We start from the raw sequence: 56716 nt of genomic DNA, 5'->3' as shown, positions 1-56716 counted from the left end.
CGATCTACGCCGGCATCGATGTCGGCCGCACCAAGTTCATTGTCTTCTGCATCTCGGGGATGGCCGCCGGTCTGTGCGGCTATCTCTGGATCTCACGCTATGTCATCGCCTCGGTCGAGGTCGCCAATGGCTACGAGCTCAACATCATCGCCGCCTGCGTCATCGGCGGCATCTCGATCGCCGGCGGCATCGGCTCGGTCGGCGGCGCAGTGCTTGGTGCGCTGTTCCTCGGCATCATCTCCAACGCGCTGCCGGTCATCAACATCTCGCCGTTCTGGCAGATGGCGATTTCGGGCAGCGCCATCATCCTGGCCGTGGTGCTCAACGCGCGCGGCGAACGCCGGCAAGGCCGCATTATTCTCAAGAAGGCGGAAGCGGCATGACCGACACCCCAGCCCCGCGCCACATTCCCGACCGGCTCGACACGCCGCTCAACTCGGCGATCTTCTCGTGGGAGGCGCTGCTGGTCGCGGTGGCGGTCGCCATCTTTGCCGTCAACAGCTTCAGCTCCCCCTATTTCCTCGACGCGTGGTCGCTGTCGGACCTGACCTTCAACTTCACCGAGAAGGCGCTGATCGCGCTCGCCATGGCGCTGCTGATCATTTCCGGAGAGATCGACCTGTCGGTCGCCGCCATCATTGCGCTGGCCTCGACGATGATGGGCATGGCGGTGCAGGCCGGCGCCGGCACGCCGGTGCTGGTGGCGATCGGCATCCTGGTCGGGCTCGGCTGCGGCGCGTTCAACGGGCTGCTCGTCACCAGGCTCGGCCTGCCGTCGATCGTCGTCACCATCGGCACGATGAGCCTGTTTCGCGGCATCGCCTTTATCGTCCTCGGCGACCAGGCCTACAAAGGCTATCCCTCCAGCTTCGCCTTCTTCGGCCAGGGCTATGTCTGGTGGGTGGTGTCGTTCGAGCTGACGCTGTTCCTCGTCGCGGCGGTCATCTACTGGTTCCTTCTGCACCGGACCAGCTTCGGCCGCCGCGTCTTCGCCATCGGCAACAACCCGGTCGCGGCACAGTTTTCCGGCGTGCGTGTCGGCCGCATCAAGTTCATCCTGTTCTGCCTGACCGGGCTGATGGCGGGCATCGCCTCGGTGCTGATCACCTCGCGGCTCGGCTCGACCCGGCCATCGATCGCGCAAGGCTATGAATTGGAAGTCATCACCATGGTGGTGCTGGGTGGCGTCAGCATCCTGGGCGGCGCCGGCAGCATTTTGGGCGTGGTGCTCGCCGCCTTCATCATGGGGCTGGTGACTTTCGGCCTGGGGCTGCTCAATGTGCCCGGCATCGTCATGTCGATCTTCATCGGCCTGCTGCTGATCATCGTCATCGCGCTGCCCATCGTCTGGCGGCGGGTGCGGCGGGAGCGTTTTACCTGATGGCAGAGAAATACGCGTTCAAGATGAAGCTCAATCCCGGCATGAAGGCCGAATACAAAAGGCGTCATGACGACATCTGGCCGTCGCTGGTCGCACTGCTGAAACAGGCCGGCGTTTCCGACTATTCGATCCATCTCGACGATGAGACCAACACCTTGTTCGGCGTGCTGTGGCGGGGCGACGGCCACGGCATGGACGACCTGCCGAAGCACAAGGTGATGCAGCGCTGGTGGGCTGAAATGGCCAACATCATGGAGACCAGGCCTGATAACGAGCCGGTGGCGGTGCCGCTGGAAACAATGTTCCATATGGAATGACCCGCCACGTCGCCGTCATCGATATCGGCAAGACCAACGCCAAGGTGGCGCTGGTCGATCTCGCCGATCTGCGCGAAGTTGCGCTGCGCCGCATGGCGAACGCGCCTGTCCTTGACGGTCCCTACCCGCACCACGATGTTGAGCTTCTGTGGTCGTTCATCCTCGACAGCCTCGCCGAGATCAATCGCGAACAGCGCATCGACGCGATATCGATCACCACCCATGGCGCGACGGGCGCGCTGGTGGACACTGCCGGCGAGTTGGCGCTGCCGGTGCTCGACTATGAATTTGCCGGGCCCGACACCCTTGCCGAGGACTATGACACGAACCGTCCGGCCTTCGCCGAGACGGGCACGCCGCGCCTGCCGGTCGGCCTCAATCTCGGCGCGCAGCTGTTCTGGCAGCAGAAGCGCTTCCCGGCGGAGTTCGCCAAGGCCGCCGCGATACTGATGTACCCGCAATACTGGGCCTTGCGCCTGACCGGCGTCGCCGCCAACGAAGTGACTTCGCTTGGCTGCCACACCGATCTGTGGAACCCGTGGAAGGCCGATTTTTCGTCGCTGGTCGACAAGATGCAATGGCGTCATCTGATAGCGCCGGTGCGGCCGGCGAAAGATCGCCTTGGCCCGATCCTGCCCGCGCTTGCGATACGGACCGGGCTTGATCCGCAAACGCCGGTGTTTTGCGGCTTGCACGATTCCAACGCCTCGCTGCTGCCGCATCTCCTGTCCGATACGCCGCCGTTCTCGGTCGTCTCGACCGGCACCTGGGTGGTGACGATGGCGGTTGGCGGCAACAAGATCGCGCTCGACCCGGCCCGCGACACGCTCGTCAACGTCAACGCGCTCGGTAATCCGGTGCCGTCGGCGCGTTTCATGGGCGGCCGTGAGTTTTCGCTGCTGACGGAAGGCCAATCGGATGACTGGACCGAAGCGGACATAGCCACAGTGCTCGCGCGGAAGACGTCCCTGCTGCCTTCGACCCAACAGGGTTCGGGGCCGTTCCCGCACCACAGAGCAGCATGGCTCGACGCCGACGGCATCAACGGCGGCCAGCGCTTTGCCGCCATCTCTTTCTACCTGGCGCTGATGACCGCGACCTGCCTCGACCTGATCGACGCCGGCGGCCCGATGACCGTCGAGGGGCCGTTCGCCCGCAACCGGCTTTTCACGCGCATGCTCGCTGCAGCCACCGCACGTGCCGTCATCGCGTCGGAGGCCGCAACCGGCACCAGCATCGGCGCCGCCCTGTTGGCGTCGGACCAAGGAACGGTACAAGGCGCCGGCGAAAGGTTCGAACCGCCGGTCGACCCGGCCTGGGCGGATTATGCACGTTCATGGCGCGCGGCGGTCGACGCACAGGGCTGATCACAAAATCCGCTTGCCAAACGCCGACATGACGAAATTGACCGTTTCCGCCGCCAATCGCGGTTCCAGACCTGATGTCAGGCCGGAAACGTCCATCGACAACAGCCCGCCGGACAGCGCGATCGCCTCCATCGCCTGATGCGTTTCGCGCACCGTGATGCCGCCGGAGCCCGCCGCCCAGCCGGCGAATTCGGTCACCTCAGGCGAATAGCTGACATGAAAGCCTTGCGTGCCGGAGGAGGCGATGCGGATCGCCTCGTGCATCACATCGCGCATGCCCATGGCGTCGATGTCGGTCATGGTGAAGGCGCAGACGCGCGAATCCTTCAGCACCCGGGCCTCGGCCGGATCGGCATGGCGCAAACCGACAATGACGACATTTTCCGGCGACAGTTGTGGCTGCAGCGCGCCGGGCTTGTGGTCGAGGCCGAGCGCCCGCGCCAGCACCGAACGTTCCGGCAGGTCGATGCCGTCTTCGTCCTCGGGCATCAGCGCGGCGATGGAATCGATCCAGATCAGGCCAAACGAGTGCGTCGCCCGCGCGGTCGCCGTCAGCGCCTTGTGGGCGATGCGCCGGTCGCTGCCGGCGGTGAGCCGGACCAGGCCGGACGGCGGCCGCTCGATATCGGCCAGTTCGACGACATCGAAATTCATCGCCTCCAGCCGGGCGCCGGTCGCCTCCCTGGCCAGGATGCCGGCCGCCGCCGGTTCGGCAGATATCGACACCATCTTGCGGCCGGAGAAATCCTCGACATCGTGCATTGGCGCCTTTTCGACATATTCCGAGGTCATCGCCAGCAGCATGGCGCCATAGCTCATGCGGAAGGCGACACGGTCGCCGACGGCGGGTGGCGGCTCGGCATCGGTCACGTCGAGAAGCAGATGGTCGCTGGAGGCGCCAAGCACCCGCACGCCCTTGGCAATCGGCGTCAAACCTTCGATCAAGACATCCTCGCGGCCGATATTGGCGATGGCGCGCAACCGGTCGCCATCGTCGGCAAACACCGGCTGGTTGCCGAAAGCGTCGTAGCCGGATTGGCCGATCGGCCGCGACGGCTTCAGCTTGACCTCGATGATGTCGCTGGTCAGCCGGCAGGCATCGGGTTCGAGTTCGGCCCATGGCGTGTCGCGAAAAGTCTCGACGCCACCCTGCAGGATCGCCTCGCCAACCCGCAGATTGTTGATGCCGGCGGGCAGCCTGCCTTCGAGCAGCAGCGTCAGCGACGAAGACGCGCCGCCAGAGATCCAGTCGAGCGTTGCGCCGGACAGGCGCTCGGTCTTGTAGGCGTGGGCGACGAGCTGCCCGAGATTTTCCTGCGTCGGCATGATGGCGCCGAAGCAGCCGAGATTGGTGCCGATGCCGGCGATGCGCACGCCGCTGAGCGCCAGTATCTGCTCGACCGTCGGGATGAGGTCGTTCGGCCAGATGCCTTCCCTGAGGTCGCCAAGATCGATCATCAGCATGATGTCGTGGACGCGGTCCATACGCTCGGCGATGCGCGATAGTTCGCGGATGGTGGCGAGTTCGGATTGCAGGCTGATGTCGACGGTGCGCACAACCTCCTCGATGCGTGCCATCGGCGGACTGCGCAGCAGCATGATCGGGGCGGTGATGCCGCTGTCGCGCAGCCGGCGGATGTTTTCGAAGCGCGATTCGGCGATGCCGGCTACGCCGCCGCGCAGCATGGCGCGCGCCACCTGCGGCATGCCGCAGGTGCCCTTGGTAACGCCGAATACCCTGATGCCGGACAGGGCGCAGCGGTCGACGATGGTGCGCGCATTGCGCTCAATGCGGCCAAGGTCGATGGCGACTTGCGGTCCCGACATTTTTCTACTCAGAATTTGTGCACGGTATTAGACGCATTTATCTTCCCGGTGCCGACACGACGATTAATTCTCCCTCAATTGACATAGACCAGCCCTTGCGGGTCGATCTCCGGCTTGCGGCCGGCGACCACATCGGCAAGGAATTTTCCCGAGCCGCAGGCCATGGTCCAGCCGACATGGCCGTGGCCGGTATCGAGATAGAGATTGCTGTAGCGCGCCCGGCCGATGACCGGGACCGAGTTCGGCATCATCGGCCGCAGACCGGCCCAGAGCTCGGCCTTGTTCTCGTCGAAGGCGCCCGGGAAAAGCTCCTTGCCGGTCCTGAACATGGCGGCGAAATCGCTCGGCTTGTGGCTGCGGTCGAAGCCGGTGAACTCGGCGGTCGAAGCAAGCCGCAGCCGGTTGCCGAGCCTGGAATAGCCGATAAGCTGATCCTCGTCGGCGCCGCCCATGGTCGGGCCCTTGCTCTCGTCCTCCAGCGGCACGGTCGCGGTATAGCCCTTGACCGGATAGACCGGCAGGTCGACGCCGTAGCGGCGGCCGAGCAGGCCACTCTCCGGCCCCATCGAGATGACCACGGCGTCGGCTGTTATCGGGCCGGCCGAGGTCATCACCGCGCGCACCCGATCGCCTTCGATGTCGAGGCCTTCGACCGTCGTGCCGTAGAGGAACTGGACGCCGAGTTTCTCGGCGGCATAGGCAGCGAGGTTTCGGGTGAATTGGCTGGAGTCGCCGGTCTGGTCGATCGGCGAATAGACGCCGCCGGCTATTCTGTCCCTGGCCCCGGCAAGGCCGGGCTCGATCTCGACCAGCCGGTCGCGGCCGACGATCTCGATCGGCAGACCGTGCTCGGCGAGATAGCGGTAATTGTCGGTGCCGGTATCAAAACTCTGCTGCGAGCGGAAGAAATAGAGAATGCCCTTCTTGCGCTCGTCATAGTGAATGCCGGTGTCGGCCGAGATGGCGTTGATGCAGTCGCGCGAATAAAGCGCCAGGCGCAGCTTGATGTCGGTGTTGGCGCGCAGTCGCGCATGCGTGCATTGGCGCAGGAAGCGCAGACTCCAGGCGAAGAAATAAGGATCGAAGCGCAGCCGCACCTTGATGCCGAGATCGTGGTTGTAGAGCGCGCGCAAAAACGTCCTCAGCGCAGCGGGCGAGGCCCAGGCGGTGGCGTCGCCGGGCGACACCAGGCCCGCATTCGATTGGCTGGTGCCTCGCGCCGCCATCGGATGGCGTTCGATCACGGTCACCTCGTGGCCGTCGCTCGCCAGATAGTAGGCCGCCGCCGTGCCGACGACGCCAGCGCCAAGGACCAATATCTTCATGCCGCCCCCAAAGGATCAGACGCGGCCGAAACGCCTCCACGTTTCAGCCGCGCAGCTCCTTCAATAGCGCTTCCACGCTCGATCTACGAGCCCACGGAGGAAAAACCGGGACTTCAGCTCCGCGCCGAATTCTTGCCGGTCAGGATACGCTCCCAAGCCAGCGCGTCGGCGACGATCCGGTCGAGGTCATCGCGTTGCGGGGTCCAACCGAGCTCGCGGCGCGCCAGCTCCGAATTGGCGACCACCGCCGCCGCGTCGCCCGCACGGCGCTCGCCGATCCGCACGTCGAAATCATGGCCAAAGACGCGGCGCACGCTGTCGATAACTTCGAGCACCGAATAGCCGTGGCTGTAGCCGCAATTGGCGACGAGGCTTGGTCCCCCGGCGCGCAGCCGTTCCAGCGCCAGCCGATGCGCCGCCGCCAGATCGCTGACATGGATGTAGTCGCGCATGCAAGTGCCGTCGGGCGTCGGATAGTCGGTGCCGAACACTTCCATGAAGGGCCGCTTGCCGAGCGCCGTCTCGCAGGCGACCTTGATCAGATGCGTGGCGCCCGGCGTCGACTGGCCGGTGCGGCCCCTCGGATCGGCGCCGGCGACGTTGAAGTAGCGCAACGCCGTATAGCGCAAGCCGTGGGCGATTGCGGCGTCGCGCAGCATCCATTCGCTCATCAGCTTGGACAGGCCATAGGGCGATTCCGGTGCAAGGCGCGCATCCTCGCGCACCGGCTCCAGCCCGGCGCCGCCATAGACGGCGGCGGTCGAGGAAAAGATGAAATTGGGCACGCCTTCGCGCACCGCGGTCTCGATCAGCGTGCGCGTCTTGCAGGTGTTGTTCTCGTAATAGCCGAGCGGGTCGGCGACCGATTCGGGAACCACGATGGAGCCGGCAAAATGGATGATCGCATCGACATGATTGTCGCGGATGACCCCGCCGACCAGCTCCTTGTCGGCGACATCGCCGACGACAAGCTTTGCCTCCGGCGCCACCGCCCATTCGAAGCCGGTCGAAAGCCGGTCGAGGACGACAACGCTCTCGGCCGCGTCCAGCAGTTCCCAGACCATATGGCTGCCGATATAGCCAGCGCCGCCTGTCACCAAAACCGTCATCCGTGTCCTCGCTGCTCAAGATTAATCGGAAGCTGTCTCCACACCCGCCTTACTGGAAAGCCTGCCACTGGGCCATTAGTCCATTTCCATCAGTGCCTGCGGTAACCAGTCTCATCGGCGCATGGCATCGTCCTGAAACAAAATTGATCCACATCAAGGGAATAGGCCATGATCCGTGGCCGTTAGGAACAGGCTTGGGGCGTGGCATTTTGACCAAAAAGGCCAAGTAGACGGCGAATAGGGCAATGATTATGATCCCACGCAAAAATTGGGAAGCCGAAATGAACTATCAGCGGTTCTTCGAAGACGCGATCGACCAGCTTCACGCCGAGCGTCGCTATCGCATCTTCGCCGACCTCGAGCGCATCGTGGGGAACTTCCCACGCGCCATCTGGCGCGCCAACGGCCGCGCCCAGGAAATCACCGTCTGGTGCTCCAACGACTATCTCGGCATGGGCCAGCATCCCGACGTCATCGCCGCGATGCAGAACGCCGCCGGCAAGATGGGATCCGGCGCCGGTGGCACCCGCAACATCTCCGGCACCAGCAATCCGCTGGTCGAGCTCGAACTGGAACTGGCCGACCTGCACGACAAGGAAGCCGCGCTCGTCTTTACCTCCGGCTTCGTCTCTAACGAAGCTTCGATCTCGACCATTGCGCGGCTGCTACCCAACTGCCTGATCGTCTCGGACGAGTTGAACCACGCCTCGATGATCGAGGGCGTGCGGCGTTCGGGCGCCGAGAAGAAGATCTTCCGCCACAACGACGTTGCGCATCTCGAAAGCCTGCTGCAGGCGGCGGGCCGCGAGCGCGCCAAGTTGATCGTCTTCGAGAGCGTCTATTCGATGGATGGCGATATCGCGCCGATCAAACAGATCGTCGAACTTGCCGAGCGCTACAACGCCATGACCTATATCGACGAGGTGCATGCCGTCGGCATGTACGGACCGCGCGGCGGCGGCATCACCGAGCGCGAAGGGCTGGCCGACCGTATCGACATCATCGAAGGCACGCTGGCCAAGGCGTTCGGCACGCTCGGCGGCTATATCACCGGCACAAGTGCGGTGATCGATGCCGTGCGCTCCTATGCGCCGGGCTTCATCTTCACCACGGCGCTGCCGCCGGCCATTGCCGCCGCGGCGACCACGTCGATCCGCCATCTCAAGCGCTCACAGGCCGAACGAGCCGCGCAGCAGCGCCAGGCGACGCGGACCAAGCAGGTCCTTACCGCCGCCGGCCTGCCGGTGATGGAGTCCGCTACCCACATCGTGCCGCTGCTCGTCGGCGATCCCGAGCTGTGCAAGATGGCCAGCGACCGCCTGCTCGGCGTCCACGGCATCTATATCCAGCCGATCAACTACCCGACCGTGCCGCGCGGCACCGAACGGCTGCGGATCACGCCGACGCCGTTCCATTCGGATCAACTGATCGCGGGACTGCAGGACGCTCTGGTCGAGACCTGGGATGCTTTGGGTATCTCTTACGGTTCTGCGGGCCGGCCGGCCGTGAGGGAAAGCGACCGCGTCATTCCGCTGCTGGTGCCGAAGTCCGGCGGGTGATCTTCAGCCGAGGGCATGATGGCGGTCTCCGCTCTCGGTGCCGCGTTGTTCTTCCACGCCGCGGCATTCGAAGGTCACGGTATGGTTCCTAGGGCCTACGCGACGTCGCTTCGCTTGCGCACACTCGGGCGGATCTGACTCTCACACACTCTTCATCCACTTCGCCAGCCGGTGTGCGGCTTCCTCGAGCTGGTCGAGGCGGCGGTGGAAGCATAGCCTGAGAAAGGCTTCGCCGCCGGGGCCGAAGGCGGTTCCGGGCGCCAGGCCGACATTGGCGCGGTCGACGATGTCGAAGGCGGCGGCGCGTGAATCGGTAACGCCGTCGACCGCGAAGAACAGATAGAACGCTCCCTGCGGCACGGTGAAGCGTGCCCTGCCGGTCGCAGCCAGGATGCCGCAGACCAGGTCACGCGCCGCCCTTGCCCGCTCCACCTGCTCGACGATGAAGGCATCGCCCTCATCGAGGGCGACGACCGCGCCGCGCTGCATGAACTGGGCAACGCCGGAGGTCGAATACTGGACCAGGTTCTCGAACACCTGCTGCAGCGAAGGATGGGTCTTGATCCAGCCGACCCGCCAGCCGGTCATCGCCCAGTTCTTGGAAAAACTGTTGACGAACAGGATGCGATCCTCGTCGGCCATGATATCGATAAAGGACGGCGCGCGACCATCGCCGTAGTGGAACAGCGAATAGATCTCGTCGGCGATGATCCACAGGCCCCTTCCACGGGCAAGATCGAGGATCGCCTGCAGCGTCTCCCTGTCGGCGGTCCAGCCGGTCGGGTTGGAGGGTGTGTTGACGAACAGCGCCTTTGTCCTTGGCGTGATCGCCGCCTCGATCTTGCCGACGTCGCAGGACCAGCCATTGCCGGACTGGTCGAGCGTGACAGCGACCGGAATAGCGCCCGCCACACCGGCGGCTGCGGCGAAATTCGGCCAGGCCGGCGACAGATAGACGAGTTCGTCCCCCTTCCCTGCGACGGCATCGATCGCCAGCTGGATGGCATGCATGCCCGAGCCGGTGACGATGAATTCTTCCTCGGCGAAGCGCTTGCCGAAATGCCTGACGTAATAGCGGGCGAGCGCCTGCCTCAGCTCGGGGATGCCTTTCTGCCAGGTATAGAAGGTCTCGCCGCCGGCTAGCGCCCGGGCAGCGGCATCGGTGATGAAGGCGGGCGTCGGCAGGTCGCCCTCGCCGGCCCAGAGCGGGATCATGCCATCGCGGTCGCGGCCGCGGTTCATGACGGCGACAATGCCGCTTTCCGGCGCGGCCCGGGCCTCGGCGCGCAAATTCTCGATCAGGGTCATGGATAGATCCGTTTTCGTCTTCTGGACTGCTAGCGCGTTTCGCGACAGGCGAAAACAGAAAACCCCGGCCGCAAACGGCCGGGGTTTTGGTCCAGGGAATCTGTCTTCGGGCTATTTCCTGGCGAGGAGATCGCGAATTTCAGTGAGCAGCGCAACATCGGCCGGCGGAGCGGCCGCAGGCGCAGCTGGCTTCTCACGCTCCAGACGCTTGCGCAGATTGTTCACGGCCTTGACCATCAGGAAGATGATCAAAGCGAGGATAATGAAATTCAGCGCGGCGGTGATGAAACTGCCATAGGCGAAGACTGCGCCCTGCTTCTTGGCATCCGCCAGTGACGTGGCGTTGACGGCTGAGGACAAGGGCAGGAAATAATTGTTGAAGTCGAGTCCGCCGAAAATCGCCCCGATTATCGGCATGATGATGTCATTGACTAGGGAATCGACGATCTTGCTGAAGGCAGCGCCGATAATGACGGCGACGGCCAGGTCCATGACGTTACCCCGGGAAATGAATTCCTGGAATTCTTTCAGCATTCGACCCTCCTTGTTCTGACGGGCCAGGCCGCCGCCCTCGCCCGATCGTTGGCTTCACTGGCACAATAGCAAAAGCCTGCAGTTGCAGCATGGACAAAAGACCGTTTCCGCCGGCCAAGATTCCGAAGCCGCAGCCATTTGCGCCGAAAGCCGCGATGGACTTGATCGCCAAGCTGTGATTGCGTCTCAGCAGGCCGGATGCAAAACCGGCAAGGGAGGATTGTCAGGCCGTGCAGGGCTGGTTCGTCGTCATCATTGCGATTGCCTATGTGACGTTGCTGTTCGCCATCGCCAGCCTCGGCGACCGGCGCTCAACGACATCCGGGTCTGACCGGGCCCGGCCCTTCATCTATGCGCTCAGCCTGGCGATCTACTGCACCTCCTGGACGTTCTTCGGTTCGGTCGGCCTTTCCTCCGAGCGCGGCCTTGAATTCCTCGGCATCTATATCGGCCCGGTGCTGGTGTTCGTGTTCGGCTTTCCGCTGCTTCGGCGCATCGTCAGGCTGGCCAAGACAGAGAAGATCACCTCGATCGCCGACTTCCTCGGCGCCCGCTACGGCAAGAGTTTCGCCGTAGCAGCGATTGCCACGCTGATCGCGACGGTCGGCGCGGTGCCTTACATGGCGCTGCAGTTAAAGGCGATTTCCGGCTCGGTCAGCCTGATGGTCGAGCATTATACCGGCTCGCCGCCTTCGTTCGATCCGTTCGTCAGCGACATCTCACTGGTCGTCGCCATGCTGCTCGCGCTGTTTGCGGTGCTGTTCGGCACGCGCCACGCCGACGCCACCGAGCACCAGGACGGGCTGGTGCTGGCCGTCGCGGTGGAAACGGTCGTCAAGCTCGCGGCCTTCCTGGCGATCGGCCTGATGGTGACGTTCCTGATCTTCGGCGGCCCGGGCGATATGGTCGACAAGCTCGCCGAGAATTCGCAAGTTCAGCAAGCGATGAGCTACAGCACCTCGCTCGCAACCTGGCTGGTGCTGACGTGTTTGAGCGGTTTCGCCATCATCATGCTGCCGCGCCAGTTCTATGTCACCATCGTCGAGAACCGCAGCGAGGCCGAACTGCGCACCGCGACATGGGTGTTTCCGCTCTATCTGGTGGCGATCAACCTTTTCGTGCTGCCGATCGCGCTCGCCGGCCTGGCGCTGGTCGGCACCAGGACCAGCAGCGACCTCTATGTCCTGTCGCTGCCGCTGCTCAGCGGTCACGATGTGTTGGCCATGGCCGCCTTCATCGGCGGCCTGTCAGCGGCCACCGCGATGGTGATCGTCGAAAGCGTCGCGCTGTCGATCATGATCTCCAACGATCTCGTCATTCCACTGTTCGTGCGTCGCCTGCTCAAGACCACGACATCGGAGAACGAGGACTGGTCAGCGCTCATCCTCAACGTGCGACGGGCGGCGATCTTCATCATGCTGTTCGTCGCCTTCCTCTACTATCGCGAGAGCACCAACAGCGCGCGGCTCTCCTCGATCGGCCTGATGTCGTTCGCCGCGATCGCGCAGTTCGCGCCGGCCTTGATCGGCGGGCTGATCTGGCGCGGCGCCAACGGTAGGGGGGCGGCGCTCGGCATGGTCGCCGGCATCGTCGTCTGGAGCTATACGCTGCTGCTTCCTTCGCTCGCCGCGTCCGATACCGGCATCGTCGTCCACGGCCTGTTCGGTTTCGAAGCGTTGCGGCCGCAAGCGCTGTTCGGCACCGTCGCCGAGCCGCTGAACCACGGTGTCCTGTGGAGCCTGTCGGTCAACACGCTGTTCTTCGTGCTAGGCTCGCTGTCGCGCGCGTCGGTGCCGCTGGAGCGCATCCAGGCGTCGATTTTCGTGCCGCGCGAGGCGAGCCCGATGCCGAGCCTGCGCCGCTTCCGCACCACCGTCACCGTCAACGACCTCAAGGACACCATCGCGCGCTATCTCGGCGTCGAACGCACTGAACGGTCGTTTCAGTCGTTCGAAAAGAGCAACGGCGCTTCGCTGCACGGCAACGAGCAGGCCAGCATGGACGTCATCCGTTTCTCCGAGCAGCTTCTGGCAAGTGCCGTCGGCTCCTCTTCGGCGCGGCTCATCCTGTCGCTGCTGCTGCGCCGCAATGATCGAGAGGCGAAGGACGCCTTTCGCCTGCTCGACGACGCCACCGAAGCGTTGCAGCACAACCGCGACCTGCTGCAGATCGCGCTCGACCAGATGGAACAGGGCATCACCGTCTTCGACAGGGATTTCCGGCTGATCTGCTGGAACCGCCAATATCGGGCGCTGTTCGACCTGCCCGACGAGATGGGCCAGGTCGGCGTCTCGCTCGACCGCATCCTGCGCCACCTTGCCGAGCGCGGCGACATTCCGGCCGACCAGCGGGTGACGATGCTCAACCGCCTCACCAGCTTCGTCAGCCCCTGGCAGATGGAGCTGAAGACCAGCGGCCGCATCCTGGAATTGCGCTCCAACCCGATGCCGGATGGCGGCATCGTTGCCACCTATGCCGACATTTCCGGGCGCGTTGATCAGGACCTGGCGCTGAAGCGCGCCAATGAAACGCTCGAACAGCGCGTCAAGAACCGCACCGTCGAACTGACCCGCGTCAACGAGGAGCTGGCACAGGCGCAGATGCTGGCGGAGGAGGCCAATCTCGGCAAGACCCGCTTCCTCGCTGCCGCCGGCCATGACATCCTGCAACCGCTGAACGCTGCTCGTCTCTATTGCTCGTCGCTGATCGAAAAGGCCGGCAAGGGACCTGCGGGCAAGGCCGCGATCAACATCGAATCCTCGCTGGAATCGGTCGAGACCATTCTCGGCGCAGTCCTCGACATTTCCCGTCTCGACGCCGGCGCGATGAAACCGGACGACACGGCCTTCAGCCTGGACGGACTGCTGCGCCAGATCGGCAACGACTTTCAGCCGCTTGCCGCCGAGAAGAAACTCAGCCTGACGATCATGCCATCGTCGCTCAGCGTGACGACTGACCGCAATCTGTTGCGCCGCCTGATCCAGAACCTCGTATCCAATGCCATCAAATACACCCGCCATGGCCGCATCCTGGTCGGCGTGCGGCGGCGCGGCGAACTGGCCGAGATACAGGTGATCGACACCGGCATCGGCATTGCCGCCGACAAGCTGAACACGGTCTTTCACGAATTCACCCGGCTCGATGAGGGCGCCCGCGAAGCCGAAGGCCTGGGGCTCGGCCTTTCGATCGTCGACCGCATCGCTCGCGTCTTGCGCCTCGAACTCCAGATATTTTCAAGCCCGAGCAAGGGCACACGCTTTTCCGTCGTCCTGCCGGTCGCGGCAGTGCAGGAGCCGCGGCGCGAGATCGAGGCCAAGGCGCCGGTCCGCACGGCTGCTTCGCTTGCCGGGCTCCGCGTGCTCTGCATCGACAACGACGCCCGCATCCTCGACGGCATGCGGCTGCTGCTCGAAGGCTGGGGCTGCAGCGTCGACACGTTTGCCGGCTCGAGGGATCTCGAGGGGTCCGGCATGCGTCGGCCCGACATCGTGCTTGCCGACTATCATCTCGACGGCGAGACCGGCCTTGACGCCATCGCCAAACTGCGCGCTATCCATGGCCATGACATGCCGGCGGTGCTGGTCACCGCCGACCGCTCGAGCGAGGTGCGCGCCAGCGCCGGCAGGCTCGACGTGCCGGTGATCAACAAGCCGCTCAAACCAGCGGTGCTGCGCTCGATGATGGCGAGGGTCAGGCCGCTGGCGTCGGCAGCCGAGTAAAGCCGGAGGGTCAGCCGGCCGCCGCCAGCGGGTCGCTGCCGATCTTGGACAGCAGGATCACCGCCTGGGTGCGGCTGTCGACGCCAAGCTTCTGCAGAATGGCCGAGACATGCGCCTTGATCGTCGCTTCGGAGACACCGAGCTCGTAGGCGATCTGCTTGTTGAGCAGACCTTCCGCCAGCATGCCGAGCACGCGCGTCTGCTGCGGCGTCAGCGTCTGCAGCCGCTTGATCAGATCGGATATCTCGGGATCGCGCTCGACGCCGAGATCGATGCCGGTGGGCGCAGCGATGTCGCCGGCAAGCACCGACTGCACAGCGCTGCGGATCTCCTCCATGCTGGCCGATTTGGAGATGAAACCCGAAGCGCCGAGGTCGAGCGCGCGCCGGATGGTCACCGGGTCGTCATGTGCCGACACCACCACCAGCGGCACCGTCGGATGGATGCCGCGCAGCGAGATCAGACCGGAAAGGCCGCTAGCGCCTGGCATCGACAGGTCGAGCAGCACCAGATCGACGTCCTCATTGGCCACGACCAGCGCCTTGGCGCTTTCGAAATCGCCGGCCTCGTGAATGCCGGCGACGTCGCCGATGCCGGCAAGCGCCTCTCTCAGCGCACCGCGAAAAAGCGGATGATCGTCAGCGATGACGAAAGTATAGCCTGACGGCACATGGCCCTCCCCGAATCCCATTGATGATTGTCTGCTTCTTGCGGGATCAGTCGAACGATTATGCGGCGATATCAGCCGTTTTCAAGCGGCAAGCCGGTGCGCCGGGCTTCCCCGGTGAACGGTGCTCAGGTTTTTTGCGAATTTGGCTTGAGGCCATCCTCGCCGCTGTCCTTTTCCATGTCCTTGACGATGCCCATGAAGCCGCGCAGGAAGCGCTCCATGTAGCTCATCGTCTTGTTGAAATCCTCCTCGCTGGGCAATGTCGACTCAAAGCGGGCGGCAAGCGAGTTCTCGAGCTTGACGACGCGCTGGTCGAGCGCCTTCACCGAACTTTGCAGCCGGTCGATCTCGTCCTGGAAGGCGGCGCGTTCATCGGCCGCCATCTTGCAGACGAGCTGGCCGGAACGCTCCTCGCAGATCGACATCGCACCGGTCTGCGTGTCCATGCGGACATAGCCGGTGGCCGACTTTTCCAACCGGTAGCGGTCGGCTTCCTCGGAAAAGGCTGATGCCGCGACGAGCGAGACGAGGGCTGCAGGGATCAAGACGTGCTGCGGACGCATATTGTTTGTCCTCCATAGGCCAGTAAGCGCAATCTTATCGCATGTTTGCGCCGGAAATGGGGAAGAACCCTGGCCCGCTCTTCCCCGTACGATTGGTTCGGACTATAGCGCAACCATGTCTCAGCTTATCTACAAGATAGTGCCTGAACCGCTGTGGCGCGAGGCCGAAAGAAATCGCCGCTTCACCGGCGCGCCGATCGATGTCGCCGACGGCTTCATTCATTTTTCCACCGCCGGCCAGGCCAAGGAAACCGCGGCAAAACACTTTGCCGGCCAGACCGGGCTGCTGCTGGTCGCCGTCGATGACGCCAGACTGGGTGATGCGCTGAAATACGAGGTCTCGCGCGGTGGTGCGCTGTTCCCGCATCTTTACGGCCCGCTCGACCTCAACGCCGTCGTCTGGGTGCAACCATTGCCGCTCGGCACCGATGGCCGGCACCAATTCCCGACGCTGGAGGCCGAATGAGCGTGCTCGACCGGCTCGGCCAGAGGTTCCTGTTCGCATTCGATCCGGAAGCCGCCCACGGCCTGTCGATCGCGGCGCTGAAATGCGGGCTGCCGATAGGCGGGAGACCCGTGCGCGACGACAGGCTGAAAGTCAGCGTCTGCGACATCGATTTCCCCAATCCGCTCGGCATGGCCGCCGGCTACGACAAGAACGCCGAGGTTCCCGATGCGCTGCTTGGCCTTGGCTTCGGCTTTGCCGAGGTCGGCACGATCACGCCGCTGCCGCAGGCCGGCAACCCGAAGCCGCGCATTTTCCGGCTGACATCCGACGAAGCGGTGATGAACCGGCTGGGCTTCAACAACGAGGGTCACGCGGCCGCCGAACAACGGCTTGCCGCCCGCAAGGGCCGCGCCGGGATCGTCGGCGTCAATGTCGGCGCCAACAAGGACAGCACCGACCGCGTCGGTGACTATGAACGCGGCGTTGCCAGGTTTGCGCCACACGCCAGCTATCTGACGGTCAACATCTCCTCGCCGAACACGCCGGGCCTGCGCAACATGCAGGCGCGTGAACAGCTTGGCGAGCTGCTGTCGCGCGTCATGGCCGCACGTGCGGCAGCGGCCGCGCAGCCGGCCATCTTTCTGAAGATCGCGCCGGACCTGGTCGAGGCCGAACTGGAGGATATCGCCGCCGAGGTCACCGAGAAAGCAATAGACGGCGTCATCGTCTCCAACACGACCATCGCGCGGCCGCGGCTGCGCAGCGCCGATCTTGCCGGCGAGACCGGCGGGCTTTCGGGAAAACCGCTATTCGAGCGCTCGACGATCGTGCTGGCAAAGATGCGCAAACTGCTTGGCCCGGACCCCGCCATCATCGGCGTCGGCGGCGTCGATTCCGCGGAGACGGCACTTGAAAAGATCCGCGCCGGCGCCGATCTCGTCCAACTCTACACCGGCATGATCTATGCCGGGCCGGCACTGCCGGGCCGCATTCTTGCCGGTATGGCCCGGTTCGCGGACATGCAAAGGCTCAAATCACTGCACGAGTTGCGCGATACCAGCCTCGATCAATGGGCATCCAAGCCGCTCTGACCCGAAGTCGCTCTAAAAAGCACCTGCCGCTCATGCCCCTGCAGATCGTTCATCATCCCGACTACGACGCCGGTTTTGCCGTCAATCATCGCTTCCCGATGAGCAAATACAAGCTGCTGATGGAAGCCTTGGGCGCTCGCGGACTGGCCGGCCACGCCGCGCTCAATGTGCCCGAGCCGGCCCCGGCATCATGGCTGAAGCTTGCCCATGCCGCCGGCTATGTCGACCAGGTGCTGGCCTGCGAAGTGCCAGAAAAAATCGAGCGCGAGATTGGCTTTCCGGTAGGCCCGCGCGTCTCGCTCAGGGCGCAGCTCGCAACGGGTGGCACCGTGCTGGCGGCGCGGCTGGCGTTGCTGAACGGCATCGCCTGCAATACCGCCGGCGGCAGCCATCATGCGCGGCGCGCGCAAGGCGCCGGCTTCTGCACCTTCAACGATGTTGCGGTGGCTTCACTGGTGCTGCTTGCCGAAGCCGTCGCCGGCAATATCCTGATCGTCGATCTCGACGTGCATCAGGGTGACGGCACGGCCGACATTTTGGGCGCTGAACGGCGGGTTTTCACCTTTTCCATGCATGGCGATCGTAACTATCCGACGCGCAAGATCGCTTCCGACCTCGATATCGCCCTGCCCGACGGCACCGGCGATGCGGCCTATCTCGAAACGTTGGGCGGCATGCTGCCGGAACTCACCGCCAGGGCGCGCTGGGACATCGTTTTCTACAATGCCGGGGTCGACGTCCATGCCGAGGACCGGCTCGGCAGGTTGTGGCTGTCGAACGAAGGGCTGCGTGCCCGCGACGACATGGTGATCCGTCATTTCCGCGCGCTCGGCATCCCGGTCTGCGGCGTTATCGGCGGCGGCTATTCGACTGACTTGGCGGCTCTGGCCGCGCGCCATGCCGTCCTGTTCGAAGTGGCCTCAGGCTTTGCCTGACGCACGCTGACCTTCGGTTCGGCGTCTGCTCTATTTCCGGTAGTTGGCGATCCTGAGCAGGATGAAGGCTGGAATGACGATCGCCGCGCCCAGCAGGATGTAGCCGAGGAAACGGTCAATAGCGCGGAAGCCGAGGTTCCAGAGATCGACGAAGACATTGCGGATGCCGTAGAGCACATCCATCGGCGACCAGCCGAAAGCGTTCATGACAAGGCCGACTAGGAACGACAGCACCAGCAGCTTCAGGAGCACCCGGAGCGGCGTGTCGCCGAGAAAGCGCGTCAGTGCGGACAAGGCGTGTCTCCAGATTCGGTTGCCCCGATTCGGGCACAGCTCCAAAAATAACGCACTTGGCCGCCCGGCATCAAGGCGATCGCTCAGTTGCTGCGGTCGGCGCTTTGCCGAATTGTGCTCTTGACACTTATGTTGCAGTGCAGCAAAATTGGGCGACAGAGGGTAACCAGTTGATATCGAACTGCCAGACTCATCGCCCGGTGATGGACGGACTGCGCTGCCTCACCGTGACTTGCGAACACAGGGCTTCTTGAATGAAGTACAGGCGCGATATCGATGGTCTTCGGGCCGTTGCGGTACTGCCGGTCGTACTCTTCCATTTCGGCATCTCGGCAATTCCAGGCGGCTTTACCGGCGTCGATATCTTCTTCGTCATATCTGGTTACCTGATCACCGGAAGCCTTCTGGACGACCTTGAACGCGGCCAGTTTTCGATCGTCAGCTTCTACTGGCGCCGCGCCCGGCGCATTCTGCCGGCGCTGATCTTTGTCACGCTTCTCACCTGTATTGCGGCCCTGTTCATTCTTCTGCCGTCGGATCTGCATGAATTCAGTCTCAGCGTCATAGCTGCTTCGACTTTCTGGTCGAACATCTATTTCTGGAAAACGTCAAATTACTTCTCGATCGATGCCGAGCTCCGACCGCTGTTGCACACGTGGTCGCTTTCGGTCGAGGAACAGTACTATATCTTTGCCCCGATCCTGATGTTCCTGATCTACCGCTTTTTTGCCAAACGCTGGCTGACGATACTCCTGCCGATCATCCTCGGCAGTTTCGTGCTGGCGGTCATGGCGACGTGGCTGGCGCCAAACGCGGGATTCTACCTGCTGCCGACACGGATCTGGGAGCTCATGCTGGGCGCCGTGCTCATGCTGAAACGCCCCCAGCCCCTGAGCAGCCGGTTTCTAATGGAACTGCTCGGGTTGGCCGGATTTGGCCTTCTCGCCATCGGGTTCTTTGCGATCTCGGAGAGCGATCCGTTCCCGGGCTACAACGCCTTGTATCCCTGCGTCGGAACGGTCCTGCTCATCTATGTTGGCCAAAACAGCCCCTCGACGATCGCCAGCCGCATACTAGAAGTCCGGCCGCTGGTCTGGATCGGCCTCATCTCCTATTCACTGTATCTTGTTCACTGGCCGATCAATGCGTTCGCGCACTATCTCTCACTAGAAGAATTCGACCCGTCGATGACCGTTGCGTTGACGGTAGCAAGCCTCGCGCTGGCTGCGTTTTCCTGGAAGTACGTCGAGCAGCCGTTTCGGCAGAAAAGGAGCTTCACCGCCCCGGCGCCCATCTTCGCCTTTTCAGCGGGCGCAATCGCTGTTCTTTGCCTTGGCGGGGCGGCCGGGGCGCTCGGCAACGGCTTTCCGCAACGCTTTCCAGACTATGTCCAACAGCGGATTCCTGTCGGGGACTGGGGCAATGGCACCTGTTTCAACGAGGGCTTCAGCCGGATCGAAAACTGGAATATCGAGGATTGCACCCGCACACGCGGCTTCCCTACAACTGTTTTGTTGTGGGGTGACTCGTTCGCCGCCCACTATGTTCCAGGCCTGGACGCCAACATAAATCAACTCCGGGCCAATATCGTGGAATACACCTACGCGGGCTGTCCCCCGATACTCTCCTACTTCTCCTATGGACGCCCGGATTGCATGCGGTTCAATCAGCAAGCCCTGAAGATTATCCAGGACGCTGGCATCAAGACGGTCGTGCTCAGCGGTCGGTGGACCGATTATGAGGCCAGAAGTTTCGACAGTCTCCAGCAAACGATCGATACCGTTCGTGGTCTGGGTGTGCGCGTGTTTGTCATCGGCCAGTCCCCGCAGTTCATAACCGATGTTCGGAAAATCGCGTTCTTCGCAAAGCGCGAAAATCTCGATGATACGTCCTGGCCAATGGCCATGGATCCCGACATCAACAACCGTGTGCGCGCATTTACCAAAGGCGCCACCTTTATCGATCCGCTGAATTTCCTCTGTAGCGCCGGACGTTGCTCTTACGCCGACGCAGGCCAGTTCCTCTATTTCGACTATGGCCATTTTTCTACCATCGGGGCCACTCTGGCAATTTCGAAATACTGGCCGGCCTTTGCCACAGACGATGCCGTTGCCACGACGGAGTAACAGTCGGCCCGCTGGCAAGGCACGAGTGCACACGAGTATACGCATAACGATTGCCCGAATGCCGGCTTGCGTGGTAACGAGGCTGCTGCGCGGGTATGATGTAATGGTAGCTTGTCAGCTTCCCAAGCTGAACGCGCGGGTTCGATTCCCGCTACCCGCTCCAGCTTGCCCAGTCGGGCCGGCCGGCGCCGCACCTCACAGGACCACATGATCAGGTGAGCGGCAAACATCAGCCGGATAGAACATAACGTGATTCTAAGAAGAGGCGGCAACAAAAGACGCTGATCCGCGTTTGCGCTTGATCTGAAGGCCAGCCAGGGAGAACCCAAATGGCCGACGACAAGAGCAATAGAGGTTCTGGCGACGGAAACCGCGTCGCGCGCGACCAAGACTATGAATTCCGCTATTTCGCTACCAAGTTCGGCCTCTCAATACCGCAGATCCGCGAGCTTTTTGGCAAGCACGGCAATGATCGCGAGACCCTGTATCGGGAGGCTCGGAAGCTCGGAAACGCCGTGACCACACAAGAACGGATCTCGAACGACGACCGAACCTTTCACAACCAGGGCCGCCCATGATCGGCAAGAGACATAGCCAAGAAGTCGAACATGAGAGCGACCATTTCTATCTGTGTCCGACAGGCGGCCAAGTCGTAGATGCTCGGGACCTGCGGCATGTCAATTGGCACGAGCCGCTGGAACTCGATGCCTGATCTGCTCAAAAGGCACTGCGATGTTCGGCAAAGACCTCCTGGTTCACATGCTCGACCGCCGCGACACCCTGCCGCCAGACGAGATCGCGCTCATTGGGGCTCTTCCAGTTCGGCCGGTAACTTTCGGACCCGATGAGGAGATCGTCAGGGAGGGATCCCGCCCCACCGAAAGCTGCCTTGTCGCGAATGGGTTCGCAGTTCGAAACCAGGCTATTCGGGAAGGAAAGCGTCAAATAACGGCAATTCACGTGCCGGGAGACTTTGTCGATCTGCATAGTTTACTGCTAAAAGTGATGGACCACAGCGTGAGCGCGCTGGGTTCGTGCGATGTAGTTTTCATTCGACACAAAGACCTGCTTACAGCAATGGGTGGAAGTCCACATCTCACCCGGATGCTCTGGCTTTCGACGACTATCGACGCCTCGATCCAAAGGACTTGGATAACCTGCCTCGGGCGTCGCTCCGCCAAACAGCATCTCGCACATATAATTTGCGAGTTGTATGTCCGATTAGAGATAGTCGGATTGGCCTCTGACCAGAAGTTCGCTATTCCACTGACGCAAGCGGAAATGGGGGACGTGCTTGGTCTATCTGTAGTTCACGTGAATCGGACACTGCAGGAGCTTCGAGCGAAGGACCTGGTTATCTGGAAAGACCGGAGGATTGTTATCCTTGATTTCCAGCGATTGGCCTTACTGGCCGACTTTGATACGACTTACCTAAATCTCTTCCATGAGCCACGGTGACCGCCCTCGGCCAAGACGCGTCGGCGCACTGGTGCGGCATCAAGATTTCTCGTCAAATAAACAATGTGAATGAGCCCTCGCTCCGGATCGATTACGGCTGGGTTCAATTGGCACAGTTGACGTCAAAGAAGGATTGCACATGCGTGAGCTCGAAAATCTCATCGAACAGTATGTAAATAGTCGGAGGCGGCGCCATAGTTTCATATCGACGGGGCTCGCCGTTAAGGCACTCAAACAGATCGTACCGGCATGTTCGGTCTCAGATTCCGACCTCGCGAACATGATTGCCAATCGTGCAATAGACTACAACCTTCCGGTGAGCTTTGACCTTAATGAGAGCTAGGCGTGGCGCGTCATTATGCAGTCCGACCATGAGCCTTCCGAGGCCTACGAAACGGTCAAGGAAGAGGCCGACCGGCAAGGCTCGGGTGGAGATGCAGGCACCCTAGCAGGCAAGGTCGGCACAGTTGTGGAATCGACCGCAAACAGAACTGAGGAAGCCATTCGCGATCGTTTGCCGGGGTCGTCGGACGGGTCTCAGCCACCTCGTAGCTCGCCACCGGCCTGAAGGCCAGGTCCATAGGACGTCATCCGGCATCGTCTCCGGCGCGCGCCCGGGCCTTGCGAGAGCAGGTGGCGGGCCAGTCCGCTTTGCTACGGGGCAAGCTCGTCGACGGCGCCGGCGGTCTCGTCCTTGAACTCGACCTTCGTGCCCGGCTGCACGATGGAGCCGAGATCTTCGACATCCCAATTGGTCAATCGGATGCAGCCATGCGAGAAGGTCGTGCCGACCTTGCCAGGTTCGGGCGAACCGTGGATGCCGTAGCTTTCGATGGAGAGATCGATCCACACCGATCCCACGGGATTGTTCGGCCCGGCAGCGATGGTGAAGGGACGCTTGGTCTTGACTCCCTTGAAGGCAAAATCCGGATCGTAGTGATAGGTCGGATTGCGTACCACGCGCTTGACCTCCGCCGTGCCGCTTGGCGCCGGGTTTTCATCGCTGCCGATCGAGGCGGGGTAGACTGCGAGCCATTTGCCGGAAGGGTCGAGCACGCGCACCAGGCGAGCGTCCTTGTCGACCTCGATGCGGGCTACGCCCGCGGGAGGATCGCCGCGGCCAACATCAGGCACGATCAAGGTCTTGCCGGGCCTCCTGAAGCCGACGCCCGGATTGAGCATCCTGAGCAACTTTTCGCTGACATGGAAGCGCTCCGCCAGCTTCTCCACCGCGTTGCGATAGGCGAGCCGCCGCAGGCGGGCCATCCTCTCCATGCGAGCCGGAATACGCCTGGTGAAAGGTCCGCGCAAATCCTTGCGCGTCACCTCATAGGTGACCAGAACCGGGTCGGCGGAGGTCGCCGTGAGCTTGCTCCAGGTCTCCGCAGTGAGCTTGCCATCGGATCGGAGTCCGTTCGCCTGCTGAAAGGCGCCGACTGCCTTGGCGAAGTTCTCTGAGAGGCGACCATCGATCAGCCCCGGCGAGAAGCGGGCGCGATCCAAAAGAATCTGCGCCTTGAGCAGCGTCGGATCGACATCCTTCGAATCGCCGGCGGTGAATTGGGCGTGGTTGACGGTCGCCAGGTCCAGCCCGGCCGAACGCGCCCCGCCGCACGCGACAGCAAGCATCGCGGCGAAGACGAGGAGAAGCCTGATCATAGATAGCCTCCCTGGGGACCTGCACAGGAGCCCGCTTCTATGACGCGGCACGGCCCTGTGTGGTTCCTTCGCTCGAGCGATATTCTGATTGAAGCGACATGGCGGAAGAGTGAATTGGCAACGGATCGCTTGATTTAACGCCGTCAGCCCACCTCTCGCAAAATGAAGTCGTGCAGCATCTTGGCCGCCGGCGACAGCACGCGATTTTTTACGGTGATCAGACTGTAAGGCCTGACCTCGATGTCGAATTCGGTCTGGACGACGTCGATGGCGCCGGCCAGCCCCTCGGGGTTCTGGATGAATTTCGCCACCTGGATCGACACCGGCGCGATGGCGTCCGACTGCGCGACCATGACCAGGGTGAGCAGCAGCGAGCTGGTGTTGAGGATGCGGTCCGGCAGCGCGATGTTGCGGTTCAGGAAATTGCTCTCCATCGCCTGGCGCAGCGGCGAGCCGCCCGACTGGAAAACCCAGTCATAGGCGGCGGTCTGCTCCAGCCGCACCGCCTTGCCCTTGGCCAGCGGGTGGCCGCGGCGCACAATGAGGCAGGCTTTTTCGACGCCGATGACGCGGGCCTCGAACAGCCGCGGATTGAGGTCCTCGGGGATGCGCGCGATGATGAAATCGTGACGGGTGGCGATCAGTTCGCGCGCCAGCACATTGGAGGTCTCGACCTGCATGGTGATCTCGATACGCGGATAGATGCGCCGGATCTCGCGGATCGCCGGCACGGCGAGCTCGATTGCAGGGGCCGTCACCGCGCCCAGGAACACCGAGCCGCCCTTGCCTGCCTTGAGCTCGGATATCTCGCGGTCGACCTCGCGCATCTCGAGCAGGATCGAACGCGCGCGCCTCGCCAACGCCTTGCCATAGGGCGTCAGCGTGATGCCGCGCGGCAGCCTCTCGCACAGCTTGACGTCGAGCACCGCCTCCATCTCGGCGATCATGCGCGAGGCGGCGGGCTGGGAGATGTTCATGACCTGGGCTGCCGCGCTGACCCGGCCATGGTCGTCGAGGGCTGCGATCATGCGCATGTGGCGCAGACTGAGGCCGCTGCGCAGCAAGGTCTCACTCCTGCCGGGACGTTCCCAATAACCCTCTGAAAGTCCGCCAGAATCCCGTAGCGCCGCCATGATATAAGTTTGCTCCCCGCTGGTGGCCGGCCGGCAATCCCGGCCCGATCTTTTGGCCACTTTCAATTCTTTTGGCCACTTTCAGTATACCAGTTTGGGTATGGCAACTACCAAAGATCGCATTTGACAGTTATGGCAAAGCGCCACACCTTTGCGCGTCCTGAAACCTGACCGTCGCCAGCGAGAAAAATCGCATCGACCGGAACCAGAGTCTCAGGGCCGATTGGGAGGATACCGGAGATCGATATGGCGGCAGCGGCGCGTTTTGGCGCTCCTGCACGATCGCGCGGCCCACGAAACCCAGGGTGCGCGTCCATCAACCAGGGAGAGTTAATGTGAAGATCATCAAGACACTGGCCGCCGTCGCGGCCCTTAGCATCGCGGCCATGACGGTCCCGGCGCAGGCAGGCGAAGGCCTCATCGGCGTGCTGATGCCGACCAAGACCTCGCAGCGCTGGATCAACGACGGCGACGCCGTCAAGTCCCAGCTCGAGGCTCTGGGCTACACTGTCGACCTGCAATATGCGCAGGACGATATCCCCAATCAGCTCAGCCAGCTCGAAAACGAAATCACCAAGGGCCCAAAGGCACTGATCATCGCCTCGATCGACGGCACCACCTTGTCGGACGCGCTGCAGAAGGCGGCTGACGCCGGCGTCGTCGTCGTCGCCTATGACCGGCTGATCAAGAAAACCCCGAATGTCGACTACTACACCACGTTCGACAATTTCGGCGTCGGCGTCATCCAGGCGAAATCGCTGCTCAAGGGCCTCGGCTATCCCGACAACAAGGGTCCGTTCAACGTCGAACTGTTCGGCGGCTCGCCCGACGACAACAACGCCTTCTTCTTCTACGACGGCGCCATGTCCGTTCTGCAGCCGCTGATCGACGACAAGACCCTCGTCGTGAAGTCCGGCCAGATGGGCATGGACAAGGTCGGCACGCTCCGCTGGCTGGCAGCCACCGCCCAGGCCCGCATGGACAATCTGCTCTCCGCCCACTACTCGGATGGCAGCCGCGTCGATGGCGTGCTCTCGCCATATGACGGCCTGTCGCGCGGCATCATCGCCTCGCTGCGCGCCGTTGGTTACGGCACGGCCGATCAGCCATGGCCAATCGTCACCGGCCAGGACGCCGAAACCGCTTCGGTCAAGGCGATCATCGCCGGCGAGCAGTACTCGACCGTGTTCAAGGACACCCGCGAACTCGCCAAGGCGACGGTCGAGCTCGTCGACAAGGTGCTCTCGGGCGGCAAGCCGGAAGGCCTCGACACCAAGACCTACAACAACGACGTCAAGGTCGTCCCTTCGATCCTGCTGACGCCGCATGATGTCGACAAGTCGAACTACCAGGCCCTGGTGGTCGATTCCGGCTACATCAAGGCCGAAGAGCTGAAGTAACCGCAGACGTAAAACCCCGGGGTCCTGCGCAACGCAGGGCCCCGCTTCGTCAGTGAACGACCCCGGTGTGTTTCCGGACCTCGCAGGAGTGGTATTCACGATGGCCTCGACGATTTTGGAGATGCGTGACATCACCAAGACGTTTCCCGGCGTCAAGGCGCTTTCGAACGTCAACCTCAGCGTCGAGGAAGGCGAGATCCACGCCGTGGTCGGCGAGAACGGCGCCGGCAAGTCGACACTGATGAAGGTGCTGTCGGGCGTATATCCAGCCGGCACCTATGACGGCGAAATCGTCTATCGCGGCGATGAGTGCCATTTCAAAGGCATCCACGACAGCGAGCGCCGCGGCATCGTCATCATCCACCAGGAACTCGCGCTGGTGCCGATGCTGTCGATCGCCGAAAACATCTTCCTGGGCAACGAACACGCCAGCTACGGCATCATCGACTGGAACGCCAACGAGACGCGCACCAGCGCTCTGCTCAAGAAGGTGGGCCTCAAGGAAGACCCCAAGACGCTGATTACCAATATCGGCGTCGGCAAGCAGCAACTGGTCGAGATCGCCAAGGCGCTCAGCAAGGAAGTGCAGTTGCTGATCCTCGACGAGCCGACGGCGAGCCTGTCCGAAAAGGACAGCCAGGCGCTGCTCGACCTGCTGCTCGAATTCAAGCGCCAGGGCATCACCTCGATCCTGATCTCGCACAAGCTCAACGAAATCAACCGGGTCGCCGACAAGGTCACGATCATCCGCGACGGGCGGACGATCGAGACGCTGGCGAAGAAGGACATCTCGGAAGACCGCATCATCACCTCGATGGTCGGCCGCTCGCTGGACGACCGTTATCCGTCGCGCGAGCCTGACATCGGCGAGATCGTGCTCCAGGTGAAGAACTGGTCGGTCTATCATCCGATCCATGCCGAGCGGCAAGTGATCAAGGGTATCGATATCGACGTCCGCAAGGGCGAGGTGGTGGGCATCGCCGGGCTGATGGGCGCCGGACGCACCGAATTCGCGATGAGCCTGTTCGGCCGCTCCTACGGCCGCGGCATCACCGGCGAGGTGCTGCTTAAGGGCAAGCCCATCGATGTCTCCTCTGTCAGCAAGGCAGTCGAACACGGCATTGCTTACGTCACCGAAGACCGCAAGACCTACGGTCTCAATCTGATCGATCATATCAAGCACAACATCACGCTGGCCAATCTTCCCGGCGTGTCGCGCCACAGCGTGATCGACGACATGCGCGAGCTCGCCGTCGCCAACGACTACAAGGCCAAGACCAACATCCGCTCGTCCAGCGTTTATCAGATGACCGGCAATCTATCGGGCGGCAATCAACAGAAGGTGGTGCTGTCGAAATGGCTGTTCGCCAATCCGGAGGTGCTGATCCTCGACGAGCCGACGCGCGGCATCGACGTTGGCGCCAAGTATGAAATCTACACGATCATCGCGCGGCTCGCCTCGGAGGGTAAGGCGATCATCGTCATCTCGTCCGAGATGCCCGAACTGCTCGGCATCACCGACCGTATCTATGTCATGAACGAAGGACGTATCGTCGGCGAAATGGCGGCGAGTGATGCCAGCCAGGAAAAGATCATGCGCGCCATCGTTCGCGGAGAAGGAAAAGCATCATGAGCACCGAAAGCGGTCCCGTCCCGAAAAGCGGCGTCGCCGAAGATGTGCAGCAAGGGCCGCGCATCGCTGTCTCGGCGCTGGTCACCAACCTGCGCGAATACGGCCTGATCCTGGCGCTTATCGCCATCATGGTGTTCTTCCAGTACACGACGTCCGGAACGCTGTTCAAGCCGGTGAACTTGAGCAACCTGGTGCAGCAGAACAGCTTCATCATCGTGATGGCGCTGGGCATGCTTCTGGTGATCGTCTCCGGCCATATCGATCTCAGCGTCGGCTCCGTCGCCGGTTTCATCGGCGCGCTGGCGGCGATGATGATGGTCATCTGGCCTCTCGGCCCTTTCAGCAATCCGCTGGTGGTGTCGATCATCTGCCTGATCGTCGGGGGTGCAATCGGCGCGGCACAAGGCTACTGGATTGCCTATCACCGAATACCGAGCTTCATCGTCACGCTGGCGGGGATGCTGATCTTCCGCGGCATCTGCCAGGCGCTGCTGGGTGGGGGGTCTTCCGTGGGGCCGCTTCCGGTCGGCTTCAAGGCGCTCAGTTCCGGCTTCATTCCCGACGTGATCGGCTCATTGACGCTGATACCGCCGGTGGTGAACGCCGCCGGCAAGACAATCGTCGGCAGCGGCCTGACGCTGCACATGACGACGATCGTGCTCGGCATCGTCGCCGTGGTCGCCTATGCTTATTTCGGGCTCAGGGCACGGCGCAGCCGCGAGCGGCATGGCTACGAAGCCGAGCCCTTCTCGCTGTTCGTCGTCAAGACCCTGGTGACCAGCGCCCTGGCGCTATTCCTGGTCTACCAATTCGCCACCTACAGGGGCCTGCCAATCGTTCTCGTGGTAATGGGCGTGCTGATCGCGCTGTTCGTCTTCGTCACCAAACGCATGACGGTCGGCCGCCGCATCTACGCAATGGGCGGCAATGCCAAGGCGGCGCAGCTATCGGGTATCAAGACCGAGCGGCTGACCCTGATGGTGTTCATCAATATGGGCGTGCTCTCGGCGCTCGGCGGGCTGATTATTGCGGCGCGCCTTGGCCAGGCGGTGCCGGCGGCCGGCCTCGGCAGCGAGCTCGACGTCATCGCCGCTGTGTTCATCGGCGGCGCTTCGGCGATGGGCGGCGTCGGTCAGGTTGTTGGCGCGGTGGTCGGCGGTTTCATCATGGGCGTCATGAACAACGGCATGTCGATCATGGGCGTCAATGTCGATTGGCAACAGGTGGTCAAAGGCCTGGTGCTGCTCGGCGCCGTGGTCTTCGACGTCTACAACAAGAACAAGGCTTGAGGGCGAGGGAACTCATGCATGTCGCCAAACGTGTGCAGCGTGTTGGGACAACGGCACGCATGAAAGCAAGGATCAAAGCGGGCCCGTTTTCAAACGCGGCGCGCTTTTAGGAGGCACGGGTCACATCGCGGCGCTGCCGGGCGACGCAAGGAAGTCCCCCTAGGGGACCGGGCCCGCGAGCGCAATCCGGACGAAGAATTTCACCCGTGGCGCGGACACCGTCCGAGCTGCGCCAGGAAAAGCTTGCCAGACCGGCAGGCCGGCCAAGGCAATTGAGAGAGGGTACGTCATGCTGATTTCCCAGATCCTCGACGAGGCGGAGACCATCCGCGTCGTCGCCCGCAACGGGGGCAAGACCAGAATCATCAACGGCGCCCGCAGCGTCTATTCGCTGGCGATGGAGGCCGCGCGCACCGGCACCGGGCTTGTCGCCCTCATCGAGCGCAAGGGTTTTGGTGAAGCGGTCGACCTCGATGCCGCCTACAAGAAGGGGCGGCTGTTGTCGCCGATCAACCATCCCGACCCGGCGCATCTCCACCTCACCGGCACCGGGCTGACACATCTCGGCTCCGCCGCGACCCGCGATTCCATGCACAAGAAGCTCAGCAGCGACGGCGAGGAGCAGCTCACCGATTCCATGAAGATGTTCCGCATGGGGCTGGAGGGCGGCAAGCCGGCCAAGGGCCAGACCGGCGTGCAGCCGGAATGGTTCTACAAGGGCAACGGCACCATGGCAGTGGCGCCCGGTGCGGCACTTCTGTCGCCCGCCTTCGCCGAGGATGCCGGCGAGGAGCCGGAAGTCGCCGGCATCTATGTCATCGGCGACGACGGCGTCCCGTTCCGCGTCGGCTTCACGCTGTCAAACGAGTTTTCCGATCACGTCACCGAGCGCGTGAACTATCTTTTCCTCGCGCATTCCAAGCTGCGCAACGCTTCGTTCGGACCGGAGATCCTGATCGGCGAGCTGCCGTCCGACGTCAGGGGTTCCTCGCGCATCCTCCGCGACGGCCAGCTGCTCTGGGAAAAGCCTTTCCTGTCGGGCGAGGCGAACATGTCACACACCATCGCCAATCTCGAACATCACCACTTCAAATATTCGGCCTTCCGCCAGCCGGGCGACGTGCATGTGCACATGTTCGGCACCGCGACACTGTCCTTCGCCGACGGCGTCAGAACCGAGGCCGGCGATGTCTTCGAGATCGAGGCCAAGGATTTCGGCCTGCCGCTGCGCAACCCACTGGAAATCGAGCAGCCGGTGAAGGTGGCGGTGAAGGCGCTGTGACGGCGTGATCTCCCCCCTTGAGGGGGAGATGTCGCCGAGGGCGACAGAGGGGGTCGTCTCGCGTGGAGCGCCAGCCCCCTGCGTCTGCGATAAAGAGAGCCAGGCCCGGCCGGACCGACCCCCTCTGGCCTGCCGGCCATCTCCCCCTCAAGGGGGGAGATTGGCAGCTTCGACCTCTCAATAAATATCGAAGTCGAAATATTTGGCCTGGATCTTCTTGTAGGTGCCGTCGGCGACGATCGCGTCGATTGCGGCGTTGAGCTTTTCGCGCAGCGCAGTGTCTTCCTGGCGCACGGCGATACCGGCTTCGGTCTCCGTGCCCTTGACGTCGCCGACCATCTTGCAGCAGTCGTCGCTCGACTTCTTCATCCAGTCCATCAGCACGAATTTGTCTGAAAGGACGGCATCGAGACGGCCGTTCATCAGGTCGGCGACCGCCTCCTCCTGGGTTGGATAGAGCTTCGCCTCGGCGCCGGCCTTGCCATAGACATCCTGGGCATAGTCGGCCTGGGTGGTCGAAGCCTGGGCGCCGACTGTCTTGCCGGCGAGTGCCGCCGGTTCGGTCGAGGCAATATCGCTGTCCTTCAAGGCCACCAGCGAAAGCGGCGTCGTATAGTATTTGTTGGTGAAGGAGACCTGCTTCTTGCGCTCCTCGGTAATGCTCATGGACGCGATGATGGCGTCGAACTTTTTGGCCTGGAGCGCCGGGATCATGCCGTCCCAGTCCTGCGTGACAAGTTCGCATTCGACCTTCATCTGAGCGCAAAGCGCATTGGTGATGTCGATGTCGAAGCCGACGAGCTTGCCATCCGCGGTGATGGTGTTGAACGGCGGATAGGCGCCTTCAGTGGCGATCTTCAACTTTTCCTGTGCTTGCGCCGACAGCGACCCGACTGACATCGCCAGCATGACGGCTGTTGCTGCCGATGCGATCCATCTTGAAATGTGCATTTTTGTTCCCCTTGTTCAACCGCGTTGACGGCTAGGCACAGCCAAGCACGGCCCGCGGGGTCAGGCAAGCATGGTCTGATCATAGCGGGCGATCAGCGCGCGGCGCGAAAATGCTTCGACAGTTTCAGGCCCTGTGCCTGATAGTTCGAGCCGAGATCTGTGCCGTAGAGCGCCTGCGGCCGCTTCAGCATATGCTCGTAGACCAGCCGTCCGACGATCTGGCCGTGATCGAGGATGAACGGCACTTCGTGGCTGCGCACTTCGAGCACGGCCCGGCTGCCGGTGCCGCCCGAGGCCGAATGGCCGAAACCCGGATCGAAGAAACCGGCATAGTGGACGCGGAATTCGCCGACCAGCGGATCGAAGGGCGTCATCTCGGCGGCATAGAGCGGCGGCACATGCACCGCTTCCTGGCTGACGAGGATATAAAATTCGTCCGGATCGAGCACCAGTTCGCCGGCGCCGCTCTTGTAGAGCGGGTCCCAGAAATCGACGACATCCTGCGCGGCGCGCTTGTCGACATCGACCAGGCCGGTGTGGTGCTTGCCGCGGTAGCCGACCAGCCCGTCCTTGTCGCCATCGAGGTCGATCGACAGTGCGATGCCGCCGCCGGAAATGTTCGGCGGCTCGGTGGCGACGAGCGTCTCGGCACGGTGCAATTCGTGCAGCTCGCTTTCCGACAAAAGCGCATTGCCGGTGCGGAACCGGATCTGCGACAGCCGCGAGCCGGCGCGGACGACGATCGGAAAGGTGCGCGGGCTGACTTCGAGATAGAGCGGGCCGTTGTAGCCGGCGGCGATCTTGTCGAACTCGTGGCCGCGATCGGTCATCACGCGGGTGAAGATGTCGAGCCGCCCGGTCGAGCTTTTTGGGTTGGCCGAGGCGGAAATGTTTGCCGGAAGCGCCAGGCTCTCGAGCAGCGGCACGATATAGACGCAGCCCGTCTCCAGCACCGCACCATCGGTGAGATTGATTTCGTGCAGCTTCAGGCGGTCGAGTTTTTCAGCAACCCTGTGGTTGGGGCCGGGCAGGAAGGAGGCGCGCACCCTCCAGGCCTTGTCGCCAAGCCTGAGGTCCAGGCTGGCCGGCTGGACCTGGTCGGCGTCGAGCGCGCGCGGCGACTTCAGCGCGCCCGACTGGTACAGCGCGGAAATATCCTGATCCGGAAGAATGCCTGTCTGCCGCAAAGTCTGGCTCCGCTCGAAGGCCGGGCGTGGTCTCGTCTTGTCGCAGGTTCTTGCCGTGGAACCCGCTGGTACAAACCTCTTAATCATGCCGGCAATTGACGCAAGCGCGGCGCAGGTCTAAAGGATCGTTATCCCGTGGTGATTTGGCCGGTCGGCTTGCAGCCACGTTAAACAAGTCGCTAAAGGACCGTCGGGCCGAAAGGCCGTACGACCGGTTGCGACTTTCGCGGCCGGTTTTTTTGTGTTTGGACCATTTTTTGTGTTTGGAACAAGGTGATGACGAGCAAAACGCGCAACTGGAAGCCTCAGACCGCCCTCGTGCATGCAGGAACGCTGCGTTCCGGCTTCGGCGAAACCTCCGAGGCGATGTATCTCACGCAAGGCTATGTCTACGACACGGCGCAGGCGGCGGAAGCCCGCTTTAAGGGCGAGGAACCGGGCTTCATCTATTCGCGCTATGCCAATCCGACGGTCGACATGTTCGAGAAGCGCATGTGTGCGCTGGAAGGAGCCGAAGATGCCCGCGCCACCGCATCCGGCATGGCGGCGGTGACGGCGGCGTTGCTGTGCAGTGCCCGGGCGGGCGACCACATCGTGGCAGCGCGCGCGCTGTTCGGCTCCTGCCGCTGGGTGGTCGAGACGCTGGCGCCGAAATACGGCATCGAGGCGACGCTGGTCGACGGCACCGACGTCGCCAATTGGGAAAAGGCGGTCAGGCCCAACACCAAGTTGTTCTTCCTTGAAAGCCCGACCAATCCAACGCTGGAGGTCGTCGACATCGCAGCCGTAGCCTCGCTTGCCGATTCGATTGGCGCGCGGCTGATCGTCGACAACGTCTTTGCCACGCCCTTGCAGCAGAAGCCGTTGCAACTCGGCGCCCATATCGTCGTCTATTCGGCGACCAAGCACATCGACGGCCAGGGGCGCTGCCTCGGCGGCATCATCCTGTCGGACAAGAAGTGGATCGACGAGAATTTGCACGATTACTTCCGCCACACCGGTCCCAGCCTCTCGCCCTTCAATGCCTGGACGCTGCTGAAGGGCCTGGAGACGCTGCCGCTGCGCGTGCGCCAGCAGACGGAAAGTGCCGGCCGGATCGCGGACTTCCTCGCCGAGCGATCGGAAATTGTCCGCGTCATCTATCCCGGCCGCGCCGATCACCCGCAGGCGGCGATCGTCAAGAAGCAGATGTCGGGCGGCTCGACGCTGATCTGCCTCGACGTCAAGGGAGGCAAGCAGGCGGCCTTCGCCTTCCAGAACGCGCTCGATGTCGTGCTGATCTCCAACAATCTCGGTGACGCCAAGAGCCTGATCACCCATCCGGCGACGACGACACACAAGAATCTGAGCGACGAGGCGCGGGCCGAACTTGGCATCGGGCCAGGCACGCTCAGGCTATCCGTCGGACTGGAGGACACTGACGACCTGCTCGAAGACATCGAGCAGGCCTTGAAAGCCGCCAGGTAGGGATACGCGCCGAACTGCTGCGCTCTAATCTGCAAAGCAGGCGCGGTCAGGCGCCCGACGGCGTCTCTTCCAATTCCGCAACGGCGCTGGTTTGGATGGTCATCGTGTTGCCGCGCCAGTCGACGGCACCGCTGAGCCAGCCGCGCACCCAGATGGCGGGAAGCATCACGTCCCGCGCAACCATCGCCGGGATCATGCGCAGCGACAGGTGCCAGCCCTTGGCCGAGGCGAGAGCGCATTCCGGCAGATAGGCGACTATCAGCACGGCGATGGCGGTAGCCGGCAGGCTGAAACCGGCGCCTGCTGCCGCAACCAGCGCAAGCACCAGGGGCGGCGCCGCTCCGATCAGGATCTCGGGCGCGAAGAACAGTGGGAATGTGACGCGACGCAGGCGTGCCCAGCGGGCCTGGCGCGACCAGATTTCGCCAAATGTGCGCAAGCCGAGCGGCTGTTCGAAGGGCGCGGCAACGAGATTGACGCGCAGTCCGAGCCCGTTGACCAGCTTGGTCGCAGCGGCATCCTCGGCAATCTCGGCGGCAAGCGCACGGATGCCGCCATTGGCGTCGAGCAATGGCTTGTTCCACAGCATGCTCTTGCCCTGGGCGAAACCGAGGCCGAGCGCCTCGCCGGTATATTGCCAGCGGGCCTGCAGCGTGTTGAGGAAAGCGCATTCGACCTCCGCCCAGAACCCGTCCGGCCGCGAGCCGATCGGCGTCGAGCAGACGAGGCCGGTGTCCTGCCGCCATGCCGTCATCAGATGCTGGACATAGTCCCTCGGCATCAGGACGTTGGAATCGGCAAGGATGACCCAGTGGTGGCGTGCGGCCTCCCAGGCCTTCACGCAATTGTTGAGTTTCGGATTGCCGCTGATGCGGTCGTCGCCGACCAGCAGCCGGGCCGGCACGGCCGGAAAGCGGGCGATCGCATCGGTGATCGGCCCGACCACCGGGTCGTCGGCATGGGCGACGCAGAAGATGAGCTCATAGCGCGGCCAGTCGAGAGAGAAGGCGCGCTCGAGCGTCTCCTCGGTAAACGGCTCGACGCCGCGCGACGGCACGACGATCGATACCGGCGGCGCCTTGGCGGCTGGCGGCGTGATCCTGCCAGGCCGCTTCAGCTTCAACGAAGCGAGCAGGATGCTGGCGAGATTGACAACAAGCAGAGCTATGGAAAGCAAGGCGGCTGTGACTGTCAATTCCATCAATATCTGGTCGCTCCAGAAAAAACCGGCCGCATGAAAGCCGTTTTCAACAGTTCGACAGAATGCTGAGTCGCCCGGCCCTGCACACCATCCCCGGCCCTGCACACCATCCCCGGCCCTGCACACCATCATTGTCACGTGTCACTTAAATGACATTGTTGTTCGGCACCTGCGCTTAACAAATTCGGGCAACGATGGCAGACACCGAGGGGACGCACCCCGTTGACCAAACTGCGGAGAGGGTCGAATGTTCCGTCTGCATAGTGTGGAGTGATTTATGTACAGCGCCGTCACGCGCGACATCGAAGTGCAGGTCAGGCCGTTCTATCTGGAAGATCGCTCCGACCCGTCGGAGAACCGCTATGTCTGGGGCTACCAGGTGACCATCGACAACCAGTCGGATGAATTCGTGCAGCTTCTGTCGCGCTACTGGCAGATCACCGACGGCACCGGCCGGGTCGAGGAGGTGCGCGGCGCCGGCGTTGTCGGCGACCAGCCTGAACTCAATCCCGGCGATAGTTATCAGTATACGTCTGGCTGCCCACTCTCGACGCCATCCGGCATCATGGTCGGCCACTACACGATGCGCAATAAGCGGGGTGAGACGTTCGACGTCGCCATCCCCGCCTTTTCGCTCGACCTGCCGGGCACGCGGCGGACGGTGAACTGAGAGAGATAGATGGCCGGAAGGTCGTGCTGCCCCTCATCCGCCTGCCGGCACCTTCTCCGTATAGTGAACGGGTAAAAGGGAACCCATCTATCTATGAACTGGACAACCTGTCGCAACGCTGGCGCCCCCTCTCCCCGTTCTTCACGGGGAGAGGGTAAGGGTGAGGGGCAGCGCCAACGCTTCGTCGGTGATTTCAATTCTATTGAGCCGCAGCAAATTCCGCCGGGTCGAAGTCATATTGCTTCGAGCAGAATTCGCAGGCGACGTGAATGCCGCCATCCTCGGTGCTGTCCCTGATCTCGTCGGCGGAGAAGCCTCCGAGAATGCCGCGGATCTTCTCCCTGGAGCATGAGCACTGGTCGGCTACCGGCACGCCGCCGAAGACGCGCACGCCGTGCTCGTGGAACAGCCGGTAAAGCAACCGCTCGGCGCCGATCGTCGGGTCGATCAGTTCCGTCGGCTCGATGGTGCCAAGCAACGCGAGCAGTTCCTGCCAGGAATTGTCGGCCGGATCATGGATCTCCTCGCGCGGATCGCCGTCGCCACCCGGAAGGTCGGGCACGCGCATGCGTTCGGGCGATTGCGGCAGGAACTGTGCCAGGATGCCACCGGCGCGCCATTGCTCGCGGGCACCGCCGATGCCGGGCGTCAACAGCTTGGCCACCGAAAGCCTGAGATCGGTCGGGATCTGCTCCGACTGCCGGAAATAGGTGCGGGCGGCCTCCTCCAGCGTCTCGCCGTCGAGTTGGACGATGCCCTGATAGCGCTGCGTGTGGGCGCCCTGGTCGATAGTCAGCGCCAGGACACCGCTGCCGAGCAGCGTCCGCTGCGAGGTCTCGCCGGCAGACGTCAGTGCCTCCAGCCGATCGGCGTCGAAGCGGGCATAGGCGCGCAGCGCATGCGGCGTGGAAAAATCCGCCACCAGCATGTCGACCGGCCCGTCGGTGCGGGTCTGCAGGATGAACTTGCCTTCGAATTTGAGCGAAGTGCCGAGCAGCACCGTCAGCACGCAAGCTTCCGCCAGCAGGCGGGCGACCGGCTCGGGATAGTCATGCCGGCCGAGGATCGCGTCGAGCATCGGCCCGAGCTGGACGGTACGGCCGCGCACGTCGAGCGGGCCGACCTCGAAGGGCACGACATGATCGTCGCCGGCGTAGCCGAATTCGCCGAGTTTGGGTTGATGTTCAGCCAATTGACGAGTTTCCAACATGACAAAGCTCCGGGGCGCGGCGATGCCGCCCTCCGGGGCGCATGCGTCGAAACGCGCTCGATTTGCGTGATGCGCCTGAGATAGGCATCACGCACTCCCGGATCAAGGCGGCCCGGATCATGGCGGTCCTGATCAAGGCGTTCCGGATCACGGCAGCCCGGATCAAGCGCCGAGGCACCAGGCCAAAACCGCCTTCTGCGCGTGGAGCCGGTTCTCGGCCTCGTCGAACACCACCGAATGCGGGCCGTCGATGACTTCGTCGGTGACCTCCTCGCCGCGATGCGCCGGCAGGCAGTGCATGAACAAGGCGTCGGACTTTGCCTTCGCCATCAGTGCCGCATTGACCTGATAGGGTGAGAAGACATTGTGGCCGCGAGCACGGTGCTCCTGGCCCATCGACACCCAGCAATCGGTAACGACACAGTCGGCCTCGTGGACGGCCTCCTCGGGCGAGCGGGTGAAGTTCAACTTGCCGCCATGCGCCCTCGACCAGTCGACATGCTTCTGCGCCGGCTCGCTGCCTTCCGGCACGGCGACGTTGAGGTTGAAGCGGAACCGCGCCGAGGCCTCCAGCAGTGAATGCAGCACGTTGTTGCCGTCGCCGGTCCAGGCGATGGTCTTGCCGGCGACCGGGCCGCGATGCTCCTCGAAGGTCATGATGTCGGCCATCAGCTGGCAGGGATGGGTATCGTCGGTCAACCCGTTGATGACGGGGACGGTGGCGTTCTCGGTCAGCTCCAGCAGCCGGTCATGCGACGTGGTGCGGATCATGATCGCATCGACATAGCGCGACAGCACCTTGGCCGTGTCGGCGATGGTTTCGGAGCGGCCGAGCTGCATCTCGGCGCCGGTCAGCATGATGGTCTCGCCGCCGAGCTGGCGCATGCCGACGTCGAAGGACACGCGCGTACGCGTCGACGGCTTGTCGAAGATCATCGCCAGCACCTTGCCTTCAAGCGGTTTTGTCCGCTCGCCAGCCTTGAGCCTTGCCTTTCGCACGACGGCATCGTCCAGCATAAGGCGCAGATCGCCCTCGGAAACGGCGGAAAGATCGGTGAAATGGCGAAGGCTCATGTGGGTCTTCCGACTGTTATTTCGCCGCAGCCGCGGCGATGGCGTCCGACAGGCCCCGGGCGCCGGCGCGGATGCGGTCGAGCGCCGCATGGATCTCGGCGTCGGTGACGGTGAGCGGCGGCAGCAGGCGAAGAACGTTGTCGCCGGCCGGAACCGCCAGCAGATGCTGGTCGCGCAACGCCATGTTCACCTTGGTGTTGGGCGCGGCGCATTTCAGGCCGAGCATCAGGCCGCTGCCTCTGATGTCTTCGATGACATCGGGAAATTCGTCGGCGACACCCGCCAGCCCCTGCTTCAGCAGCAACGCCTTGCGCTGCACATCCTCCAGAAAACCATCTGCCAGCACGACGTCGAGCACGGCGTTGCCGACCGCCATCGCCAGCGGATTGCCGCCGAAAGTGGTGCCGTGCACGCCGGCGGTCATGCCGACAGCGGCCTCGTCGGTGGCGAGGCAGGCGCCCACCGGGAAGCCGCCGCCGATGCCCTTGGCGACCGCCATGATGTCGGGCGTGACGCCAGCCCATTCATGCGCGAACAGTTTTCCGGTGCGGCCGATGCCGCACTGGACCTCGTCGAAGATCAGCAGCAGATCATGCTGTTCGCAGAGCTGCCTCAGCCGCTTCAGCGACTGCGTCGGCACCGGGCGGATACCGCCCTCGCCCTGCACCGGCTCGATCAGGATCGCGGCGGTCTCTGATGTGATCGCCTTTTCGGCGGCGTCGATGTCGTCGAAGCCGACCTGGTCGAAACCTTCGACCTTGGGGCCGAAACCTTCCAGGTATTTATACTGGCCGCCGGCGGCGATGGTCGCCAGCGTGCGGCCATGAAAGGCGCCTTCGAAGGTGACAATGCGAAAGCGCTCGGGATGGCCCTTTACGAAATGGTAGCGCCGCGCCGTCTTGATGGCGCATTCCAGCGCCTCGGCGCCGGAATTGGTGAAGAACACCTTGTCGGCGAAGGTGGCGTCGGCCAGCCGCTCGCCCAGACGGCTCTGCCCCGGAATCTCGTACAGGTTGGAGACATGCCAGAGCTTGGTCGCCTGCTCGGTGAGTGCCGAGACCAGATGCGGATGGCTGTGGCCCAGCGAATTCACGGCAACGCCGCCGCCAAAATCGAGATACCGCTCGCCCTTGTCGGTGACCAGCCAAGTGCCTTCCCCATGGTCGAAGGCCAGGGGTGCGCGGGTAAAGGTCTCGAAAAGCGCCGAACCGCTCATTATATGCGTCTCCGGAACCGGAAAATCAAAAAGCCGCCAAAGCGGCGGCCTGTGCGGCTTATCGTGTTTTTCGGCCATGAAGTCAACGAAAACGTCGCGCAAGGACGCGCGGCAAGCTTTCCAGCGAGACGCCGGCTCATCAGCGACCGGGCAAGTTGGGGAAAACCGAAAAAACCGATTCGTGTTGGCCCTCGGACTCTTGTCACCGAGTCAGCGCATAAGGTAATTATAGGTCGAGAAATAACTAGATTTCGTGCGGCGGACCTAATCACCCGATATATGTGGTGTCTGCCCGGCGGAAGCCGGATCGTGGAAGGATTCCGATCGCCGCACATTTCAGCAGGAGCGCGGTCTCATGAATTGGACTGACGAGCGGGTCGAACTTCTTAGAAAATTGTGGTCGGAGGGGCTGAGCGCCAGCCAGATCGCCGCACAGCTTGGGGGTGTCAGCCGCAATGCCGTCATCGGCAAGGTGCATCGGCTGAAACTGTCGGGCCGCGGACGCGCGACTGCCACGCCGGCACGCCAGAAGAAGAGCGTGCAGGGATCGAGCGTGCAGAAATCGGTGTCGCGGGCCGCGAGCACTGCGCGGCATATCACCACGTCGATCGGCGCGACCGCGCTGCAGGCGCAATTCGACGCCGTACCGGTGACGCGTCATTATGTCCGTCCGGTCCAGAACGTCGTCGTGCCGATCTCGCGGCATCTGCAGCTCGTCGAATTGACCGAGCGGACATGCAAATGGCCGAATGGCGATCCGCTTTCGGAGGAGTTCCATTTCTGCGGCAACGACGCGGCCGAAACCGGACCCTATTGCAAGTATCACGCCCGCGTTGCGTTTCAGCCCGCTTCGGAGCGGCGGCGCAGTAGGTAGGGGAGTAAGGGAGTACGGCAGTATGTGGTGAACTGAAAAGACTGCGCTCGTGAGGCGCCATCTTATCTACTGCCCTACTGCTGCCCTGCTGCCCTACTGCCCTACTGCCCTACTCTTCACAGCCAGCCGCTCTTGCGGAAGCGCCAGTAGAGAACCGAGCAGACCAAAATAATCGCTCCCAGAACGACCGGGTAGCCATATTCCATCCTAAGTTCCGGCATGTCGTTGAAGTTCATGCCGTAGATGCCTGCGAGCGCCGTCGGCACCGCCAGGATTGCAGCCCATGAGGCGAGCTTCTTGGTGATCGCCGTTTCCTGGCTCTGGCCAACCAGGAGGCTCGCCTCGAAGGCAAATGCGAGCACCTCCCGCAAGCTGTCGATCTTCTCCTGGACGGTGCGGATGTGGTCGGTGACGTCGCGGAACAGCGGGTGCATGGCCGCATGGATCTGCGGCAGGTCGGCGCTGGTCAACCGGCGGCAGACTTCCACCAGCGGCAGCGCGGCGTTGCGCAGGCGCAAGAGATCGCGGCGCAGCATGTAGAGCCGCTCTATGTCGGAGCCGGTCATCGGCTTCAGCAGAACCCTGTCCTCGATCGCCTCGACCTCGTCCTCGATCTGCTCGAGCACCGGCATGTAGTTGTCGACGATGAAATCGAGAATGGCATAGAGGACGAAATCCTCGCCTTTGGCTAGCGAATGCGGGCAGCTTTCCCAATGCTGGCGAACGGCGGCATAAGAAGTCGACGGACCGTGCCTGACGCTGACGATGTAGCCGGCGCCGACGAACAGATGCGTCTCGCCGAAGGTGACGCGCCTGTCGATCAGTTGAGCCGTGCGGGCAACGATGAACAACGCATCGCCATATTGCTCGATCTTCGGCCGCTGATGCGGATGCTCGGCGTCCTCGATCGCCAGATCGTGCAGGTGGAATTGTGCCTGGACACGAAGCAACAGGTCGCGGTCCGGCTCCAGCAGGCCGATCCAGACGACATGACCTGGCTTCTTGGCCCATTCGCCGGCTTCCTCGATCGGAATGTCGGCGACACGCCGGCCGGCGGTATAGACGCTGGAAGCGACGATGGCCGATGTCGGCGGGGCCGGCGTCAGGTTCCGAACGGTTTCCATCGCTACCTCCTGGAGGCATGGCCTCGGGTCAGGATCAGGAACGTTCGGTAAAGCTTAGCCTAAATCAGCGATGGGTTCGAGAGGCAGCCGCTCACTTCGCCGGTAGCGTTGCGGGAAGCACAATCTTGTCTGTCTTGTCGCCCTTCGGCCGCTCGGCCGGCATCTGGTCGCCGGTGACGATGTAGTAGATCGTCTCGGCGATATTGGTGGCGTGGTCGCCGATCCGCTCGATGTTCTTGGCGCAGAACAGCAGGTGCGTGCAGGGCGTGATGTTGCGCGGATCTTCCATCATGTAGGTCAGCAACTCGCGAAACAGCGAGGTGTACACGGCGTCGATCTGATCGTCGCGGTCACGCACGAAGCCGATCTTTTCCACCGAGCGCGACGCATAGACGTCGAGCACTTCCTTGAGCTGCGTTAACGCCAGGTCGGCTAAGGCCGCGATGCCGCGGAACAGGCTGGTCGGCTGGCGCCCTTCTATGACGGCAACCACGCGCTTGGCGACATTCTTGCCGAGGTCGCCGACCCGCTCGAGATCCGCCGAGATGCGGATCGCGCCGACGATCTCGCGCAAATCCGTCGCCATCGGCTGGCGCTTGGCGATGATGATGATCGCCTTGTCGTCGATCTCGCGCTGCCCCTGGTCCAGAACGGCATCGTCGCGGATGACCTTCTGGGCAAGGCCAGGGTCGGCGTTGACCAGGGCCGCAATCGCCTGTTCGACCATGCGTTCGGCATGCCCGCCCATCGCGGCAATGCGCTTCGACAGATATTTCAGCTCCTCGTCATAGGCGCTGACGATGTGCACGGACTGCATGGAGATGCCTTCCCGGGTCTTCTGGTCCGAGTCGTTCCTCGAATCCCCGCTGATACGCTAGCCGGATGACAGAAAAAAGAAAGCGTTAGAGCGACGTGCGTCCACTAGGCCACAGAGTAGGCTATAAAGTCCTGTATCCACGCATCCGGTGGTCCTAAAGTCTTCCGGTACTCGGGCCGGCGCGTGCTTAGATAGTGAGGTGTCAGTGCACCGGCAAATGCACCGTGAAAGCTGCGCCGTTGCCGACCTCCGACTTGATCGACAGCCTGGCGTTGTGGCGCGTGAGGATATGCTTGACGATGGACAGGCCAAGGCCGGTGCCCTTCTGGGTCCGGCTGTTTTCGACATCGACGCGGTAGAAACGTTCGGTGATGCGCGGGATGTGCTCCTCGGGAATGCCGGGGCCAAAGTCCCGGATGGTGACGTCGATGCCCGGTTCGGGACCGTCATCGCTGTGGGCAATCGTCACCACGACACGTCCACCCGACTGTCCATATTTGCAGGCGTTTTCCAGCAGATTTTCGAAAACCTGGAAAAGTTCATCGCGATCCCCCGGCACATTGAGTGGTCCTTTCGCGAAATCCCGCTCGATGGCAACGCCGGTTTCCCGGGCAAGCGGACCCAGCGAATCGATGACGCTGTCGAGGGTCTCGCGGAGATCGACCTCGGTTCCCGGCTTCAGATAGGGTTTCATCTCCAGCCGCGACAGCGACAGCAGGTCGTCGATCAGGCGCGCCATGCGGCCGGTCTGGTTGTGCATGATCTGCAGGAACTGCTCGCGCGCCGCCGGGTCGTTGCGGGCCGGGCCGCGCAGCGTCTCGATGAAACCGGAAATCGAGGCGAGCGGAGTTCGCAGCTCATGGCTGGCATTGGCGATGAAGTCGGCCCGCATCCGGTCGATCCGGCGCGCCTCGCTCTGGTCCTTGAAGACCAGCACATAGAGGTCGGTGCCGTGGCCGACCGAAGATGCACTCACGCGATAGGCCCGTTCGACCGGCAGCTTTTCGGTATATTCGACGACGTCCGAAGCGGCGCCTGACAGGATACTGTCCAGCAGGGCCTGCATCTCGGGCGCGCGGAATTTCAGCGACAGCGACATGCCCGGTGCAATGCCGCCGAAGGCGGCGAAGGCGGCGGCGTTGGCATGGACAATCGTCGCGGCGCGATCGAAGATGATCAGCGGATCGGCAACGGCAGCCGCCAGATATTCTCCCGACAGCTGTTGCAGCCCGCCTGCCTCGATCGCCGCGGCATTCTCCGCGGATTGGCGCGCTACGCCGGCCGGCAGCATCGCGGCGGCGAGCAGCAGCACAGCACATGCCAGCAGCACAACATGGAAGGACATGTCTGCGAAACCATAGACCGTCAAGATCGCGACGATGCCGGTCGCAAGCAGCCAGCGGCTGTTCCACAACCGGGTGACGACGGCTTGCGCCGTGGTTCGCTGTTCTGCGCCGCCCATATCAGTCATCGTCAGCCACTGTCAGCCATTCGCGCGCACTATGCCTCCGTCCCCACCCCGACCGGCAGGTTGGAAACTTCCCGCTGACCGGCGCTATCACTAATCTGCTGCATCGTTCCTTTCGAAAATCGATTCCGATTTTCGGGCCGATGCAGTAAGGCTCCCAATAGCATGAGTCCGGAAGCTGGAAAGGTTGGTCTCGATGAAAAACCCCAAGGAAGATGCCGCCGCGCCTGTTCCGGGTCCGCAAAAGATCCGGATCAACGGCAAGGAGTTCGAGTTCGACATCGAGGATCCCAAGCTTCCGGACTGGATCGAGGACAACAAGCTGACCGCCGGCGGCTACCCCTACGACAAGAAAATTAAAAGCGACGAGTATGACGATACGCTCGAGCGGCTGCAGATCGAGTTGGTCAAGGCGCAGGCATGGCTGCAATCGACGGGCAAGCGGGTGATGTCGCTGTTCGAAGGACGCGATGCCGCCGGCAAGGGCGGCACAATCTTCGCGCTGCGCCAGTACATGAACCCCAGGACAGCGCGCAACGTGGCGCTGACCAAGCCTAGCGAAACCGAAATCGGGCAATGGTATTTCCAGCGCTATGTCGCGCACTTTCCGACATCCGGCGAGTTCGTCACCTTCGACCGCTCCTGGTACAATCGAGCCGGCGTCGAGCCGGTCATGGGCTTCTGCACGCCGGAGCAGCATCAGAGATTCCTGGACGAGACGCCGTATTTTGAACGGATGATCTGCAACGAGGGCATCCATTTCTTCAAATTCTGGCTGAACATCGGTCGGGAAACACAGCTTGAGCGGTTTCACGATCGCCGCTGGAGTCCTTTGAAGAACTGGAAATTCTCGCCGATCGATATTGCCGGGATCGCCAAATGGGACGATTACACCAAGGCGCGCGATCTCATGTTCGAACGCACCCATAAGGAATTCGCGCCCTGGATCATCATCCAGGCCAACGACAAGCGGCGCGCGCGACTTGCCATCATCCGGCGCATCCTGTTGTCGCTTCCCTATGACGGCCGCGATCTCGACGCCATCGGCAAGGAAGACAAGAAAATCATCGGGGAAGGGCCTTCGTTCCTGGGAAGACAGGCCTGAAGCGCTGCCGCGCGCCCCCAAGGACGCGCGGCACGATTCCGGATATTTTTGTCATTCTGCCGAATGACGTCTCATGCCGCCAGCCGGGCAATCCGCTGCAGCCGCCGCAGTGTGGTATCGTCCTGCAAAGCCTGCTGAAATAGCGAAATCTCCTGGTCGATGCGATCGCAGAGTGCGCCTGTGTCGCCCTTGAGCAGGTCGCGCGTCTGCAGCAGTGCGGCAACCGGCTTCTTGGCGAGTTGCCTGGCTCTGCCAAGTGCGGCTTCCTCGACGTCGCCGACCACGATCTCCGTGACCAGGCCCAGCATCCTGGCGTCCGAGGCACTGAGCGTGTCGCCCAGGCAGAAGAAGCGGAAAGCGCCGGCATAACCGAGTTTCTGCGGCGCCAGGATGCTGGTCGCCGCGTCCGGCACGAGGCCGAAATCGACGAACGGCACCCGGAACGTGCTTTCGTCAGATGCGATCACCATGTCGCAATGGAACAGGATGGTGCAGCCGACACCGACGGCATCGCCGTCGACACAGGCAAGGACCGGTTTGGGGAACGTCGCCAACGTGCGGAACATGTCGGTGACGGCAGCGATCAACCGTTGATGCTTGGTGGCGTCGAGGAACTCGGAGAAATCGCCGCCGAGGCAGAAGCAGCCGGCGAGGCCGCGCAGCACCACGACGCGCACATCATCGTCGATTGCAGCTTCGTGGAAGATCCTGGCCAGGCTTTCATAGGCTCGCCCGTCCAGCACCGGCCGGCCGTCATCCGACGACACCGTGACGATCAACGAATGATTGCGGAACTCTGTTTGCGGGTGGATGTTCATGGCTGTCTCCAATTCTCACGAGGCCTGCCTCATTCCGAGCCTGTCGGGATATCCCCTGGCCAGGACCGGCGCGAAATGACTGCGACGCGACCGCACCACCTCAAGCGTGTGCTCGTTGAAGGTGAGCAGTGTGGCGACGACCTGCTGGTTGCCATAGGTGCGCTGGTAGCCAAGCGGCTTCGCCAGGAAGTGCAACTGCAGCGCCCGCAGAACCCACATCGGCTCGAACTCGATGATCACCTGGTTGACATTCCGCTTCAGCCCCCACTCGACGAAGCCGGCAATGAGCTCGGTGCCGACCGTGGAGACGCCGCGCTTGCCGTCACGAAAGCCCGGCGCGACCGCATAGCGGGTCAGTTCCCACACGTTCGGCCCGGATGGCGGCGTCCCTTCAAAGAGGTCCGCCAGCACCTCGGTCAGAAGATGCGCACGCGTTGTCGGCAACATCCGCTGATAACCGGCGAGCTCGCCATTGCGGATGACGAGTTGGTGCACCGCCTCGTCATGATCGAACTGATCGATCTCAAGGCCGTCGGGGCGCTGCAGATCGGTCCACCCCATCTCCTCGACGAAAATTTTGTAGCGTAAGCGATGAACGGCCTCCCAAAGGTCGGGACGTTCCATAAGTTCCTGTGTTGTAAGGGAAAAAAGCATCTGCCGTCTCCTAGGTTCAATAGGAAGATACGGCCGGGCTGTCCCGAGGAAATTACGCGATCACGTAGGCAAGAATTTCTAGGCCGGCACGGCCGAGCTAGCTAATATAGCCGCGCCTTATCGCTTCCGCGACCGCCTGCACCCGGTTGACGGCACCGAGTTTGCTTTTGGCGTTAAGAAGGTGTTTCTCTGATGTGTGTTCCGAAATGCCGAGAATCTGTGAAATCTCCCATTCGGACTTGCCGACGGCGGCCCATTGCATGCATTCGCGCTCACGCGGCGTCAGTTCGACGTGGTGGTCGAGGGTCTTGGCCGCCATCGTGTGGATCTGCATGGCGCGGCCAATCGCATAGGTCGCCACCAGCGACACCAGCCCAAAATCGGCGCCCGACAATTCGACGGCCTCGCCGCCCAGCGACACCATGACGATCTGGCCATCGAGCGTGATCAGCGGGAAGGCCAATCCGTCGCGCAGCTTGAATTCGCCGGCGTCGCCCATCACTTCGCCGCTGCTCTTGTCGATGCGGATGCTCTGGGACGCTTCCCGCCACTGGAACGGCGCCTGCAGCTGCTTCATGTGGCTGACGACGGGGTCATGGTCGACATAGTTGCGCGCCACATAGCGCTCCAGCCATTCTCCCGGCCACTCGCAAAGCAGCACATGGTCCTTTTGCTGGCCTCTTGGCGTGCCCGGCTGCGGAACCGTTCCGGCCATCAGCGCCGTCAGGCCGAACTCCGAGGTTATGCCAAGCAGCTTTTCGCAGACCGCGGCCGCCGTATCGGCGTGCTGCAGCTGATCTATGAATTCCAGTGTGCGATCGAAGTGGCCCATTGCAACATCTACCCCATGTTGCCTTCCCGCGTTGAGATCAACGGCCCAGTGCTTGACCCGCACTTTGCCCTCGACCCCGGATTACAAACCTGCTCCTCTCAGTTTGCAGCGGCTTGCGGCTACCCTCCAGCCGACCGCCACACATGTTTGCAAGCTCGCTGAAGCATAGCCCTAAATCGGCGTGATGAAATCAAAAACCGTTGTGCCTGTGGCATTTTCGTACCAAAAGCCACATTGGACAGGACAGGGCGGAGCTCGATCGTGACGATTCGGTGGATGACCATCGTCTTGATGCTGGCAATGACGGGGGCAGCGTGGCTCACGGGAGCGCGTGCCGCGGAGCCGCAAGTGCCGGTGCTGTGGGATGCCAAGGAGCGGCTGCCGAAGCCTGACCTGTCCGCGCTGCCGCGTCTGAGATTCCTGACCACCACCGATTTCCCGCCGTTCAACTTCCTCGACGGAGCGGGCCGCTTGTCCGGCTTCCATGTCGATCTGGCGCGCGCGATCTGCGCCGAGCTCGGCATCGCCGAAAAATGCCAGATCCAGGCGCTGCCTTGGGCCGAGCTCGAAGGGGCACTGCAGAAGGGCGAAGGGGAAGCGATCATTGCCGGCATTGCCGCCACGCCGGAGTCGCGGTCAAAATATGCCTTCTCGCGTTCCTACCTGCAGTTTCCGGCGCGCTTCATCATGCCGAAGGCAAAGGCGCTCACGGAGCCTATCTTCGACAGACTGCGTGGCAAGCGCGTCGGCGTGGTCGCAGGCTCCGCGCATGAGCGGATGCTGCGCGATTATTTCGGCACCGTTCAGGTCGTTCCTTTCGCGCAGCTGGAAGCGCTCTACGATGGTCTCAAGGCCGGCAAGGTCGACGCCGGCTTCGGCGACGGCATGCGCTTCGCCTTCTGGCTGGGTAGTTCGAATGCCGCAGCCTGCTGCCGCTTTGCCGGCGGTCCCTATCTGGCGCCCGAATATCTGGGGTCGGGTATGGCCATCGCCACCAGGGCCAACGATCCAGCGCTGGCCGCAGCGTTCGACTACGCACTGCAGGAGATTTCAGTGAAGGGTATCTTTGCCGAATTCTATCTGCGCTACTTCCCGGTCAGTTTTTTCTGATCCGGCCCGGTCAGCTTCTTCTGACCCGTTGGCGTCTGGATCAAGTCAGCGTGCGCAGGCGAGCCTTGGCAGCACGGGCGATGGCGGCGACGGTGAGCGTGTCGAGATCGAGCTGGCGACGGATAAGCTGCAGCACCCTCACCTCCTCCAAGCGCATTTCGAGGTCGACGGCCGCAACCTCGAAGGCCGCGGCATAGGCGGTGTCAAGCAGGCGATCGGGCAGTGCTTCAGCGACGCGCGCCAAAACGCCTTCCAAGCCGTCCTTTTCGTGCAGCAACTTTTGGCAGTCCTGGGCGACGCCGACCAGCCGGTCGTGGTCGAAGTCCTCGAACACCGGCCATGAGCGGACGACGTCGCCAATCCGCGCCAATTCGACATTTGTCATGTCGCGATCGGACGCGGAGGTGATGACCATAAGATAGATCAGGGCTTCTTGCGGCGGCAACGGCATTTAAAACTCCTCAAACGGGCTCCGAAGTTAGGAACGAGGCACCGACGTCGCAAGGAAAAAGAGCCGCGATCGTTGACGCCCACGGCAGGCACGCCTAGAGACCGGTTGAAAAAATCATCCCTTTTTGCGGCGATGCCGGCGAATAATTTGGAAACGGTGACATGGCGGGATCAAACATCATCGATCTCAATCCCGAGGTGCTTGCGGCAGCGGCTGAAAGCAAGGCGTGGCCGTTCGACGAAGCCAGGAAGATCGTCGAGCGCTACAAAGACACTGACTTTCCCGAGACCGTCCTGTTTGAGACCGGCTACGGTCCGTCGGGGCTGCCGCACATCGGTACTTTCGGCGAAGTCGCACGCACTTCGATGGTGCGCCACGCCTTCCGCGTCCTCACCCGGGACACGGTCAAGACCAAGATCTTGTGCTTTTCCGACGACATGGACGGCATGCGCAAGATTCCGGACAACGTCCCCGATCGCGCCGCACTCGAGCCGCACCTGCACAAGCCGCTCTCGTCCGTCCCCAATCCTTTCGGCGGCGACTATGCGAGCTTCGCAGACCACAACAACGCAATGCTTTGCCGTTTCCTGGACACGTTCGGCTTCGACTACGAGTTCGCCAGCGCGACGGAATACTACAGGGCTGGCCGTTTCGACGACGTTCTGCTGCGCGCTGCCGAACGTTTCGATAAGATCATGGACGTGATGCTGCCGACGCTCGGAGAGGAGCGTCAGGCGACCTACAGTCCGTTCCTGCCGATTTCCCCCAAAAGTGGCCGCGTGCTTTACGTCCCCATGAAGCATGTCGACGCCAAGGCCGGCACGATCACCTTCGACGATGACGGCACCGAAACCACGCTGCCCATAACCGGCGGCAGGGTGAAGCTGCAGTGGAAGCCGGATTTCGGCATGCGCTGGGCGGCGCTCGGCGTCGATTTCGAAATGTTCGGCAAAGACCACCAGACGAATGCGGTGATCTACGACCGTATCTGCAATATCCTGGGCGGGCGCGCTCCCGAGCATTTCGTCTATGAGCTGTTCCTGGACGAGAACGGCCAGAAGATTTCGAAGTCGAAGGGCAACGGACTGACCATAGACGAGTGGCTGACCTACGCGCCGACCGAAAGCCTCGAGCTCTACATGTACCAGCGGCCGCGGCAGGCCAAGAAGCTCTATTTCGACGTCATTCCGAAGGCGGTGGACGAGTATTACGCCTTTCTGTCCGCCTATCGCCGGCAGGAGTGGAAGGAGCGGCTGGGAAATCCCGTCTGGCACATGCATGACGGGAACCCGCCTGTCGTCGACCTGCCGGTGTCGTTCGCGCTGCTGCTCAATCTGGTCAGCGCCTCGAACGCCCAGAACAAGGACGTGCTGTGGGGGTTCATTTTGCGCCACACCTCAGGCGTGACGCCGAAGACCCATCCCGAGCTCGACCGGCTGGCCGAATATGCGATCCGCTATTTCGACGATTTCGTGAAGCCGGCCAAGGTGTACCGGGCCGCCGACCCGGTCGAGCGCGAGGCGCTGACGAAACTGTCCGAAGCGCTCGCCGCATTGCCGCCAGATGCCGATGGCGAGGCGATCCAGAATGCCGCGCTCAACGTCGCGCGCAAGATCGAACGCTATCAGGACCATTCGAAGCAAAGCCCGGAAGGCGGGCCGGGCGTCTCCGTCGCCTTCTTCCAGATGATCTACCAGATTTTGATCGGACAAGAGCGCGGCCCGCGCTTCGGTTCCTTCGCCGCGCTCTACGGCATCGCAGAAACCCGCGCGCTCATTCAGAAGGCGCTGGCCGGTCAGTTGGCGGCGTAGCAGTCGTCTCGGATGTCGGCGTAGCCGTCGCCGACGGATCGAGAATCGGCTGCGTCGGCTGGGCTGTGGCCGCAAAAGGGGCTGGCGCCGGAGGCAGGCCGGAGAGACTGGGCGCCGGCCCGAAAATGCCCTTCCTCGCCATACGGGCCTTCTCGCCGGTCTCGACATAAGGGCCACCCTTGGCGGCGCGCGCCCAGCCGTTTTCGATCAACCACTGGCCGACATCCCGGTTGCCGACGCGGCAATCGGCGGTGATCAGGTCGCGGCCGCCCTCGGGTGGCACCGTGCAGACCACCGCCCGACCGCGCAGGAAGGCACGGAACGCCGTTCGCGCCCGGGTGCCACACGTCCACGACTTGCCGCCGTCGGTGCAAGTTTCGTCCTGCCTGACGATGTCGACGCCGGAAATCGCGACGGAGTAGCCCTTGGCCTCGATCACACCGGCGGCCGATGCAACCGGCTGGAACAGTTTTGTCCCGTTCCAGTCGTCGGGCATTTTCGTTTTGGGCGGCTTGGGCGGTCCGGCCAGCGCCAACTCACTCAGCGGCGCGCGCGGCTCGACCCGTTCAAGCTCTTGCGGCTGAAGCTGCGGCGGCGCGACGACTTCGGGATCGATGGCCCTGGAATGCGCCTCTGGGCTCGCCGCCTTGGGTCGCGGATTTGCTGATGCAGCAGGCGCTCGGGATTGCGCCGCGATGCCGGCCTGCGCCCGAGCCGCGACGCGCCCATTTTCGTCCTGCAGCACGGCGCGGCCACCTGCGGCAATCGCAGCCCCCATTGCCAGGATCGTCAACACCGCGGCGGCGGCATGAAGCGGACGCACCGGCGGCCCCTACTGGCTTGCCCAGACAATCCGCGCCACCCATTCGACATCGCGCATCGGGATGTCGCGATCCGGGTGATCGGGATTGAGCGAGACCAGCATGATCGACTTCGCCGTCTGACGGTCCAGCACCTTGGCCATTACCTCGCCGGCATAGGTCTTGACGACGACGCGATCGCCCTTGCGGGTGGCGGCGCCCGGCTCGACGATCAGCACGTCACCGTTGCGGTAGAGCGGGAGCATGGAATCGCCCTGGACCTGCAGCGCATAGGAGGTTTCGGTCGCCCGTGCCGGAAGTTCGATCAGGTCCCAGCCCTGGCCCACGGGAAAGCCGGCATCGTCGAAAAAGCCGCCGGCGCCGGCCTGGGCGAAGCCGAGCAGCGGCACCGAAGAGGTCTGTGCCGGCAGAGATCCGGGAACGGTCTTGCCCCGGCCTTCGACCAGTCCGGTGAATTCGTCGAGCGAGGCGCCGGTCGCCTCGATGATCTTGGCCAGCGACTCGGTCGACGGCCAGCGCGGCCGCCCATCCGAGGACAGCCGCTTCGACTTGTTGAAGGCGGTCGAATCGAGGCCCGCGCGTTTCGCCAGCCCCGAGGCCGAGAGCGAATAGCGCTCGGCGAGAGCATCGATGGCGGCCCATACGCGGTCATGCGAGAGCACTTTTGCTCTCCTTCCGAACAGGAAAAAATACCTTCTCCGTTCTAACCGGTGGCCGTGATTTTGTCCACCACCGAAGGCGGCGTCACGCCGCCTTCTTGGCCTCGCTCCTGGCATAGGGATCGAAGCGTTCGTAGAAAGTCTCACCCTTCTCTGCCATGTCGAGCAGGAGCTTCGGCGCCTTGAACTCGGCGCCGTACTTCTTCTGAAGACCCTTGGCGATCTTGACGAATTTTTTTGCGCCGATGCCGTCGATGTAGGACAGCACGCCGCCGGTAAAGGGCGCGAAGCCGAAGGCGAGAATCGAGCCGACATCGGCCTCGCGCGGATCGGTGACGATGCCCTCCTCCATCACCCGGGCCGCCTCCAACGCGATGATGACCAGGAGCCGCTGCTTCAGTTCCTCATAGTCGACCTTTTCAGGCGGCAACTGCCGATAGAGATCCTTCAGGCCCGGCCACAGCTTCTTCTTGGCAGGCTTTTGCGGATAGTCGTAGAAACCCTTGCCGTTCTTGCGGCCGAAGCGGCCATGCGTGTCGACCAGCGTGTTGATCAGCGTCATCTGCTTCGGGTCGACCGCCTTGTCGCCGAGATCGCGCATGGTCTGCTTCATGATCTTCTGCGCGAGGTCGATCGCCGTTTCATCCGTCAGCGCCAAGGGGCCGACCGGCATGCCGGCGGCCTTCGCCGCATTCTCGATCATCGGCGCTGGAACGCCCTCGATCAACATCTTGTAGGCTTCCGACATGTAGCGCAGCACGCAGCGGTTGACGTAGAAGCCGCGCGTGTCGTTGACGACGATCGGCGTCTTCTTGATCGCGCGGACGAAGTCGATCGCGGTGGCCAGCGCCTTGTCGCCCGTCTTCTTGCCCAAAATGATTTCGACCAGCATCATCTTGTCGACCGGCGAGAAGAAATGGATGCCGATGAAATTCTTCGGCCGCGCCGAATTCTTCGCCAGCGACGTGATCGGGATGGTGGACGTGTTCGACGCGAAGATCGCCGACGGCTTCAGCACGGCCTCCGCCTTTTCGGTGGCGTCTTTCTTGACGCCCGAATCCTCGAATACCGCCTCGACCACCAGGTCGCAACCTGCGAGGTCGGCATAGTCCGCCGTCGGCGTGATCAGCGACAGCAGCCTGTCCTTGTCCTCCGGCTTGGCGCGGCCCTTCCTGACCTGATCCGAGATCAGGCTGTCCGAATGCGCCTTGCCCTTGGCGGCAGCGTCCATGTCGCGGTCGAGCAGCACCACCGGAATGCCGGCCTTGGCCGTGACATAGGCGATGCCGGCGCCCATGAAACCGGCGCCGAGCACGCCGATCTTCTTGAACTTGGTTTCCGGCACGCCGGCCGGACGACGCGCGCCCTTGTTCAGTTCCTGCAGCGACACGAACAGCGAGCGGATCATCGCCGCCGCTTCTCTGGTCTGCATGATTTCGGTGAAATAACGCTGCTCGATGCGCAAGCCGGTGTCGAACGGCACCAGCAAGCCTTCATAGACGCATTTCAGGATGGCCGCGGCGGCCGGATAGTTGCCATAGGTCTCGCGACGCAGGATGGCGATTGCAGGTGGCCACAGATTGGCGCCGGCCACCGAATAGACCGGGCCGCCGGGCAGCTTGAAGCCCTTCTCGTCCCACGGCGCCACTGGCTTCAAGCCATTTTTGATCATGGCTTTGGCGGATTCGACCAGCTTCGTCGGTTCGGCAATCTCATGGATCAGGCCCATCGACTTGGCCTTCTGCGGCGACAGCGTCTGACCGGACGTCAGCATCTGCAGGGCCTGCTGCTGGTCGGTCAGCCGCGGCACGCGCTGGGTGCCGCCGGCACCTGGGAAGATGCCGATCTTCACTTCGGGGAGCGCCATCCTGACCTTGTCGGAATCGGCCGCGACACGGCCATGGCAAGCGAGCGACAGCTCGAACGCACCGCCCATGCAGGTGCCGTTGATCGCCGAAACCCACGGCTTGCCTGAGGTCTCCAGCTTGCGGAACAAGCCGGTCATGTAGCCGGCATTGTCGAACAATGCCTTGGTCGCCTTGTCCAGGTCCTTGGCTTTATCGGCTGCGAACTTCGACAGCATCTTCTGCAGCATGGTGATGTCGGCACCGCCGGAGAACGTGTCCTTGCCGGAGGTGATCACCGCCCCCTTTATCGACGCGTCGCTCGCCACCTTGTCGACGATGGCGTTCAGTTCCAGCATCGCCTCTTCGGTGAAGACGTTCATCGAGCGGTCGGGCATGTCCCAGGTGACCAGCGCGATGCCATCGGCGTCGATGTCGAGGGTGAAGTTGGTGTAGCTCATCGGTCTCTCTCCCGTCAGACGCGTTCGATGATCGTTGCGGTGCCCATGCCGGCGCCGATGCAGAGCGTCACCAGCGCGGTGTTCAGGTCGCGGCGCTCCAGTTCGTCCAGCACCGTTCCGAAGATCATCGCACCGGTTGCGCCGAGCGGATGGCCCATTGCGATGGCGCCGCCATTGACGTTGATCCTGTCGTGCGAAATGTCGAAAGCCTGCATGTAGCGCAGCACCACCGAGGCGAACGCCTCGTTGAGCTCGAACAGATCAATGTCCGACAGCTTCATCCTGGCACGCTTCAGCAGCTTCTCGGTCACGTCGACCGGACCGGTCAGCATCAGCACCGGCTCCGAACCGATATTGGCGAATGCACGGATGCGAGCGCGCGGCTTCAGGTCGAGCGACTTTCCAGCCTTCTTCGAGCCGAGCAGAACGGCCGCCGCGCCGTCGACGATGCCAGACGAATTGCCGGCGTGGTGGACGTGATTGACCTCCTCCACCTCGGGATGCTTCTGCACCGCGACGGCATCGAAGCCGCCCATTTCGCCGGGCATGACGAAAGACGGGTTGAGGGCCGCCAGCGATTGCATATCGGTCGAAGGCCGCATGTGCTCATCGTGGTCGAGGATGGTCAGGCCGTTCTGGTCCTTGATCGAGATCACCGAATTCTTGAAGCGGCCTTCGCCCCAGGCTTTGGCGGCGCGCTTCTGGCTTTCGACCGCATAGGCGTCGACGTCGTCGCGCGAAAAGCCGTACTTCGTGGCGATCAGATCGGCCGAGATGCCTTGCGGCACAAACCAGCCCGGCAGGCCGACCGAGGGGTCCATGAACCAGGCGCCGCCGGATGCGCCCATGCCGACGCGCGACATCGATTCGACGCCGCCGGTGATGACGATCTCGTCGGCGCCTTGCGCGATCTTGGCGGCGCCGAAATTGATGGCGTCCAGGCCAGAGGCGCAGAAACGCGAGATCTGCATGCCGGGCGCTTTCGTGTCGTAACCGGCCTCGAAGGCGGCGGCGCGCGGAATGACAGAGCCCGCCTCGCCGACCGGATCGACGCAGCCGAAGATGATGTCGTCGACGGCGCCGGTGTCCAGCCCATTGCGGTCACGGATCGCCTCAAGCACCTTGGCGCCGAGCCGCACCGCCGGCACCTCGTGCAGCGAGCCATCCTTCTTGCCCCTGCCGCGCGGCGTGCGCACGGCGTCATAGACATAAGCTTCGGCCATTTTCTGCTCCTTGGTTTGCTGAAAGTCTCTCAGAGAGAGCGCCCGATCAGCAATTTCATGATCTCGTTGGTGCCGCCGTAGATGCGCTGGACGCGGGCGTCGCGGAACATGCGGGCGATCGGATACTCATTCATGTAGCCATAGCCGCCATGCAATTGAAGGCATTCATCGACGACTTTTCCCTGCAGGTCTGACAGCCAGTATTTGGCCATCGAGGCCGTCACCGGGTCGAGGCCTCCATTGATATGGCGGGCGACGCAGTCATTGTAGAAGACCCGGCCGATGGTCGCCTCGGTCTTCAATTCGGCCAGCTTGAACTGGGTGTTCTGGAAATCGATAATCGCCTTGCCGAAGGCCTTGCGCTCCTTGACGTAGTCGATGGTCAACGCCAGCGCCCGTTCGACCATGGCGATGGCGCCGGTGCCGATCTGCAGCCGCTCCTGCGGCAATTGCTGCATCAATTGGACGAAGCCCTGGCCTTCCTCGTGGCCGAGCAGATTGGAAGTCGGCACGCGCATATCGTTGAAGAACAGTTCCGACGTGTCGTTGGCCTTGAGCCCGATCTTGTCGAGGTTGCGGCCGCGCTCGAACCCTTCCACCTCGTCGGTCTCGACGACGATCAGCGAAGTGCCCTTGGCGCCCTTCTCCGGGTCGGTCTTGGTGACAATTATGATGAAATTGGCGAGCTGGCCGTTGGTGATGAAGGTTTTTGAGCCGTTGACCTTGTACTGGTTGCCGTCCTTCTCGGCGCGCGTTTTGACGCCTTGCAGGTCGGAGCCGGCGCCGGGCTCGGTCATGGCGATGGCGCCGATCAGCTCGCCGGTCGCCAGTTTCGGCAGCCACTTCTTCTTCTGCTCCTCCGAGCCGTAGTGGAGGATGTAAGGGGCGACGATCGAATTGTGCAGGCCGATGCCGAAACCGTCGACGCCGACATGGCCGATCGCCTCGATGATGGCGCTCTCATGCGCGAACGTCCCGCCCGAACCGCCATATTCCTCCGGCATCGAGGCACAGAGCAGACCGGCCGCGCCCGCCTTCAGCCAGCACTCACGGTCGACCATCTCGTTCTTCTCGAACTCGTCATAGCGTGGCGCGATCTCTTCCGACATGAAGCGGTGCGCCATGTCGTAGAGCATGCCGACCTCGTCCGCCGCCCAGGCTGGTTTGGGAAGGCCAAGAATTTCGGCGGGGTTGGTCATGCTGTTTCTCCCTTGCGCCGACGCCCCCCTCCCCTCGAGGGG

General features: G+C 62.8%; 50 protein-coding genes, 1 tRNA gene and 1 riboswitch (1 of these 52 running past the window's edge). Of the genes, 23 read left to right on the top strand and 28 right to left on the bottom strand.

What is annotated here, in order from left to right:
* The 4 genes in view from AC0L2K_RS20740 to AC0L2K_RS20725 are tightly spaced (each overlapping or abutting the next) and all read left to right on the top strand, a layout consistent with a single transcriptional unit that may run on beyond the window.
* Positions 1-383: the end of an ABC transporter permease gene (locus AC0L2K_RS20740; RefSeq protein ID WP_473532175.1), read on the top strand. It extends 595 nt beyond the left edge of the window; the window shows 383 of its 978 coding nt (coding positions 596-978); the start codon falls outside the window, past its left edge; its stop codon occupies positions 381-383.
* On the top strand, positions 380-1381 hold the full coding sequence (locus tag AC0L2K_RS20735) for an ABC transporter permease (protein WP_287241653.1): 1002 nt from the start codon (positions 380-382) through the stop codon (positions 1379-1381). Before AC0L2K_RS20740 ends, AC0L2K_RS20735 begins: the two co-directional genes overlap by 4 nt.
* A complete protein-coding gene (rhaM, locus tag AC0L2K_RS20730) occupies positions 1381-1698 on the top strand; it encodes an L-rhamnose mutarotase (RefSeq protein WP_287241650.1) in 318 nt (105 codons plus the stop codon). The genes AC0L2K_RS20735 and rhaM overlap by 1 nt, the downstream gene beginning before the upstream one ends.
* Positions 1695-3065: an FGGY-family carbohydrate kinase gene (locus AC0L2K_RS20725; protein WP_287241648.1), complete on the top strand. Its 1371-nt coding sequence runs from the start codon at positions 1695-1697 to the stop codon at positions 3063-3065. The genes rhaM and AC0L2K_RS20725 overlap by 4 nt, the downstream gene beginning before the upstream one ends.
* Here AC0L2K_RS20725 and AC0L2K_RS20720 read toward each other — a convergent pair whose 3' ends face one another.
* The 3 genes from AC0L2K_RS20720 to galE form a co-directional block, all read right to left on the bottom strand.
* Positions 3066-4892, bottom strand: a complete 1827-nt coding sequence (locus tag AC0L2K_RS20720) for an alanine racemase (protein ID WP_287241645.1) — start codon at positions 4890-4892, stop codon at positions 3066-3068. It lies immediately after the preceding gene.
* Between the two features lie 74 nt (positions 4893-4966).
* Complete coding sequence (locus tag AC0L2K_RS20715; RefSeq protein ID WP_287241642.1) at positions 4967-6217, bottom strand: D-amino acid dehydrogenase; 1251 nt, start codon at positions 6215-6217, stop codon at positions 4967-4969.
* 113 nt (positions 6218-6330) lie between these two features.
* Positions 6331-7326: a UDP-glucose 4-epimerase GalE gene (galE, locus tag AC0L2K_RS20710; RefSeq protein WP_287241639.1), complete on the bottom strand. Its 996-nt coding sequence runs from the start codon at positions 7324-7326 to the stop codon at positions 6331-6333.
* A 281-nt stretch (positions 7327-7607) separates the two neighbouring features.
* On the opposite strand from galE, the gene hemA reads away from it, so the two are divergent.
* The gene (gene hemA / locus AC0L2K_RS20705; RefSeq protein ID WP_287241637.1) at positions 7608-8885 is read left to right on the top strand and encodes a 5-aminolevulinate synthase; all 1278 of its coding nucleotides are present in this window, start codon (positions 7608-7610) and stop codon (positions 8883-8885) included.
* 141 nt (positions 8886-9026) lie between these two features.
* On the opposite strand, the gene AC0L2K_RS20700 is transcribed toward hemA, so the two are convergent.
* Entirely contained in the window at positions 9027-10193 is a 1167-nt protein-coding gene (locus AC0L2K_RS20700) for a pyridoxal phosphate-dependent aminotransferase (protein ID WP_473532174.1), read from the bottom strand.
* A 111-nt stretch (positions 10194-10304) separates the two neighbouring features.
* Positions 10305-10727, bottom strand: a complete 423-nt coding sequence (gene mscL, locus AC0L2K_RS20695; RefSeq protein WP_287241633.1) for a large conductance mechanosensitive channel protein MscL — start codon at positions 10725-10727, stop codon at positions 10305-10307.
* Between the two features lie 230 nt (positions 10728-10957).
* On the opposite strand from mscL, the gene AC0L2K_RS20690 reads away from it, so the two are divergent.
* Positions 10958-14446 (top strand): hybrid sensor histidine kinase/response regulator, encoded by a 3489-nt coding sequence (locus AC0L2K_RS20690; RefSeq protein ID WP_473532173.1) that lies wholly within the window; start codon positions 10958-10960, stop codon positions 14444-14446.
* Between the two features lie 10 nt (positions 14447-14456).
* On the opposite strand, the gene AC0L2K_RS20685 is transcribed toward AC0L2K_RS20690, so the two are convergent.
* Complete coding sequence (locus AC0L2K_RS20685) at positions 14457-15116, bottom strand: response regulator transcription factor (protein WP_023803301.1); 660 nt, start codon at positions 15114-15116, stop codon at positions 14457-14459.
* Between the two features lie 125 nt (positions 15117-15241).
* On the bottom strand, positions 15242-15679 hold the full coding sequence (locus tag AC0L2K_RS20680; protein ID WP_023803302.1) for a hypothetical protein: 438 nt from the start codon (positions 15677-15679) through the stop codon (positions 15242-15244).
* A gap of 115 nt (positions 15680-15794) precedes the next feature.
* Between AC0L2K_RS20680 and AC0L2K_RS20675 the strand changes: the two genes are divergently transcribed.
* The 3 genes from AC0L2K_RS20675 to AC0L2K_RS20665 are packed head-to-tail and all read left to right on the top strand — an operon-like array spanning position 15795 to position 18153.
* On the top strand, positions 15795-16145 hold the full coding sequence (locus tag AC0L2K_RS20675) for a DUF952 domain-containing protein (RefSeq protein WP_128247553.1): 351 nt from the start codon (positions 15795-15797) through the stop codon (positions 16143-16145).
* Positions 16142-17218 (top strand): quinone-dependent dihydroorotate dehydrogenase, encoded by a 1077-nt coding sequence (locus tag AC0L2K_RS20670; RefSeq protein WP_473532172.1) that lies wholly within the window; start codon positions 16142-16144, stop codon positions 17216-17218. Before AC0L2K_RS20675 ends, AC0L2K_RS20670 begins: the two co-directional genes overlap by 4 nt.
* Before the next feature lie 32 nt (positions 17219-17250).
* A complete protein-coding gene (locus tag AC0L2K_RS20665; RefSeq protein ID WP_128169128.1) occupies positions 17251-18153 on the top strand; it encodes a histone deacetylase family protein in 903 nt (300 codons plus the stop codon).
* Between the two features lie 30 nt (positions 18154-18183).
* Here the strand turns inward: AC0L2K_RS20665 and AC0L2K_RS20660 are convergent, their stop codons facing one another.
* Entirely contained in the window at positions 18184-18447 is a 264-nt protein-coding gene (locus tag AC0L2K_RS20660) for a DUF6460 domain-containing protein (protein WP_027155530.1), read from the bottom strand.
* A 254-nt stretch (positions 18448-18701) separates the two neighbouring features.
* Between AC0L2K_RS20660 and AC0L2K_RS20655 the strand changes: the two genes are divergently transcribed.
* From AC0L2K_RS20655 to AC0L2K_RS20640, 4 genes are all read left to right on the top strand, one after another.
* Entirely contained in the window at positions 18702-20573 is a 1872-nt protein-coding gene (locus AC0L2K_RS20655; protein WP_473532171.1) for an acyltransferase family protein, read from the top strand.
* A gap of 89 nt (positions 20574-20662) precedes the next feature.
* Positions 20663-20736 (top strand) — tRNA-Gly (locus AC0L2K_RS20650).
* 166 nt (positions 20737-20902) lie between these two features.
* Positions 20903-21151 (top strand): DUF3606 domain-containing protein, encoded by a 249-nt coding sequence (locus tag AC0L2K_RS20645; protein WP_023802203.1) that lies wholly within the window; start codon positions 20903-20905, stop codon positions 21149-21151.
* A 154-nt stretch (positions 21152-21305) separates the two neighbouring features.
* Complete coding sequence (locus tag AC0L2K_RS20640; RefSeq protein WP_473532170.1) at positions 21306-22031, top strand: Crp/Fnr family transcriptional regulator; 726 nt, start codon at positions 21306-21308, stop codon at positions 22029-22031.
* A gap of 654 nt (positions 22032-22685) precedes the next feature.
* On the opposite strand, the gene AC0L2K_RS20635 is transcribed toward AC0L2K_RS20640, so the two are convergent.
* Positions 22686-23690: a L,D-transpeptidase family protein gene (locus AC0L2K_RS20635; protein WP_473532169.1), complete on the bottom strand. Its 1005-nt coding sequence runs from the start codon at positions 23688-23690 to the stop codon at positions 22686-22688.
* A gap of 143 nt (positions 23691-23833) precedes the next feature.
* A complete protein-coding gene (locus tag AC0L2K_RS20630; protein ID WP_473532168.1) occupies positions 23834-24823 on the bottom strand; it encodes a LysR family transcriptional regulator in 990 nt (329 codons plus the stop codon).
* Between the two features lie 335 nt (positions 24824-25158).
* On the opposite strand from AC0L2K_RS20630, the gene chvE reads away from it, so the two are divergent.
* From chvE to araD1, 4 genes are all read left to right on the top strand, one after another.
* On the top strand, positions 25159-26223 hold the full coding sequence (chvE, locus tag AC0L2K_RS20625; protein ID WP_287241617.1) for a multiple monosaccharide ABC transporter substrate-binding protein: 1065 nt from the start codon (positions 25159-25161) through the stop codon (positions 26221-26223).
* A 100-nt stretch (positions 26224-26323) separates the two neighbouring features.
* Positions 26324-27856, top strand: a complete 1533-nt coding sequence (gene mmsA, locus AC0L2K_RS20620; protein WP_287241614.1) for a multiple monosaccharide ABC transporter ATP-binding protein — start codon at positions 26324-26326, stop codon at positions 27854-27856.
* A complete protein-coding gene (gene mmsB / locus AC0L2K_RS20615; RefSeq protein ID WP_128169181.1) occupies positions 27853-29145 on the top strand; it encodes a multiple monosaccharide ABC transporter permease in 1293 nt (430 codons plus the stop codon). The genes mmsA and mmsB overlap by 4 nt, the downstream gene beginning before the upstream one ends.
* 289 nt (positions 29146-29434) lie before the next feature.
* Positions 29435-30427, top strand: a complete 993-nt coding sequence (araD1, locus tag AC0L2K_RS20610; RefSeq protein WP_023802192.1) for an AraD1 family protein — start codon at positions 29435-29437, stop codon at positions 30425-30427.
* A gap of 177 nt (positions 30428-30604) precedes the next feature.
* On the opposite strand, the gene AC0L2K_RS20605 is transcribed toward araD1, so the two are convergent.
* Together AC0L2K_RS20605 and AC0L2K_RS20600 are read right to left on the bottom strand one after the other, a co-directional pair.
* Positions 30605-31378 carry an ABC transporter substrate-binding protein gene (locus tag AC0L2K_RS20605; protein WP_287241612.1) on the bottom strand — a complete coding sequence of 258 codons (774 nt, stop codon included), beginning with the start codon at positions 31376-31378 and terminating at the stop codon, positions 30605-30607.
* Positions 31379-31470: 92 nt separating this feature from the next.
* Positions 31471-32565 (bottom strand): 2'-deoxycytidine 5'-triphosphate deaminase, encoded by a 1095-nt coding sequence (locus AC0L2K_RS20600; RefSeq protein ID WP_023802190.1) that lies wholly within the window; start codon positions 32563-32565, stop codon positions 31471-31473.
* 125 nt (positions 32566-32690) lie between these two features.
* Positions 32691-32768: riboswitch (SAM riboswitch) on the top strand.
* Positions 32769-32841: 73 nt separating this feature from the next.
* Here AC0L2K_RS20600 and AC0L2K_RS20595 point away from each other — a divergent pair.
* A complete protein-coding gene (locus AC0L2K_RS20595) occupies positions 32842-34032 on the top strand; it encodes an O-succinylhomoserine sulfhydrylase (protein WP_473532167.1) in 1191 nt (396 codons plus the stop codon).
* Positions 34033-34078: 46 nt separating this feature from the next.
* On the opposite strand, the gene AC0L2K_RS20590 is transcribed toward AC0L2K_RS20595, so the two are convergent.
* Positions 34079-35233, bottom strand: a complete 1155-nt coding sequence (locus AC0L2K_RS20590; protein WP_473532230.1) for a ceramide glucosyltransferase — start codon at positions 35231-35233, stop codon at positions 34079-34081.
* A 277-nt stretch (positions 35234-35510) separates the two neighbouring features.
* Here AC0L2K_RS20590 and apaG point away from each other — a divergent pair, with 277 nt between their 5' ends.
* On the top strand, positions 35511-35903 hold the full coding sequence (gene apaG, locus AC0L2K_RS20585) for a Co2+/Mg2+ efflux protein ApaG (RefSeq protein WP_023802187.1): 393 nt from the start codon (positions 35511-35513) through the stop codon (positions 35901-35903).
* 199 nt (positions 35904-36102) lie between these two features.
* Here apaG and AC0L2K_RS20580 read toward each other — a convergent pair whose 3' ends face one another.
* From AC0L2K_RS20580 to AC0L2K_RS20570, 3 genes are all read right to left on the bottom strand, one after another.
* The gene (locus AC0L2K_RS20580; protein ID WP_023802186.1) at positions 36103-37113 is read right to left on the bottom strand and encodes an Hsp33 family molecular chaperone; all 1011 of its coding nucleotides are present in this window, start codon (positions 37111-37113) and stop codon (positions 36103-36105) included.
* A gap of 162 nt (positions 37114-37275) precedes the next feature.
* Positions 37276-38187, bottom strand: a complete 912-nt coding sequence (argF, locus tag AC0L2K_RS20575) for an ornithine carbamoyltransferase (protein WP_128177925.1) — start codon at positions 38185-38187, stop codon at positions 37276-37278.
* A gap of 16 nt (positions 38188-38203) precedes the next feature.
* The gene (locus tag AC0L2K_RS20570; RefSeq protein ID WP_473532166.1) at positions 38204-39403 is read right to left on the bottom strand and encodes an acetylornithine transaminase; all 1200 of its coding nucleotides are present in this window, start codon (positions 39401-39403) and stop codon (positions 38204-38206) included.
* A 355-nt stretch (positions 39404-39758) separates the two neighbouring features.
* Here AC0L2K_RS20570 and AC0L2K_RS20565 point away from each other — a divergent pair, with 355 nt between their 5' ends.
* Positions 39759-40277: a GcrA family cell cycle regulator gene (locus AC0L2K_RS20565; RefSeq protein WP_473532165.1), complete on the top strand. Its 519-nt coding sequence runs from the start codon at positions 39759-39761 to the stop codon at positions 40275-40277.
* Between the two features lie 116 nt (positions 40278-40393).
* Here AC0L2K_RS20565 and AC0L2K_RS20560 read toward each other — a convergent pair whose 3' ends face one another.
* From AC0L2K_RS20560 to AC0L2K_RS20550, 3 genes are all read right to left on the bottom strand, one after another.
* Positions 40394-41401, bottom strand: a complete 1008-nt coding sequence (locus AC0L2K_RS20560) for a magnesium and cobalt transport protein CorA (protein WP_023802182.1) — start codon at positions 41399-41401, stop codon at positions 40394-40396.
* A gap of 91 nt (positions 41402-41492) precedes the next feature.
* A complete protein-coding gene (gene phoU, locus AC0L2K_RS20555; RefSeq protein ID WP_027155174.1) occupies positions 41493-42218 on the bottom strand; it encodes a phosphate signaling complex protein PhoU in 726 nt (241 codons plus the stop codon).
* Positions 42219-42420: 202 nt separating this feature from the next.
* Positions 42421-43689, bottom strand: a complete 1269-nt coding sequence (locus AC0L2K_RS20550; protein ID WP_473532164.1) for a sensor histidine kinase — start codon at positions 43687-43689, stop codon at positions 42421-42423.
* A gap of 193 nt (positions 43690-43882) precedes the next feature.
* Between AC0L2K_RS20550 and ppk2 the strand changes: the two genes are divergently transcribed.
* A complete protein-coding gene (gene ppk2, locus AC0L2K_RS20545) occupies positions 43883-44791 on the top strand; it encodes a polyphosphate kinase 2 (protein WP_473532163.1) in 909 nt (302 codons plus the stop codon).
* A gap of 71 nt (positions 44792-44862) precedes the next feature.
* Here ppk2 and AC0L2K_RS20540 read toward each other — a convergent pair whose 3' ends face one another.
* The 3 genes from AC0L2K_RS20540 to AC0L2K_RS20530 all read right to left on the bottom strand — a co-directional run bounded on the left by AC0L2K_RS20540 (position 44863) and on the right by AC0L2K_RS20530 (position 47095).
* The gene (locus AC0L2K_RS20540; RefSeq protein WP_473532162.1) at positions 44863-45609 is read right to left on the bottom strand and encodes an enoyl-CoA hydratase-related protein; all 747 of its coding nucleotides are present in this window, start codon (positions 45607-45609) and stop codon (positions 44863-44865) included.
* A gap of 15 nt (positions 45610-45624) precedes the next feature.
* Positions 45625-46263 carry an acyl-homoserine-lactone synthase gene (locus AC0L2K_RS20535; RefSeq protein ID WP_027155170.1) on the bottom strand — a complete coding sequence of 213 codons (639 nt, stop codon included), beginning with the start codon at positions 46261-46263 and terminating at the stop codon, positions 45625-45627.
* 97 nt (positions 46264-46360) lie between these two features.
* A complete protein-coding gene (locus AC0L2K_RS20530) occupies positions 46361-47095 on the bottom strand; it encodes a helix-turn-helix transcriptional regulator (RefSeq protein ID WP_023802176.1) in 735 nt (244 codons plus the stop codon).
* A gap of 291 nt (positions 47096-47386) precedes the next feature.
* Here AC0L2K_RS20530 and AC0L2K_RS20525 point away from each other — a divergent pair, with 291 nt between their 5' ends.
* Complete coding sequence (locus AC0L2K_RS20525; protein WP_236379274.1) at positions 47387-48205, top strand: transporter substrate-binding domain-containing protein; 819 nt, start codon at positions 47387-47389, stop codon at positions 48203-48205.
* 40 nt (positions 48206-48245) lie between these two features.
* Here AC0L2K_RS20525 and AC0L2K_RS20520 read toward each other — a convergent pair whose 3' ends face one another.
* On the bottom strand, positions 48246-48656 hold the full coding sequence (locus AC0L2K_RS20520) for a tellurite resistance TerB family protein (protein ID WP_023802174.1): 411 nt from the start codon (positions 48654-48656) through the stop codon (positions 48246-48248).
* A 161-nt stretch (positions 48657-48817) separates the two neighbouring features.
* On the opposite strand from AC0L2K_RS20520, the gene AC0L2K_RS20515 reads away from it, so the two are divergent.
* Positions 48818-50467 carry a lysine--tRNA ligase gene (locus AC0L2K_RS20515; protein ID WP_473532161.1) on the top strand — a complete coding sequence of 550 codons (1650 nt, stop codon included), beginning with the start codon at positions 48818-48820 and terminating at the stop codon, positions 50465-50467.
* Here the strand turns inward: AC0L2K_RS20515 and AC0L2K_RS20510 are convergent.
* From AC0L2K_RS20510 to AC0L2K_RS20490, 5 genes are all read right to left on the bottom strand, one after another.
* Entirely contained in the window at positions 50430-51290 is an 861-nt protein-coding gene (locus AC0L2K_RS20510; RefSeq protein ID WP_287242126.1) for a thermonuclease family protein, read from the bottom strand. The genes AC0L2K_RS20515 and AC0L2K_RS20510 overlap by 38 nt on opposite strands.
* Positions 51291-51299: 9 nt before the next feature.
* On the bottom strand, positions 51300-51950 hold the full coding sequence (locus tag AC0L2K_RS20505; RefSeq protein WP_128170882.1) for a S24 family peptidase: 651 nt from the start codon (positions 51948-51950) through the stop codon (positions 51300-51302).
* 82 nt (positions 51951-52032) lie between these two features.
* Positions 52033-54252, bottom strand: coding sequence for a 3-hydroxyacyl-CoA dehydrogenase NAD-binding domain-containing protein (locus AC0L2K_RS20500; RefSeq protein ID WP_473532160.1), 2220 nt, complete (start codon positions 54250-54252; stop codon positions 52033-52035).
* 14 nt (positions 54253-54266) lie between these two features.
* Entirely contained in the window at positions 54267-55475 is a 1209-nt protein-coding gene (locus AC0L2K_RS20495; RefSeq protein ID WP_473532159.1) for an acetyl-CoA C-acetyltransferase, read from the bottom strand.
* Positions 55476-55504: 29 nt separating this feature from the next.
* A complete protein-coding gene (locus AC0L2K_RS20490) occupies positions 55505-56674 on the bottom strand; it encodes an acyl-CoA dehydrogenase family protein (RefSeq protein WP_287174623.1) in 1170 nt (389 codons plus the stop codon).
* Positions 56675-56716 lie beyond the last annotated feature (42 nt).

This window comes from Mesorhizobium sp. WSM4817, assembly GCF_055811135.1.
The sequence above is the reverse complement of the archived record's forward strand: the minus strand, read 5'-3'. Positions and strand labels throughout refer to the sequence as shown.

What these genes read in the sequence shown, in the direction of transcription:
- AC0L2K_RS20735 (WP_287241653.1), top strand. Translation starts at nt 380, where the DNA reads ATGACCGACACCCCAGCCCCGCGCCACATTCCCGACCGGCTCGACACG.
- rhaM (WP_287241650.1), top strand. Translation starts at nt 1,381, where the DNA reads ATGGCAGAGAAATACGCGTTCAAGATGAAGCTCAATCCCGGCATGAAG.
- AC0L2K_RS20725 (WP_287241648.1), top strand. Translation starts at nt 1,695, where the DNA reads ATGACCCGCCACGTCGCCGTCATCGATATCGGCAAGACCAACGCCAAG.
- AC0L2K_RS20720 (WP_287241645.1), bottom strand. Translation starts at nt 4,892, where the DNA reads ATGTCGGGACCGCAAGTCGCCATCGACCTTGGCCGCATTGAGCGCAAT.
- AC0L2K_RS20715 (WP_287241642.1), bottom strand. Translation starts at nt 6,217, where the DNA reads ATGAAGATATTGGTCCTTGGCGCTGGCGTCGTCGGCACGGCGGCGGCC.
- galE (WP_287241639.1), bottom strand. Translation starts at nt 7,326, where the DNA reads ATGACGGTTTTGGTGACAGGCGGCGCTGGCTATATCGGCAGCCATATG.
- hemA (WP_287241637.1), top strand. Translation starts at nt 7,608, where the DNA reads ATGAACTATCAGCGGTTCTTCGAAGACGCGATCGACCAGCTTCACGCC.
- AC0L2K_RS20700 (WP_473532174.1), bottom strand. Translation starts at nt 10,193, where the DNA reads ATGACCCTGATCGAGAATTTGCGCGCCGAGGCCCGGGCCGCGCCGGAA.
- mscL (WP_287241633.1), bottom strand. Translation starts at nt 10,727, where the DNA reads ATGCTGAAAGAATTCCAGGAATTCATTTCCCGGGGTAACGTCATGGAC.
- AC0L2K_RS20680 (WP_023803302.1), bottom strand. Translation starts at nt 15,679, where the DNA reads ATGCGTCCGCAGCACGTCTTGATCCCTGCAGCCCTCGTCTCGCTCGTC.
- AC0L2K_RS20675 (WP_128247553.1), top strand. Translation starts at nt 15,795, where the DNA reads ATGTCTCAGCTTATCTACAAGATAGTGCCTGAACCGCTGTGGCGCGAG.
- AC0L2K_RS20670 (WP_473532172.1), top strand. Translation starts at nt 16,142, where the DNA reads ATGAGCGTGCTCGACCGGCTCGGCCAGAGGTTCCTGTTCGCATTCGAT.
- AC0L2K_RS20665 (WP_128169128.1), top strand. Translation starts at nt 17,251, where the DNA reads ATGCCCCTGCAGATCGTTCATCATCCCGACTACGACGCCGGTTTTGCC.
- AC0L2K_RS20655 (WP_473532171.1), top strand. Translation starts at nt 18,702, where the DNA reads ATGAAGTACAGGCGCGATATCGATGGTCTTCGGGCCGTTGCGGTACTG.
- AC0L2K_RS20645 (WP_023802203.1), top strand. Translation starts at nt 20,903, where the DNA reads ATGGCCGACGACAAGAGCAATAGAGGTTCTGGCGACGGAAACCGCGTC.
- AC0L2K_RS20640 (WP_473532170.1), top strand. Translation starts at nt 21,306, where the DNA reads ATGTTCGGCAAAGACCTCCTGGTTCACATGCTCGACCGCCGCGACACC.
- AC0L2K_RS20635 (WP_473532169.1), bottom strand. Translation starts at nt 23,690, where the DNA reads ATGATCAGGCTTCTCCTCGTCTTCGCCGCGATGCTTGCTGTCGCGTGC.
- AC0L2K_RS20630 (WP_473532168.1), bottom strand. Translation starts at nt 24,823, where the DNA reads ATGGCGGCGCTACGGGATTCTGGCGGACTTTCAGAGGGTTATTGGGAA.
- mmsA (WP_287241614.1), top strand. Translation starts at nt 26,324, where the DNA reads ATGGCCTCGACGATTTTGGAGATGCGTGACATCACCAAGACGTTTCCC.
- mmsB (WP_128169181.1), top strand. Translation starts at nt 27,853, where the DNA reads ATGAGCACCGAAAGCGGTCCCGTCCCGAAAAGCGGCGTCGCCGAAGAT.
- araD1 (WP_023802192.1), top strand. Translation starts at nt 29,435, where the DNA reads ATGCTGATTTCCCAGATCCTCGACGAGGCGGAGACCATCCGCGTCGTC.
- AC0L2K_RS20605 (WP_287241612.1), bottom strand. Translation starts at nt 31,378, where the DNA reads ATGCACATTTCAAGATGGATCGCATCGGCAGCAACAGCCGTCATGCTG.
- AC0L2K_RS20595 (WP_473532167.1), top strand. Translation starts at nt 32,842, where the DNA reads ATGACGAGCAAAACGCGCAACTGGAAGCCTCAGACCGCCCTCGTGCAT.
- AC0L2K_RS20590 (WP_473532230.1), bottom strand. Translation starts at nt 35,233, where the DNA reads ATGGAATTGACAGTCACAGCCGCCTTGCTTTCCATAGCTCTGCTTGTT.
- apaG (WP_023802187.1), top strand. Translation starts at nt 35,511, where the DNA reads ATGTACAGCGCCGTCACGCGCGACATCGAAGTGCAGGTCAGGCCGTTC.
- AC0L2K_RS20580 (WP_023802186.1), bottom strand. Translation starts at nt 37,113, where the DNA reads ATGTTGGAAACTCGTCAATTGGCTGAACATCAACCCAAACTCGGCGAA.
- argF (WP_128177925.1), bottom strand. Translation starts at nt 38,187, where the DNA reads ATGAGCCTTCGCCATTTCACCGATCTTTCCGCCGTTTCCGAGGGCGAT.
- AC0L2K_RS20570 (WP_473532166.1), bottom strand. Translation starts at nt 39,403, where the DNA reads ATGAGCGGTTCGGCGCTTTTCGAGACCTTTACCCGCGCACCCCTGGCC.
- AC0L2K_RS20565 (WP_473532165.1), top strand. Translation starts at nt 39,759, where the DNA reads ATGAATTGGACTGACGAGCGGGTCGAACTTCTTAGAAAATTGTGGTCG.
- AC0L2K_RS20560 (WP_023802182.1), bottom strand. Translation starts at nt 41,401, where the DNA reads ATGGAAACCGTTCGGAACCTGACGCCGGCCCCGCCGACATCGGCCATC.
- phoU (WP_027155174.1), bottom strand. Translation starts at nt 42,218, where the DNA reads ATGCAGTCCGTGCACATCGTCAGCGCCTATGACGAGGAGCTGAAATAT.
- AC0L2K_RS20550 (WP_473532164.1), bottom strand. Translation starts at nt 43,689, where the DNA reads ATGACTGATATGGGCGGCGCAGAACAGCGAACCACGGCGCAAGCCGTC.
- ppk2 (WP_473532163.1), top strand. Translation starts at nt 43,883, where the DNA reads ATGAAAAACCCCAAGGAAGATGCCGCCGCGCCTGTTCCGGGTCCGCAA.
- AC0L2K_RS20540 (WP_473532162.1), bottom strand. Translation starts at nt 45,609, where the DNA reads ATGAACATCCACCCGCAAACAGAGTTCCGCAATCATTCGTTGATCGTC.
- AC0L2K_RS20535 (WP_027155170.1), bottom strand. Translation starts at nt 46,263, where the DNA reads ATGCTTTTTTCCCTTACAACACAGGAACTTATGGAACGTCCCGACCTT.
- AC0L2K_RS20530 (WP_023802176.1), bottom strand. Translation starts at nt 47,095, where the DNA reads ATGGGCCACTTCGATCGCACACTGGAATTCATAGATCAGCTGCAGCAC.
- AC0L2K_RS20525 (WP_236379274.1), top strand. Translation starts at nt 47,387, where the DNA reads ATGCTGGCAATGACGGGGGCAGCGTGGCTCACGGGAGCGCGTGCCGCG.
- AC0L2K_RS20520 (WP_023802174.1), bottom strand. Translation starts at nt 48,656, where the DNA reads ATGCCGTTGCCGCCGCAAGAAGCCCTGATCTATCTTATGGTCATCACC.
- AC0L2K_RS20515 (WP_473532161.1), top strand. Translation starts at nt 48,818, where the DNA reads ATGGCGGGATCAAACATCATCGATCTCAATCCCGAGGTGCTTGCGGCA.
- AC0L2K_RS20500 (WP_473532160.1), bottom strand. Translation starts at nt 54,252, where the DNA reads ATGAGCTACACCAACTTCACCCTCGACATCGACGCCGATGGCATCGCG.
- AC0L2K_RS20495 (WP_473532159.1), bottom strand. Translation starts at nt 55,475, where the DNA reads ATGGCCGAAGCTTATGTCTATGACGCCGTGCGCACGCCGCGCGGCAGG.
- AC0L2K_RS20490 (WP_287174623.1), bottom strand. Translation starts at nt 56,674, where the DNA reads ATGACCAACCCCGCCGAAATTCTTGGCCTTCCCAAACCAGCCTGGGCG.